Source organism: Anaerosinus sp. (genome assembly GCF_965318445.1).
Window position 1 is genome coordinate 57,672 of sequence record NZ_CBDNNH010000021.1, and the last position, 54,867, is coordinate 112,538.

57 protein-coding genes, 5 tRNA genes and 1 rRNA gene (1 of these 63 cut by a window edge) are annotated in these 54,867 nt (G+C 34.2%); 9 read left to right on the plus strand and 54 right to left on the minus strand.

The features are described from left to right. From ACWZFG_RS10740 to ACWZFG_RS10770, 7 genes are all read right to left on the minus strand, one after another. Positions 1-1,401: the 5' portion of a peptidase domain-containing ABC transporter gene (locus tag ACWZFG_RS10740; RefSeq protein WP_455577621.1), read on the minus strand. The gene continues 744 nt to the left of window position 1, outside the view; the window shows 1,401 of its 2,145 coding nt (coding positions 1-1,401); its start codon is at positions 1,399-1,401; the stop codon falls past the left edge of the window. Between the two features lie 238 nt (positions 1,402-1,639). Next, complete coding sequence (locus tag ACWZFG_RS10745) at positions 1,640-1,960, minus strand: DUF1540 domain-containing protein (RefSeq protein WP_147670678.1); 321 nt, start codon at positions 1,958-1,960, stop codon at positions 1,640-1,642. A gap of 14 nt (positions 1,961-1,974) precedes the next feature. Continuing rightward, a complete protein-coding gene (locus tag ACWZFG_RS10750) occupies positions 1,975-2,517 on the minus strand; it encodes an NADH peroxidase (protein ID WP_177505275.1) in 543 nt (180 codons plus the stop codon). Between the two features lie 88 nt (positions 2,518-2,605). Then, positions 2,606-3,967, minus strand: a complete 1,362-nt coding sequence (locus ACWZFG_RS10755) for a hypothetical protein (RefSeq protein ID WP_455577622.1) — start codon at positions 3,965-3,967, stop codon at positions 2,606-2,608. 14 nt (positions 3,968-3,981) lie between these two features. Continuing rightward, positions 3,982-5,397 carry a pyruvate kinase gene (gene pyk / locus ACWZFG_RS10760; RefSeq protein WP_455577623.1) on the minus strand — a complete coding sequence of 472 codons (1,416 nt, stop codon included), beginning with the start codon at positions 5,395-5,397 and terminating at the stop codon, positions 3,982-3,984. Between the two features lie 282 nt (positions 5,398-5,679). After that, entirely contained in the window at positions 5,680-5,877 is a 198-nt protein-coding gene (locus ACWZFG_RS10765) for a hypothetical protein (RefSeq protein WP_147670686.1), read from the minus strand. 217 nt (positions 5,878-6,094) lie between these two features. Beyond that, the gene (locus ACWZFG_RS10770) at positions 6,095-9,505 is read right to left on the minus strand and encodes a DNA polymerase III subunit alpha (protein ID WP_177505278.1); all 3,411 of its coding nucleotides are present in this window, start codon (positions 9,503-9,505) and stop codon (positions 6,095-6,097) included. 191 nt (positions 9,506-9,696) lie between these two features. Between ACWZFG_RS10770 and ACWZFG_RS10775 the strand changes: the two genes are divergently transcribed. From ACWZFG_RS10775 to ACWZFG_RS10795, 5 genes are all read left to right on the plus strand, one after another. Beyond that, the gene (locus ACWZFG_RS10775; RefSeq protein WP_177505279.1) at positions 9,697-10,569 is read left to right on the plus strand and encodes an ABC transporter substrate-binding protein; all 873 of its coding nucleotides are present in this window, start codon (positions 9,697-9,699) and stop codon (positions 10,567-10,569) included. Positions 10,570-10,596: 27 nt separating this feature from the next. Then, positions 10,597-12,546: a peptidase U32 family protein gene (locus ACWZFG_RS10780; protein WP_455577624.1), complete on the plus strand. Its 1,950-nt coding sequence runs from the start codon at positions 10,597-10,599 to the stop codon at positions 12,544-12,546. A 15-nt stretch (positions 12,547-12,561) separates the two neighbouring features. After that, positions 12,562-13,854, plus strand: a complete 1,293-nt coding sequence (locus ACWZFG_RS10785) for an aspartate aminotransferase family protein (protein ID WP_455577625.1) — start codon at positions 12,562-12,564, stop codon at positions 13,852-13,854. Between the two features lie 117 nt (positions 13,855-13,971). Beyond that, on the plus strand, positions 13,972-15,867 hold the full coding sequence (nadE, locus tag ACWZFG_RS10790; RefSeq protein ID WP_177505281.1) for an NAD(+) synthase: 1,896 nt from the start codon (positions 13,972-13,974) through the stop codon (positions 15,865-15,867). A 97-nt stretch (positions 15,868-15,964) separates the two neighbouring features. Next, on the plus strand, positions 15,965-16,306 hold the full coding sequence (locus ACWZFG_RS10795) for a hypothetical protein (RefSeq protein WP_177505282.1): 342 nt from the start codon (positions 15,965-15,967) through the stop codon (positions 16,304-16,306). Here the strand turns inward: ACWZFG_RS10795 and ACWZFG_RS10800 are convergent. From ACWZFG_RS10800 to ACWZFG_RS10845, 10 genes are all read right to left on the minus strand, one after another. Then, positions 16,286-16,660: a hypothetical protein gene (locus ACWZFG_RS10800; protein ID WP_177505283.1), complete on the minus strand. Its 375-nt coding sequence runs from the start codon at positions 16,658-16,660 to the stop codon at positions 16,286-16,288. The two genes, ACWZFG_RS10795 and ACWZFG_RS10800, sit on opposite strands and share 21 nt — an antisense overlap. Before the next feature lie 12 nt (positions 16,661-16,672). Next, the gene (locus ACWZFG_RS10805) at positions 16,673-18,196 is read right to left on the minus strand and encodes a hypothetical protein (RefSeq protein WP_177505284.1); all 1,524 of its coding nucleotides are present in this window, start codon (positions 18,194-18,196) and stop codon (positions 16,673-16,675) included. Between the two features lie 134 nt (positions 18,197-18,330). Continuing rightward, positions 18,331-18,419, minus strand: a tRNA-Leu gene (locus ACWZFG_RS10810). A gap of 14 nt (positions 18,420-18,433) precedes the next feature. Continuing rightward, positions 18,434-18,508, minus strand: a tRNA-Cys gene (locus tag ACWZFG_RS10815). A gap of 6 nt (positions 18,509-18,514) precedes the next feature. Continuing rightward, positions 18,515-18,589: transfer RNA gene (locus tag ACWZFG_RS10820), tRNA-Gly, on the minus strand. Positions 18,590-18,614: 25 nt separating this feature from the next. After that, positions 18,615-18,690, minus strand: a tRNA-Phe gene (locus ACWZFG_RS10825). Positions 18,691-18,693: 3 nt separating this feature from the next. Then, a tRNA-Asp gene (locus tag ACWZFG_RS10830) sits at positions 18,694-18,770 on the minus strand. A 126-nt stretch (positions 18,771-18,896) separates the two neighbouring features. Then, positions 18,897-19,697, minus strand: a complete 801-nt coding sequence (thiD, locus tag ACWZFG_RS10835; protein ID WP_177505773.1) for a bifunctional hydroxymethylpyrimidine kinase/phosphomethylpyrimidine kinase — start codon at positions 19,695-19,697, stop codon at positions 18,897-18,899. A 16-nt stretch (positions 19,698-19,713) separates the two neighbouring features. Further along, complete coding sequence (locus ACWZFG_RS10840; RefSeq protein ID WP_418627273.1) at positions 19,714-20,373, minus strand: hypothetical protein; 660 nt, start codon at positions 20,371-20,373, stop codon at positions 19,714-19,716. Positions 20,374-20,559: 186 nt separating this feature from the next. Then, complete coding sequence (locus tag ACWZFG_RS10845; RefSeq protein WP_177505772.1) at positions 20,560-20,709, minus strand: DUF1540 domain-containing protein; 150 nt, start codon at positions 20,707-20,709, stop codon at positions 20,560-20,562. Between the two features lie 164 nt (positions 20,710-20,873). Here ACWZFG_RS10845 and ACWZFG_RS10850 point away from each other — a divergent pair, with 164 nt between their 5' ends. After that, positions 20,874-21,053: a Rho termination factor N-terminal domain-containing protein gene (locus ACWZFG_RS10850; protein WP_177505771.1), complete on the plus strand. Its 180-nt coding sequence runs from the start codon at positions 20,874-20,876 to the stop codon at positions 21,051-21,053. 43 nt (positions 21,054-21,096) lie between these two features. Here ACWZFG_RS10850 and nusB read toward each other — a convergent pair whose 3' ends face one another. The 35 genes from nusB to ACWZFG_RS11025 form a co-directional block, all read right to left on the minus strand. Next, a complete protein-coding gene (gene nusB, locus ACWZFG_RS10855; RefSeq protein WP_177505770.1) occupies positions 21,097-21,504 on the minus strand; it encodes a transcription antitermination factor NusB in 408 nt (135 codons plus the stop codon). 242 nt (positions 21,505-21,746) lie between these two features. Continuing rightward, on the minus strand, positions 21,747-21,992 hold the full coding sequence (locus ACWZFG_RS10860; protein ID WP_177505769.1) for a DUF2273 domain-containing protein: 246 nt from the start codon (positions 21,990-21,992) through the stop codon (positions 21,747-21,749). A gap of 19 nt (positions 21,993-22,011) precedes the next feature. Next, positions 22,012-22,584 (minus strand): alkaline shock response membrane anchor protein AmaP, encoded by a 573-nt coding sequence (gene amaP / locus ACWZFG_RS10865; RefSeq protein ID WP_177505768.1) that lies wholly within the window; start codon positions 22,582-22,584, stop codon positions 22,012-22,014. Positions 22,585-22,602: 18 nt separating this feature from the next. Next, complete coding sequence (locus ACWZFG_RS10870; RefSeq protein WP_147670721.1) at positions 22,603-22,995, minus strand: Asp23/Gls24 family envelope stress response protein; 393 nt, start codon at positions 22,993-22,995, stop codon at positions 22,603-22,605. Positions 22,996-23,089: 94 nt separating this feature from the next. Further along, positions 23,090-23,509: a SpoIIIAH-like family protein gene (locus ACWZFG_RS10875; protein ID WP_455577626.1), complete on the minus strand. Its 420-nt coding sequence runs from the start codon at positions 23,507-23,509 to the stop codon at positions 23,090-23,092. A gap of 107 nt (positions 23,510-23,616) precedes the next feature. After that, positions 23,617-24,225: a hypothetical protein gene (locus ACWZFG_RS10880; RefSeq protein ID WP_177505766.1), complete on the minus strand. Its 609-nt coding sequence runs from the start codon at positions 24,223-24,225 to the stop codon at positions 23,617-23,619. A gap of 11 nt (positions 24,226-24,236) precedes the next feature. Continuing rightward, the gene (gene spoIIIAF / locus ACWZFG_RS10885) at positions 24,237-24,794 is read right to left on the minus strand and encodes a stage III sporulation protein AF (RefSeq protein ID WP_177505765.1); all 558 of its coding nucleotides are present in this window, start codon (positions 24,792-24,794) and stop codon (positions 24,237-24,239) included. A gap of 100 nt (positions 24,795-24,894) precedes the next feature. Next, complete coding sequence (gene spoIIIAE / locus ACWZFG_RS10890) at positions 24,895-26,058, minus strand: stage III sporulation protein AE (RefSeq protein WP_177505764.1); 1,164 nt, start codon at positions 26,056-26,058, stop codon at positions 24,895-24,897. Positions 26,059-26,067: 9 nt separating this feature from the next. Beyond that, complete coding sequence (gene spoIIIAD / locus ACWZFG_RS10895) at positions 26,068-26,454, minus strand: stage III sporulation protein AD (RefSeq protein WP_147670733.1); 387 nt, start codon at positions 26,452-26,454, stop codon at positions 26,068-26,070. A gap of 147 nt (positions 26,455-26,601) precedes the next feature. Next, positions 26,602-26,799, minus strand: a complete 198-nt coding sequence (gene spoIIIAC, locus ACWZFG_RS10900; protein WP_147670735.1) for a stage III sporulation protein AC — start codon at positions 26,797-26,799, stop codon at positions 26,602-26,604. A gap of 19 nt (positions 26,800-26,818) precedes the next feature. Next, positions 26,819-27,340 (minus strand): stage III sporulation protein AB, encoded by a 522-nt coding sequence (locus tag ACWZFG_RS10905; protein ID WP_177505763.1) that lies wholly within the window; start codon positions 27,338-27,340, stop codon positions 26,819-26,821. 14 nt (positions 27,341-27,354) lie between these two features. Beyond that, a complete protein-coding gene (spoIIIAA, locus tag ACWZFG_RS10910) occupies positions 27,355-28,290 on the minus strand; it encodes a stage III sporulation protein AA (RefSeq protein ID WP_177505762.1) in 936 nt (311 codons plus the stop codon). Positions 28,291-28,433: 143 nt separating this feature from the next. Then, the gene (locus ACWZFG_RS10915) at positions 28,434-28,880 is read right to left on the minus strand and encodes a CD1247 N-terminal domain-containing protein (RefSeq protein WP_455577627.1); all 447 of its coding nucleotides are present in this window, start codon (positions 28,878-28,880) and stop codon (positions 28,434-28,436) included. Between the two features lie 133 nt (positions 28,881-29,013). Next, entirely contained in the window at positions 29,014-29,571 is a 558-nt protein-coding gene (gene efp / locus ACWZFG_RS10920; protein WP_147670744.1) for an elongation factor P, read from the minus strand. Between the two features lie 35 nt (positions 29,572-29,606). Further along, complete coding sequence (locus tag ACWZFG_RS10925) at positions 29,607-30,671, minus strand: M24 family metallopeptidase (RefSeq protein ID WP_455577628.1); 1,065 nt, start codon at positions 30,669-30,671, stop codon at positions 29,607-29,609. Further along, positions 30,668-31,117, minus strand: a complete 450-nt coding sequence (gene aroQ, locus ACWZFG_RS10930; protein WP_455577629.1) for a type II 3-dehydroquinate dehydratase — start codon at positions 31,115-31,117, stop codon at positions 30,668-30,670. The genes ACWZFG_RS10925 and aroQ overlap by 4 nt, the downstream gene beginning before the upstream one ends. 253 nt (positions 31,118-31,370) lie before the next feature. After that, complete coding sequence (ftsZ, locus tag ACWZFG_RS10935; RefSeq protein WP_147670750.1) at positions 31,371-32,432, minus strand: cell division protein FtsZ; 1,062 nt, start codon at positions 32,430-32,432, stop codon at positions 31,371-31,373. A 271-nt stretch (positions 32,433-32,703) separates the two neighbouring features. Continuing rightward, a complete protein-coding gene (locus ACWZFG_RS10940) occupies positions 32,704-33,033 on the minus strand; it encodes a small basic family protein (protein WP_147670752.1) in 330 nt (109 codons plus the stop codon). Position 33,034: 1 nt separating this feature from the next. Next, the gene (locus ACWZFG_RS10945; RefSeq protein WP_147670754.1) at positions 33,035-33,724 is read right to left on the minus strand and encodes a DUF881 domain-containing protein; all 690 of its coding nucleotides are present in this window, start codon (positions 33,722-33,724) and stop codon (positions 33,035-33,037) included. A gap of 15 nt (positions 33,725-33,739) precedes the next feature. Then, positions 33,740-34,477 (minus strand): cell division protein FtsQ/DivIB, encoded by a 738-nt coding sequence (locus tag ACWZFG_RS10950; protein ID WP_309320718.1) that lies wholly within the window; start codon positions 34,475-34,477, stop codon positions 33,740-33,742. A 309-nt stretch (positions 34,478-34,786) separates the two neighbouring features. Next, positions 34,787-35,716 carry a D-alanine--D-alanine ligase family protein gene (locus ACWZFG_RS10955; protein ID WP_177505759.1) on the minus strand — a complete coding sequence of 310 codons (930 nt, stop codon included), beginning with the start codon at positions 35,714-35,716 and terminating at the stop codon, positions 34,787-34,789. Positions 35,717-35,732: 16 nt separating this feature from the next. Further along, entirely contained in the window at positions 35,733-36,986 is a 1,254-nt protein-coding gene (gene murA, locus ACWZFG_RS10960) for a UDP-N-acetylglucosamine 1-carboxyvinyltransferase (protein ID WP_147670760.1), read from the minus strand. Positions 36,987-37,154: 168 nt separating this feature from the next. After that, positions 37,155-38,534, minus strand: coding sequence for a UDP-N-acetylmuramate--L-alanine ligase (gene murC / locus ACWZFG_RS10965; protein ID WP_177505758.1), 1,380 nt, complete (start codon positions 38,532-38,534; stop codon positions 37,155-37,157). A gap of 78 nt (positions 38,535-38,612) precedes the next feature. Then, positions 38,613-39,725 carry an undecaprenyldiphospho-muramoylpentapeptide beta-N-acetylglucosaminyltransferase gene (murG, locus tag ACWZFG_RS10970; RefSeq protein WP_455577630.1) on the minus strand — a complete coding sequence of 371 codons (1,113 nt, stop codon included), beginning with the start codon at positions 39,723-39,725 and terminating at the stop codon, positions 38,613-38,615. Positions 39,726-39,761: 36 nt separating this feature from the next. Beyond that, positions 39,762-40,865 carry a stage V sporulation protein E gene (gene spoVE / locus ACWZFG_RS10975; RefSeq protein WP_418626654.1) on the minus strand — a complete coding sequence of 368 codons (1,104 nt, stop codon included), beginning with the start codon at positions 40,863-40,865 and terminating at the stop codon, positions 39,762-39,764. A gap of 12 nt (positions 40,866-40,877) precedes the next feature. Further along, a complete protein-coding gene (murD, locus tag ACWZFG_RS10980) occupies positions 40,878-42,239 on the minus strand; it encodes a UDP-N-acetylmuramoyl-L-alanine--D-glutamate ligase (protein ID WP_177505756.1) in 1,362 nt (453 codons plus the stop codon). A 91-nt stretch (positions 42,240-42,330) separates the two neighbouring features. After that, the gene (mraY, locus tag ACWZFG_RS10985; protein ID WP_455577631.1) at positions 42,331-43,332 is read right to left on the minus strand and encodes a phospho-N-acetylmuramoyl-pentapeptide-transferase; all 1,002 of its coding nucleotides are present in this window, start codon (positions 43,330-43,332) and stop codon (positions 42,331-42,333) included. Positions 43,333-43,346: 14 nt separating this feature from the next. Then, entirely contained in the window at positions 43,347-44,708 is a 1,362-nt protein-coding gene (locus ACWZFG_RS10990; RefSeq protein WP_418626652.1) for a UDP-N-acetylmuramoyl-tripeptide--D-alanyl-D-alanine ligase, read from the minus strand. Next, positions 44,708-46,195 carry a UDP-N-acetylmuramoyl-L-alanyl-D-glutamate--2,6-diaminopimelate ligase gene (locus ACWZFG_RS10995; protein ID WP_418626651.1) on the minus strand — a complete coding sequence of 496 codons (1,488 nt, stop codon included), beginning with the start codon at positions 46,193-46,195 and terminating at the stop codon, positions 44,708-44,710. Before ACWZFG_RS10995 ends, ACWZFG_RS10990 begins: the two co-directional genes overlap by 1 nt. Before the next feature lie 74 nt (positions 46,196-46,269). Beyond that, positions 46,270-47,979 carry a penicillin-binding transpeptidase domain-containing protein gene (locus tag ACWZFG_RS11000; protein ID WP_177505752.1) on the minus strand — a complete coding sequence of 570 codons (1,710 nt, stop codon included), beginning with the start codon at positions 47,977-47,979 and terminating at the stop codon, positions 46,270-46,272. A gap of 46 nt (positions 47,980-48,025) precedes the next feature. Further along, positions 48,026-48,385 carry a septum formation initiator family protein gene (locus ACWZFG_RS11005; RefSeq protein WP_177505751.1) on the minus strand — a complete coding sequence of 120 codons (360 nt, stop codon included), beginning with the start codon at positions 48,383-48,385 and terminating at the stop codon, positions 48,026-48,028. A gap of 33 nt (positions 48,386-48,418) precedes the next feature. Continuing rightward, complete coding sequence (rsmH, locus tag ACWZFG_RS11010) at positions 48,419-49,351, minus strand: 16S rRNA (cytosine(1402)-N(4))-methyltransferase RsmH (protein ID WP_177505750.1); 933 nt, start codon at positions 49,349-49,351, stop codon at positions 48,419-48,421. A 13-nt stretch (positions 49,352-49,364) separates the two neighbouring features. Further along, the gene (gene mraZ, locus ACWZFG_RS11015) at positions 49,365-49,796 is read right to left on the minus strand and encodes a division/cell wall cluster transcriptional repressor MraZ (protein ID WP_177505749.1); all 432 of its coding nucleotides are present in this window, start codon (positions 49,794-49,796) and stop codon (positions 49,365-49,367) included. 168 nt (positions 49,797-49,964) lie between these two features. Beyond that, positions 49,965-50,777 (minus strand): polysaccharide deacetylase family protein, encoded by an 813-nt coding sequence (locus ACWZFG_RS11020; RefSeq protein WP_177505748.1) that lies wholly within the window; start codon positions 50,775-50,777, stop codon positions 49,965-49,967. Between the two features lie 49 nt (positions 50,778-50,826). After that, the gene (locus tag ACWZFG_RS11025) at positions 50,827-51,609 is read right to left on the minus strand and encodes a prolipoprotein diacylglyceryl transferase (RefSeq protein WP_455577632.1); all 783 of its coding nucleotides are present in this window, start codon (positions 51,607-51,609) and stop codon (positions 50,827-50,829) included. Between the two features lie 392 nt (positions 51,610-52,001). Here ACWZFG_RS11025 and ACWZFG_RS11030 point away from each other — a divergent pair, with 392 nt between their 5' ends. Beyond that, positions 52,002-52,202: a DUF1858 domain-containing protein gene (locus ACWZFG_RS11030; protein ID WP_418627343.1), complete on the plus strand. Its 201-nt coding sequence runs from the start codon at positions 52,002-52,004 to the stop codon at positions 52,200-52,202. Between the two features lie 67 nt (positions 52,203-52,269). Here ACWZFG_RS11030 and ACWZFG_RS11035 read toward each other — a convergent pair whose 3' ends face one another. Then, positions 52,270-52,617 carry an ASCH domain-containing protein gene (locus ACWZFG_RS11035; protein ID WP_147670790.1) on the minus strand — a complete coding sequence of 116 codons (348 nt, stop codon included), beginning with the start codon at positions 52,615-52,617 and terminating at the stop codon, positions 52,270-52,272. A 215-nt stretch (positions 52,618-52,832) separates the two neighbouring features. Here ACWZFG_RS11035 and ACWZFG_RS11040 point away from each other — a divergent pair, with 215 nt between their 5' ends. Together ACWZFG_RS11040 and ACWZFG_RS11045 are read left to right on the plus strand one after the other, a co-directional pair. Continuing rightward, on the plus strand, positions 52,833-53,543 hold the full coding sequence (locus tag ACWZFG_RS11040; RefSeq protein WP_455577633.1) for a M48 family metallopeptidase: 711 nt from the start codon (positions 52,833-52,835) through the stop codon (positions 53,541-53,543). A 117-nt stretch (positions 53,544-53,660) separates the two neighbouring features. Beyond that, positions 53,661-54,377 (plus strand): SIMPL domain-containing protein, encoded by a 717-nt coding sequence (locus tag ACWZFG_RS11045; RefSeq protein WP_455577634.1) that lies wholly within the window; start codon positions 53,661-53,663, stop codon positions 54,375-54,377. A gap of 385 nt (positions 54,378-54,762) precedes the next feature. Here ACWZFG_RS11045 and rrf read toward each other — a convergent pair. Further along, positions 54,763-54,867: ribosomal RNA gene (gene rrf / locus ACWZFG_RS11050) — 5S ribosomal RNA — on the minus strand; the annotation flags it as partial.

The window sequence follows — 54,867 nt, forward strand, 5'->3', positions numbered from 1 at the left end:
ATGACTATGAAGTCCATTAATTTCAGGCGCAGTATTTAAAATATCTCCTAGACGCTCTACCGCTAGCATTGTTTGTTGACAACTCTGCCACATTCCTGTTAAACGATGCATCGGATCACTTGCCTGTCTGGCTAACATCTGAAATGCAATCAACTGCCCAATCGTCATCTCTCCATTCATAACTTTATGTCCTCCAACCAAAAGAATCCCAAAGGTCATGATACTTTGAATGGTTCCGCTTGATGCACTTAAACAAATATTGAATTTCGCACTATCAAAAGTACTTTTAATATATTTAGCCAATATTTTTTCCCACTGATAGTTAAACTGTGGTTCTACGGCCAATGCCTTCATCGTCTGCACACCTGTAATTGACTCTACTAAAAAAGCATTACTTCTTGCACCACTTTCCCACATAGCATTTAAGCGTTCTTTATAAATAGGTGTTGCGATTATATTTTGAATAATATATAGGGGTAGCGGAATTAAAGCAATAACTGTTAAAGCAACGCTATAATAAAACATCACTCCAATAAACACAACCGAAAAGAAAGCGTCTAAAAACACAGTCATTGACGAATTAGTCAAAAAGTTGCGAATGCTGTTTAACGCGGATACTCTTGTAAGTGTATCTCCTACTCGCCGCACTTCAAAATATCTTAACGGCAATGACGTTAAATGCCGAAATAAGCGCGCGCCTAAAATCATATCTACTTTATTTGAAGTATGCGTTTCAATATATTTTCTAGCGATTGTCATCATGCATTGAAATATTGCTGAAAATACAAGAGCTAAAGCTAAAACATCTAAAGTTGCAATTCCCTTGTGCAGAATTACTTTATCAATAATCACTTGTGTAAATAAAGGAGTAACCAACCCAAATAACTGTAAGAAAAAAGACGCAATTAACACTTCAATAAAATATTTTTTATATTTAACGATTACAGGAATAAACCAAAGCAAATTAAATTTTTTACTTGCTTCTTTTAGACTAAAAGGTTTTTTAATTAAAATACATTCGCCTGTCCATGCCTCTATGAAATCTTCTATTTTGCAAGTTTCAGTCTTCTCTTCCTCCGGTTTATAAATCAACATCACTCGAGTATTACTTTTACCAATTATCAAATATGAAGAGTTTTTCATCTTCGCTATTAAGGGAATATCTGATTCTGAAATTTCGTCTATTGTCGGTTTGATTATTTTTATTTTTAATTTTAACTTCTTAAATTTATTTTTCAGTAAATAAACATCTATTTTTCTTTTATCATTTTCTTTTATTTCATCAAATATTTCCTTTTCATATTTAACACCTTCAATTTGCAATACTGTCAAAAAGCATTGAATCAAAGTATTTTTTTGTTTTTCTTCTTCATGGTTAGATTTTAATAAAACTCCATTCATTTATAATACCTCAATAAAATTATACTTTTTATCTTTATCTTTTATTACATTTTCTCTTACATTTTTATTTATTAAATTCGTCTCTTTGTAAGAAATTCCTTCCTGAAAATGCTTTTTTTTGTATTTTTATAAAAAAAAATTATATTTTATTGTGTTTTATCACAATATATGAAAAAAAGAATAAAAAGTAATAAAAAACGATACGCTTAAAATTTAAACGTATCGTTTTTATTACTTTTTATTTTGCTTCAAAACTTAAGCAATTGGTTTCACTATGTGTTATTGCATTTTTTCCACCAACCGTTATTCCATCTCGATGACAACAACAGTTCTCATTGTACTCACAACTTTCAACTCGACAGTTTAAGCAAGTACATTCCGAAGAATCATTGCCACAACTGTTTGTCAAAGATGAGTAGGTATCTTGATTTAAATATGATGTACAACAAGTATCTGCATCAGTTTGAGCTTTACTTCCGTCTATTTCAACAAAATTAGCATAACAAGATCCACATTTATTATGTGAACACTTATCTACTGAACATGCTATTTTTCCCATATTAATATCGCTCCTTATTTAAAATATCTATCTAACAAGCCCTTAAATGCACATCCATGACGCGCTTCATCTTTACACATTTCATGAACGGTATCATGAATTGCGTCAAGATTACGCTGTTTCGCTAGCGTAGCCAATTGCTTTTTCCCTTCAGCTGCACCATACTCCGCTTCAACTCGCATAGCTAAGTTTCGTTTTGTGCTAGCTGAAACAACTTCACCTAAAAGTTCTGCAAATTTCGCTGCATGTTCTGCCTCTTCCCAAGCAATACGTTTATAAGCTTCTCCAGCCTCAGGATAGCCTTCCCTATCAGCCTGTCTAGACATTGCCAAATACATCCCAACTTCTGTACACTCCGCTAAAAAATTAGAGCGGAGCTCTTCTACAATTTCCGGATCTGCATCTCTAGCAATACCAATCCGGTGTTCATCTGCCCAACTCATTTCTCCAGTCTTTTCAATAAACTTATCTCTTCCTGCTTTGCAAAGCGGACATTCTGCTGGTGCTGAATCACCTTCATGAACATATCCGCATATCGTACAAACATATTTTTTCATTATTTCCTCCTTATAAAATTAAAAATTTAATCCCGATACTTAGTATTCATCGTTAATAAAAAAACATACATAAAAAACGACTTGACCTTTATAAAACAAGATCAAGTCGTTCTTTATCTTCCGATGCCATTAAGGATATGTTCGAAATTCCATGATTTATCCCTAATTGATTTTTTTTAATATTCTTTTTTTCTCCCCAATGCGCCAATAACAAGTCACAAAAAGCTTCTATTCTCGGAATACTCTTTTTCAATTTTGAAAACACAATCCAATATTGCCGTATATTTAAAATAATATTTTCCACCGTACTTCCACTTTGCCGAGCTTCCACTTCAAAAAAGAATATCAGCTCATTTAAAAGAAGCTTCAAATTTTTTTTTCGCGTAATATCACTGGAATGAGTAAACCTTTGTTCATGCATATAGATTTTTCTACCAGATTCCAAAAGCGGTATAAATAATGAAAATGATTTATCTAAACCATAATTTTCTACTGCCATTTTCAATAAACACAGATATGATTTTACTGCTGGCTTCATATCACAACTATCATACTCGGATAATTTCAGCAAAAAACATAACACCCTATCACCACATTTTGACGATAAATTCATAATCGCCATCCCAGCGATATTAGGTATTTCTTGAATCATTCTAGAAATTATTAGACTTGTAATCAAACCTTTTCCATATAATTCCTCGTAAAATTCTTGATATAGATTGAATAAACACTCATTATTCGTTTTTAATATATAGTAAAACCAATCAATTAATAATTCTTCTATCTGTTCGCTAATATTATAGTGTTCAAAAGTTATTTCAATATCTAAAAAATACTTTTTGCATTCTATAAATAATGCATCATCTCGTTTTCTTATTGCAATAATCCCAATTCTTTTTAACGCCAAAATTGATATTGTCCTTGTCCGCTGCTCATGTAAATCAAATTTTGATATACTATAGAATATACATTCCATGACTTTAGACATTAAATACGTTAAATTTCTTTTTTGCATGATAACGAGCAAAATTAATAATTGTCGTAAGCATTGATTCGCATTTTTTTCATTAATATGCATTAACAATGTTTTATATGCTGCAAGAAGATATTCCGCAACATCATATTGCTTAAGCTTTACCGCCTTAATAATTAATGCCATAAGCTTTTTAGGTTCACTATTTCGCATTAATTTTTCACCAAAAGATAATTTCATTAACTCTGATACCTTATAAGCAAACACTTGATTTTCAGTAGCAATAGCAAGGTTGATGAGAAAATATTCTTTTCTCATCAACCCATCGAGAACTTTCTCATTTATGCGTTTTTTAGAACTTAATCTGCTTACTTCAAAACATAATATATTATAATATAAATTAAAAAAACGCACTGAAAAACATCGCTGAAAAAGCGCTATAGATAATAATCTCTTCACCAACATTCTCCAGAGCATCTATAATCCCCCTATTATTTAATCACATGCACTTTTAGCATATTTGTTGAACCAATTGTATCATTTAAGCCTGACGCCACCACCAAAACATCACCACTTATAAAATCCCCATATTTCATTGCTTTATCAATTACATTATTAATCAGGGTATCACTGTCATTGTAAGACTCTCTAAGAATTGGATGAACACCCCAATAAAGCTGCATTTTACGAAGCGTTTTTTCTGATGGAGTAACTAAAATAATTGGCATACTTGGACGATATTTAGAAATCAATCTGCCTGTAGATCCACTATTACTAGCAGTTACAATAGCTTTCGCACCTAAGCTTTGCGCTAATCGGACGCTTGCATGCCCCATCGCATTTGTAAGATTACTGTGCTCAACCAATCCCTTTTGTAAAAAAAGCTGATTATATTTTAAAGACTTTTCTGTCTTCTCGGCTATTTTAGCCATCATCTTAACTGCCTCAACTGGATATTTTCCAGATGCAGTTTCCCCACTTAGCATAATCGCATCTGTACCATCCATAATGGCATTGGCAACATCACTTGTTTCAGCCCTTGTTGGACGTGGATTTTCCACCATAGACTCTAACATTTGCGTAGCAGTAATCGCAATCTTGCCAGCCACATTACATTTTTTTATAATCGTCTTTTGTACTAAAGGTACATCCTCTGCGGGTATTTCTACCCCTAAATCGCCTCTTGCAACCATAATACCATCAGATACTTTTAATATCTCATCCATATTCTTTACGCCTTCAGCATTTTCAATTTTAGCGATAATCCCCATTTCATAATTATTCTCAATTAATAAATTACGAATCGCAAGGACATCTTCCGCACGCTGCACAAAGGACGCTGCAATAAAATCCATTTCATTCTTAATACCAAATAAAATATCAGCCTTATCTTTTTCAGATAAAAACGGTAAATTTACAGATACCCCTGGAACAGCTACTCTTTTTCCTGAGCTAATTGCACCACTATTCATAACTGTAGTAATAATGTCATTACCTTTTATTGCCTCTACACGAAGACTAATTAATCCATCAGATAAAAGAATCATATTTCCAGTTTGAACTTCTTGAGGTAACAACTTATGATTCACAGAAGCTCTCTCATTCGTACCTTCAACTTCATCCGCTGTAATGATAAATGTACTATTTTTTGTTAAAAAAGTTTTACCACCTTTGAACTTGCCAAGTCTCATTTCTGGTCCTTTTGTATCCAACAATAATGCAACTGGTTTGCCTACTTTTTGGGAAGCTGCTCTTAATTTAGTAATACGGCATAGCTGTTCCTCATGATCTCCATGTGAGAAATTACAACGACCAACATTCATTCCAGCATTTAATAACTGTTCTAAAATGCCATCACCATCAGTTCCTGGCCCCATAGTACAAACAATTTTCGTTTTTTTCATCATTAAAACAACCCCCTTTAATATTTATTCAATTTCAACTTTATCCGCTGGCTAACGAGGTCATCTAACGAAATAAGCGATTCACACAAAATCGAAGATTTTGGTTCTCCGCTTATAATCCCCCTATCTTTTCAGCTGGGAATAAAGTTCCCGTAAGCCCCTGGATTACTCATCTGCCTAAAGCTTTATCTGAATCAGCCTTGCTTATAAAGTTGAAATTAATGAACAAACCTCTTCATACTGTTATTTTCATTAAATCCATATGAACAACATCAATTTTAAACTTTACTTAATAGCTTGCTGGCAAAGAATCATTTGAGCTTCATCGACTTCTGATTCCAGTACCTGAATTTCATACATCCCATCACCATCTGACGAAGCGCTTGTAGATTTAGCATTAACTAAAATGCCTTCTCCACCCAATAAAGCCTTTAGCGCATCAGCTTGTTTCTTATTTCGCGCAATATATATGGATGTCCACATAACAGTATCCCCCTACAAGAAAATTAGTATAATTAATAAAATAATGAAAATAGCAGAATGCGATACTTATTGCATTCTCCATATCAATGCCTATTCCTGCTAATCCTTTCATAGAAAAAGCAATAATTTTTTTACCATACAAAGATATTGGTTTTCTCTCATAAAAATACAAAGACCTATTGCAAATATCTATATTGCAGCACTTATTATAAATGAACTATTTAATTTGTACAGCCCCTTTGCCTAGAATCATTTCAATTTTGTTAATCGCTTCTTCAATAGGTGCAAACCAAAATTTTTCTTCCGTCTTTATTACCTTTCGACTATCGACCAAATGTAGATAGACCATATTTTTACCGCCATAAGATTCAAAAATTTCTTTTAATTTTGAAAAGATATCTTCCGTCTCTTGCGATTTTCGAATTCGGATTCTTATTACTGGTTCATATTCATCAAAATTCATAATAGAATCTGCCAAAATTTTTGCAGATTCTTCATTTACATTTAAACGTCCACTAACAATAACCGGCGTATCTGGAATTAAAACATTTATTGATTGATAAAAGACTTTTGGAAATACAACCACTTCTATTTTATTTGTGAAGTCTTCAACTTCAATGAAGCACATCGTCTCTCCCTTTTTCGTACTAATACGTTTTGAATTTACAATTAAGCCTGCAATCTTAACTATTTTCCCATCCATTTTCTCCGTTTCAGTCAAAGATTCTATAGTCATGAATTGTTGCATTCTCTCCCTATATTTATCAAGCGGATGCCCTGTAATATAGAAACCTGTAATTTCTTTTTCCAACGCTAAAATTTGCTCTTTTGGCATTTCTTCAATATTTGGTAAAGCAACATCTTCGACTTCACTCATTTCTTCTTCACCAAATAATCCAATTTGCCCGCTCGCTGCATCCCGTTGTCTGCTTCCAGCTGCTTCTACCGCTTTATCAAGAACCGCAAGTAGTTGCGACCGCTTCGCTCCTTGCGAATCAAACGCACCACATTTGATTAAACTTTCAATTACTCGTTTATTTACAACTCGCATATCTACACGCGTACAAAAGTCAACCAGCGACGTAAATTTATCCTCTTTTTCTCGTGCTTTAATTATACTTTCGATTGCATTTTCCCCAACGTTTTTTACAGCAGCCATTCCAAATCGAATCGCTTCTCTATCAACGCTAAAAGAAGCTTTGCTAGCGTTAATATCCGGCGGTAAAACCTGAATTCCTTGATGACGACAATATTCAATATAATATCCAACTTTATCACTCGTCCCCATGACACTCGACAACATTGCTGCCATAAATTCATTAGGATAATGTGCTTTCAGATACGCTGTCTGATAAGCAACCATCGCATATGCAGCACTATGGGACTTATTAAATCCATAATCCGCAAAATGTGCCATTAAATCAAAAATCTCAATTGCTAAAGCTTCGTCAATTCCGTTGCTGCGCGCACCATTTAAAAAATTCTCGCGTTGAGCCGCCAAAATTGAATGTTTCTTCTTTCCCATTGCACGTCTCAACAAATCTGCCTGCCCTAATGTAAAACCTGCTAATACTTGCACAATCTGCATAACTTGTTCCTGATATAAAATCACACCGAAAGTTTCTTTTAATATCGGTTCTAGTAATGGATGTAAATATTTCACTTCTTTTCGTCCATGCCGCCCGTTGATAAAATCCGTAACCATCCCACTTCCTAATGGACCAGGACGATATAATGCAACTAACGGAATGATATCGGCAAAACCATTTGGCTTCAATTCTTTAACTAAGGTAGTCATTCCCGATGATTCCATTTGAAATACACCAACAGTATCGCCATTTGATAACATTTGTGCAGTTTTTTCATCTTCTAAATCAATTGCATCTATATCAACTTTAACGCCTCGATTTTCCTTAATTAATACGAGAGCATCACTAATCACAGTTAAAGTTCTAAGACCCAGAAAGTCCATTTTAAGCAAGCCTAACTCTTCAACTCTGTCCTTATCGTATTGCGTAACAGCAAACCCATCAGCAGAAACTTGAATAGGAACATAATCCGTCAATGGATCTCTTGCAATTACAACGCCCGCGGCATGCGTAGATGCATGTCTTGGCAATCCCTCTACATCACGAGCAAAATCCACCAATTTCGTTACTGCTGGTTCCTCCTGATAAGCATTTTGCAATTCAGGATTGCTTTTTAAAGCTTTGTCAATCGTCATATTCAATTCTGCAGGAATCATTTTCGCAATCCGATCTACTTCACTATAAGTCATGTTAAGCGCCCTGCCTACATCGCGAATTGCTCCTTTTGCAGCCATTGTACCAAAAGTAATAATCTGCGCAACACGCTCAGAACCATAACGTTCAACAACATATTCTATAACTTTTTCTCTTTTTACATAACAAAAATCAATATCAATATCCGGCATAGTAACACGATCTGGATTTAAAAATCTTTCAAAAAGTAAATCATATTTAAGTGGATCGATATTTGTAATACCTAATAAATAAGCAACAATACTGCCTGCTGCCGAACCTCGACCTGGACCAACTGCTATATCATGATTTTTCGCATAATTAATAAAATCCCATACAATAAGAAAATAGCTATCGTATCCCATTTTATGAATCACAGATAATTCATAATCTAATCTTTCAGTTTCAAGTTTCGTCACAGTTGCATAACGATCGTTTAATCGCTCTTTACATAGTTTTCTTAAATATGATTCATCAGTCATTCCATCGGGCACAGGAAATACCGGCAAATGTAATTGCCCAAAAACAAAATCAACTTGACAACGCTCAGCAATTTTCACCGTGTTTTCAATTGCCCCGCGATATGCACCAAATAGTTTTTCCATTTCTTCTGGGGATTTAAGATAAAAATTATCATTAGGAAACCGCATGCGGTTTTCCTCATCTACTGTTTTTCCCATTTGGATGCATAACAAAACATCATGAAATTCACTATCATTGCGATTTGTATAATGTGAGTCATTCGTTGCCACTAATCCCAAATCATATTTTTCTGCTAACTTTACTAACTCTACATTGGCTTTTTTTTCTTCCGGCATTCCATGATTTTGAATTTCAATAAAGAAATTATCTTTACCAAAAATATCAATGTATTCCCGAACTAAAACATCCGCACGCTCCGGATTATCACGAATAATTGCTGCTGGAATTTCACCAGCAATACAAGCACTTAAACAAATAATTCCTTCATGATATTTTTTTAGTAACTCTTTATCAACACGAGGTTTATAGTAAAAACCTTCACTGTACGCCAACGATACTAACTCAATTAAATTTTTATAACCTTGTTGGTTCTCCGCCAATAAAATCAAATGATAATAGCTTTCGCCATCAACCGCCATTTTATCAAATCGCGACTTAGGTGCAACATAAACTTCACACCCGATAATCGGTTTTACGCCTTTGGCCTTAGCAGCTTTATAAAAATCAATAACTCCGTACATTGAACCATGATCTGTAATTGCAATTGCCGGCATATTTAATTCTTTTGCCCGATCAATCAATTGGTGAATACGACTTGCACCGTCTAGCAGACTATACTCCGTATGTACGTGCAAATGAACAAATTGATTATTTTCCTGATTCATAACTTAAAAGCCTTTCAAAAAATTGATAATAAGCATAAAAATTCGACAATTAACCCTGTTTCCCTCTTCTAAATTATATAAACAGCTTACAAAATTTTATCTTTAATTAAATTTTTCAGTAAAATTGCAGGTTTTTTCTCACTTTATGTTGAAGGTTAGAAGGTTAGATTTATCTGAAGAGGTGTTTATATTTGTTTCATATAGGTATTTTACAATTAACCCAAAATCTCGATGATGCCGTCAAGGGATTTAAGCAAGGCTTGCATAATGCAAAAATCGAAGCAGCATTTCATTATATGAATGCCGATGGAAATGTCGAAGAATTATCCAAATTAGCCCGTGCTTTAGCAGATTTAAAAGTAGATTTAATTTTTGCTTGTTCTACTCCTGCAGCGAAAGCAGCAAAAGAACTCTCTGAAAATATTCCTGTTATTTTTACACCCGTTTTTGATCCAATGAGCGTAAAGTTAGTTTCCAACATGGAAAAACCTGGGGGTAAAGTTACAGGTATGTCTGGGATGGTAAATGCAGCAGCCAAGGTAGACTTTATTCAATTACTCTTACCCAATATACAACATATAGCTATGCTATATCACGAAAAAGACGAAAACTCCTGTATCGAAGCATCAAACTTTAGAAAAGCTGTCGAAAATAAAATAAAGCTTAGCAATATCATCATTCAATGTCAAGAAGATTTATCCTTACTCGAAGAAAATTTGCCGCATGATATTGATGCGCTATTTTTACCCATTGGAAAGATTGTTGAAGAAAACTTTGCCAGCATTGTTTATTATACGGACAGTAGAAACATTCCGATTATTGCCTCTCATGCACCAAATGTATCTGCTGGTGCTTTGGGTGCATTAGTTGCAAATCATGCTTCATTAGGTGAAGACTGCGCAAAGCAGGCCTACAAGATTCTTATTGAAAGAAAATCACCGGCAGAAATTCCTGTTGGCATAACAACAGCACCAGAAATTTTACTCAATGCTTTTGTTGCAGATAATTTAGAGATTTCACTACCCTCTACATTAACAGAAAAAGCAAAAGAAATTTTCCAATAACTTTTACACATTCAAGGAGAGAAATCTATGTTACTATCAAAGAAATCCGTTGAATTACTAGCACCTGCTGGTACTTGGGAAGTATTAGAATCTGCAATCGCAGCTGGTGCAGATGCTGTATATTTAGGCGGTAAACGATTCAATATGCGCATGCACCGCACAGATACTAATTTTGATGATGAAATGTTAAAAAAAGCGATTGAATACGCACATGCACATAATGTTCGTTTATATATTACAGTGAATAATTTAATCAGCGATCGTGAAATCGAGCCAATGCGTGACTATTTGAAATTTTTACAAACAATTCAACCTGACGCATTGCTTGTACAAGATTTAGCAGTTATGGAACTTGTCAGAGAATTAAAAATCACCATTCCACTCCATACTTCAGTTATGATGAATACGCACAACGAACATGCAATAAACAAATTAAAAGAATATGGAATCACTCGTATCGTAGTTGGTCGAGAAATGACCCTTTCACAATTAAGCCTATTTAAGGAACGCACCGGAATTGAAGTAGAATATTTTATGCATGGCGACATGTGCATTTCACAAAGTGGTCAATGCTTTCACTCCGGAATTTTGTTTGGACAAAGTTCAAATCGCGGACGTTGCTTAAAACCATGCCGTTGGGGCTATAAATTAATTGATGAAAAAACCGGTAAAATTCTTGATGAAAATGGACCGGGCGCATATAAACTAGCTTTAAAAGATATGTGTATGTACCGTCACCTTCCAGAATTAATTCAAGCTGGAGTGCATTCCTTTAAAATCGAAGGTCGAATGAGAACAGCAGCTTTTGTCGAAAGAATTGTGAAAACATATCGTAAAGCAATCGATCGCTATTTAGCAGATCCCGCTGGATATGCTATCGACGAAAACGATTGGAATGATTTATACGAAAATCGATCTCGTGATTTTTCCACCTGTTTTGCCCTTGGTAAACCGGACGCTTCAGCCATTGGATTTAGTGGCAAACGTGAACCGCGCTTCTTTAGCCAAGCAGTAAAAGAAGCCGATATTCATTCACCTGTTACAATAAAGCCGACGGATTTTGAAATAAACTTACCGCAAAACTATGCTCCAGAATTATCCGTCCGTGTGGCAGATTTAGCATCTGTACAGAAAGCCGCGGAAAATGGAGCAAATCGAATTTATATCGGTGGAGAAGCCTTTCTTCCCCATAAACCATGGAGCCTTAAAGATATAAAAGCAGCAATGGATATCGGAGGAAAGCACAAGGCAAAAATTATTGTTACTACACCAAGAGCTACAATGGAACGCGAATGCGGTGAATTAGAACAGCTCTTCACACAATTAAATGAAATTCGTCCAGATGGAATTATGGTAAGCAACATGGGCACGCTCAACATGGCAACACAGCTTACGACTTTACCTGTACAAACAGATTTTTCGTTTAATACCTTTAATCATTTAAGTGCAAAATTATTGAAAGATAACGGTTCCACGATGGGGACGATCTCATTGGAAGCAACGTATGCACAAATTAAAGAGCTACTCTTCTCTAGCAAATTACCGTTAGAATTGATTGTTCACGGACCTACAGAAGCAATGATTCTCGACCATAATTTACCCCATATGATTCTCGGCTATGACATAAATACACAACCAGAGCTATTTAATAGACATTATGGTCTGCTGGATAGTGCTAACGAAGTACATCCTATCCGCATTGATCAACACGAGCGCAATCATGTTTTATTTGCCAAAGATTTATGCTTAATTAAATTCTTAGCAAAATTATTAGGTGCAGCTTCTTATCGTATTGAAGGACAACATTATGATGCTAAATTGGTAGGTCAACTAACTAAAATCTATCGTCAAGAATTAGATAAAATGTTAAATAGTCCTATGCAATATGAATTCGATCCTAATTTATTAACTCAACTTTCTACAATCAGTCCGCGCGAACTCGGTATCGGTGCTTTCCGCTATCGCGTATCACGTTAATAAGGAGGCTATCTTTTGACAAAATATATTGGGCCTGAGGCTATTATTGAAAAAAAACAAGCTTATATTATGCCTTGCTTAAATCATTTTTACGAAAAACCAATGCAAATTGTACGTGGATCTATGCAATATCTCTATGACAGTACCGGAAAACAATATCTCGACTGCTTTGCCGGCGTTTCCGTGATTAACTGCGGCCATTGCAATAGCGAAATTACCGATAAAATTTGCGAACAAGTAAAAACACTACAGCACGTTTGTAATATCTATCTTACTGAAAATTTTGCAAATCTCGCCGAAGAACTAGCAAAAATTACCCCAGGCGATTTACAAAAAGCTTTTTTCTGCTCGACTGGTACAGAAGCAAATGAAGGTGCCGCTTTGCTTGCTTCTATTTATACAAAAAATAGTGAATTTATCAGCTTGCGCAATGGATTACACGGACGAACAAAATTAACGATGAGCATGACGGGAATTAGCATGTGGCGTACCGATCCAAATCCGGTTGGTGGAATTCATTTTGCACCTAACCCATATTGCTACCGCTGTCCATTAGGAAAAAAATATCCTGACTGCGATTTTGCTTGTGCAAACGCAATTGAAGACGTAATTAAAACGAATACCTCTGGCAATGTTGCCGCATTTATCGCAGAACCAATTCAAGGCAATGCTGGAATCATCACGCCGCCTCAAGGATATTTTAAACGCGTAAAAGAAATTTTAGACCAATATAACATCTTAATGATTATCGACGAAGTACAAACAGGTTTTGCTCGTACAGGTAAAATGTTTGCCATTGAAAATTTCGATGTGGTTCCAGATATTATGACCATTGCTAAAGCACTTGGAAACGGAACACCGATTAGTGCTTTTATCGCTTCGGCTAAAATCGCTAATACTTATACACGTCCTGGTGCTTCTACTTTAGGTGGTAATCCTGTATCTTCTACAGCAGCATTAGCAACTTTAGAGTATATTCAACGACATGATTTATTAACAAAAGCTAAACTACGCGGCAAACAGTTAAAGAACGGATTAAAGAAATTACAAGAGAAGTACGCGATGATTGGTGATATTCGTGGCATTGGCTTAATGGTAGGTGCAGAATTCATCCATGCGGATAAATCACCAAATAGCCAAGCCGTTGACAGGATTTTAGAAGCAATGAAAGATCGAGGCTTCATTATTGGCAAAAATGGCGTCGAACGCAATGTCCTTGCTTTCCAACCACCTTTAATTATTACTGAAGAAAACATTAACAATATGTTAAATGAATTAGACGATGTATTAAACACGCTAAAAAAATAAAAACCAAGGTTAGACCCCATATTTAAAATAGTATGGGGCTATCTTTATTTACTGATAAAAGGTACATAAGAACTTTTATCACTAGGATATAATAATGAATGAATAGAGGTGTTTTCTTTGATAAAAATCGCATTAGGACAATTTGAAATTAAACCTGGACATCCTGATTTAAATACAGACCGAATGCTTGAAATGATTCAAACAGCCAAACAATCTAAAGCGGATATAATTGTCTTCCCCGAAATGGCAATTCCAGGCTATCTCATTGGTGATACTTGGGAGCAAAATGCTTTTTTACGCGATTGTGAATATTACGGTAAAAAAATAATTGCAGCGTCTGATACAATTGCAGTTATGTTCGGTAATATCGCCGTAGATTGGGCAAAAAAAAATACGGATGGCAGAGTAAGAAAATACAATGCCTTCTTCACTGCTTACAAAAGAAACTTGATCCACGCTCCAGCTTCCCCTTACCCATTTATTATAAAAACTCTCCAACCGAATTATCGTGCGTTCGATGAAGAACGTCATTTTTTTAGTTTGCCAAAATTGGCTGATGAGCTAAAAACGGATATCGCTAACTTAACCAGCCCGATTGATTTATCCCTCAATCATCAGACACTTAAAGTTGGCTGCCTGCTTTGTGAAGATGCTTGGAGCGACGACTATACCTTCACACCACTTGCATTGATTAATAAAAACCACGACGTAGATTTATTTATCAATATCTCAAATTCCCCTTATACGCTCGGAAAAAACAATAAACGCAATCGAGTTTTTTCCTCACATGCTAAATCAAACAACGCTCCCTTTATTTATGTAAACAATATCGGCATTCAAAATAACGGAAAAACAATTTATACTTTTGATGGTTCTAGCACCGTTTATGATGCGAACGGAAAAATCATCGCCATGAACGAGCCCTACACAAATCAACTGAACATCATAGAAATCCCCTTAAAAGGTGAAACTTCACTCCCAGCGATAAAAGTAACTGAAGATACTGATATTGCAAATATCTATACCGCTCTACGTTATGGCATTAAAAATTTTTTGCAGGACATCCACATGGAAAAGGTCGTTATCGGCATCTCTGGCGGTATAGACTCAGCCGTTGCAGCAGCACTTTACGCTTCCATACTTCCGCCTGAAAATGTTTTACTCGTGAATATGCCAAGCATCTATAATTCCACTACAACAAAAGATTTAGCACGAGACTTAGCCAAAAATCTAAAATGCCTTTATACGATTATGCCAATTCAAGATTCCGTTGACGCAACCGTTAAACAAATAAAAACAACACCAATTCAAAACTTAAATAACAATACTACCTTTTATTTAGAAATTTCCTCTTTTGTAACTGAGAATATTCAAGCCCGTGATCGTTCTGCACGTGTGCTTGCAGGTATTGCGGCAAGCTTTGGTGGCGGTTTTACCTGCAATGCAAATAAAAGTGAGACTACCGTTGGGTACTCAACACTTTATGGTGACCAATCTGGCTTTCTTGCTGCATTAGCAGACTTATGGAAATTTCAAATTTACGACCTTGCATATTATTTAAATCAAGTTATTTATAAGAGCGAAGTTATTCCACAGGAAACAATCGACATTGTTCCAAGCGCAGAGTTATCCAACAATCAATGCGTAGATGAAGGAAAGGGCGATCCAATTAAATATCCATATCATGATTATTTATTTCGAGCTTTCTGTGAACATTGGAATCGAGCAACGCCTGAAGATATTCTTACATGGTATAAAGAAGATCTCTTAGAAGAAAAACTCAGCTGTGAAAAAGGATTAATCAAAAAATATTTTTCTACCAATAAAGAATTTATTGATGATTTAGAACGCTGGTGGAATTTGTACTCTGGTATGGCAGTTGCTAAACGTATTCAAGCACCGCCAATTTTAGCAATCAGCCGTCGTGCTTATGGATTCGATCATCGAGAAGCACAAAATGGACCCTATTATACCGCACAATATAGAACCTTAAAAAACGAATTATTAAAATAATAAGAAAAATACCGTTCTTTTTTTAAAGATGCGGTATTTTTTAATTTATATAAAGAATAAAGTATAATACTAAATCTTTAGGAGGATAAAAATCTATATGGAAGATGATTTTTTCTCTTTAAATAGCAATGAACTAATAAGTCTAAGCATATTGCTTACAGTAGTGTTTTCTAATCAATTAAATGCGAATCAATTAAATATCCTCGGTAATTTTCTTTGTAGTCTAGGCCAAAATATTTTAGTTATCCAAGCAGTCATCGGCGCTAACCCTAATCCAAATGCAATCTATACGATTTGTTCTTCAGATCAAACAAGTACAACAAATGAAAATAACTCTAATTCAGTAGATACCGCTACGCAGCTTTCTGAATTAGAGTCAAAAATTAATACATTAACAGAAAAAATGACTACACTTGAGTCAACCTTTAAAAAAACTTAAAGTCGACCAAACAATAACACCAATTCCAATCCCTACTAAAGCTACCGGAAGTGCTATAAACAGCAAAAACGATAATATTCCTGCGATAATAAGAAAAATCAATAACCGCGAAGTCCAACTAGACGCTCTAAAATTAATATTTTTTACAAAAATATGATGCTGCCCATCCATAGCATCATTAAATGAATAAGATTGGTTGTGTTCTTCATTTGATTCACTTTCAATAGTAACTCCATCATATTTTATTTTTTCTTCATGCGTTAAAATACGTACACTATTTTGAATTTCATTACCGCAATATGGACATTTATCAACTGCTTCATCGATTTCTTGATTACAATTTATACATTTCATATGCGCTCCTCCTTAAAAAACATAAAGCGAAAGGACAAATCCTTCCTCCGTTAAGTAACGCGAATCGAATTCTTGTAATTCTAATGTTTCAATTATATCATGCATTTGTTGATTTAATTCGCTATCTAGCAAATTTAGTTCACGTTTAAAAAAATCACTATTAATATGATGAATTCCATTCATTTCTATAAAAATAAGAAATATTGCACTTGCAATTAACTCCGCTTTATCCTGAACTTTCTTTCTCAGACTGGAGTAATCACACCACATCTTTAAAAGCAACTTCATATCATATATAGATAATTGATATTTTTTCGCCATAATCTGCAATAAAACTGTAACATTAAAATCTGGATCATCAATAATTGTATTCTGCTCAAAATGCACATTTAATCTTTCCGGCTGCACGACGTTTAGCTTTGCTAAATTAACTAAAATATCAATTGTATGTCTTACTAAAATAGCATGACGCTTAAAAAAATCTGCTATACCTGCGAGCGGATCTTGAGCTTTATATAATTCACATTGATGTAAGATTTCTTCCTTAATTCGTTTACGCAAAATCTTACTAACCGAAATACTACTAATATAATTTAACATTACGATACCATTCACATAGATATGACCATAAAATAGCATCTTTTTATAATCTCCAATTCCGTAATCTGGCATTGGTAATTTTATAATTTCATCTGTAAATAGATCTACACATTCTACCATCGAATTATTCAAAATACGCTTAATATAAAAAACAGTAAATTTTGCTTGTAACAAATCAGAAATGACATGCTTTTCATCATGTGTCAGTTCAGCTTGTTTCATTTTATAAAAATGCGCTAATGGCTTACTATCCGTTTCTATCAAGTGATAGTCAAATAAAAAATAATCCCAAAACCCTAACCAAAACTCTTCACCGTCATCCTCAGGGATAGCATTGAATGGACCTGAATATAAACTTAATGCTCGATTGAAATCTGCAATGAACTTCTCCCCTTTAAAATAACGTCCAATATCAGATAGCAAGCGTTCTAATAATAAATTTAGCTTATCAGCGATATCTTCTATCAATAAATCTGACTCCTGAAAATTTTCATCAAAAATTGTTATTCCCATAGTCATCTCATTTGGTAAAGATAAAGATTCAACAGATGAAAATTTCTGTTCCGCGTTATGCAATCCATCTAAACTTAAAAGTACATTCTTTTTAATTAAATATGCATAAAAATCTTTTAAGACAATAAAAATATCTTTTAAAGCTTGCTCCTCATCATTATCCTTTTTTACATCATCAATAATCCATAATAATAAATTTTGATAATCATCTTCTACTATTTTATCTAAGTCTACAAACTCTTCATATGTAACATAACGAAGAAAAGCCTGCAAAACTATCCATACTTCTTCTAATTCATCATAGCCTAAGCCCTGCCATGCTCTTTGGCGAAGATATCCATCAACGAGAGAACGGGTGATAATCGGATAGTAATCAGACAATTCCCGATAAAAATCTTGAATCTTCTCATATACGTTCTTCATTAAAATTAATAATCTCCTCTTTCTTTCCTGCATTATTCATTATATCATTTAAATAAAGAATCGACCACTATCTAAACATGCCAAAAAGCGGGAGATCATCTCCCGCTTAAAATCAAAATAAAAAAACACCATAATGGTGCCGAGGACCGGAATCGAACCGGTACGGATATTTCTATCCGCGGGATTTTAAGTCCCGTGCGTCTGCCAGTTCCGCCACCCCGGCATAATATATAATTTTGGAGGCGACACCCAGATTTGAACTGGGGAATAAAGGTTTTGCAGACCTCTGCCTTACCACTTGGCTATGTCGCCTTACTATGGAGCGGAAAACGAGATTCGAACTCGCGACCCTCGCCTTGGCAAGGCGATGCTCTACCACTGAGCTATTTCCGCATATAAAACTTACTTCCGAAAATCATGGTGCCTTAGGACGGAATCGAACCGCCGACACGAGGATTTTCAGTCCTCTGCTCTACCGACTGAGCTACCAAGGCAAATGGCGACCCGAAGGGGACTTGAACCCCTGACCTCCGCCGTGACAGGGCGGCATTCTAACCAACTAAACTACCGGGCCGTTATCAGTGACATCATTTATCATATCATTTAACAACATTAATGTCAACTTATTTTTTAATCCATCGCATATACCTCAGCGACAATTAATATTATATGTATTTTAAATCATATTGTCAATACTTTTTTAAATTAATCCAGCCTTTTTATATAAATCATAGAAATGATGCGTCGGGCCTACGCCCTTTCCTAATGAAAATCCATGTTTTATTGCAATCGTAACATATTCCTTTGCCACACGAACAGCCTCCTTTATCTCTAGCCCTTTTGCTAATCCAGCTGCAATTGCAGATGAAAAGGTACATCCCGTACCATGTGTGTGAATCGTTCGAATTCTTTTATTCGGAAAAACCATCATCTCTTTCCCATCATATAATAAATCACATGCATCACCTTCTAAGTGCCCACCTTTCACTACAACATATGCTGCTCCCATCTCATTTAATACAAACGCAGCTTTTTTCATTGATTTCATATCTATTACATCAAACCCTACTAGCGCACTTGCCTCATGTAAATTTGGCGTAACAATTAATGCTTTTGGAATAAGACATCTTTTTAATGTATCTACCGCCTCTGGTTTTAATAAATAGCTGCCACTCTTTGAAATCATTACTGTGTCTAATACAATATTCTTCGCATGATTTCTCTCTAAACTCTCTGCAACAGTTTCAATAATCATACTGCTAGATAACATCCCTATTTTAACTGCATTAACTGCAATATCTGTATATACTGCATCAATTTGAGCACTAATAATCGCCGAATCCATCTCTCGAATCTCAGTTACACCACAAGTATTTTGCGCTGTAATTGCAGTAATTGCACTCATTCCAAATACGCCTAAAGCCGAAAATGTTTTTAAATCTGCTTGAATTCCAGCACCACCACTTGAATCAGATCCCGCTATTGTTAACGCTGTTTTCATCATTATCTCCTGCCTTTTATATTCGTGACCGAATTTCTTTTAATCTTTCAATTAAATGTGCATCCAATTTTTCTTCTAAATCAACTAATTCTCGCGAATCAAAAGTATATGTCATTTCTGGAATTTGATTAATTCTTGCATCTCCAAAAAATTCATCTCGAAAAATATTGTAATAAATAATAAAATTACTTTCTTTTTCGAAATCGCAATAGTCAAAAATAATATAAGAGCCATTAATACATCGAACAGGTTCTGATGGATTAATAAATAAAGTAAACCCTTCTATTATTTTAGGTAATTTTTCTATATATTTCCATGTTAATATTTTTTTATCAATCACAATACTATCTAAATTATTTACATCAAAAATTGCAATACCCTTTAATGAATTTTCAAAGCGAGTTTTCAACAATTCTTCAAAATCTTCTAATTTAGAAGTAATAAAATCAATATTACAAAACTCAGTTAAACCAATTTTAGTTTTAACCTTATATTCTTTTGTCTCTTCATGATAATAAACACTCATTTTTCTACGCCTTTTAGCGTCTTCATAAGTAAAAATATAATACGCATCCCCTATGGTGTCCATATCATATTTTAATTGAAACCCAAATAACTCCTTTGGAAGCTGTTTTATATATTTCCATTCTTTTACTTGTTCAATAATTTGCTCCACAAAAATTCCTCAAATCTTTTAAAATAATCCTTGATGGTAGAGGGTTACTCTACCTGAACTCGGTCGCCCTTATCCATGGATAAGTCATGAAATTCAATCATTAAAAAACAAAGTTTTGTTTTCATCTATTTTATACTATATCACAAAAAAAAGAGACTGCATATGCAGTCTCTTTTTTTGCTTTAATTATCTTGCGCGAAATGTTTTACAGTTTGTTTCTGCTGAGCAACCACAGCTTTTTTTATCCGTACATACTTCAATAGAGCTTGCTTGGCAGGAATCACCTGATCCATAATATTGACAATTGCTAACCATACATTTAACATCTTTAGCCATATCTAATCACCTCCTAACAAGATTAGTATGATTAAAAATTTTCATTTTATTCGACGGCAAAAATCACAACCCAAAAATGGAAGGATTTTCTGCTTTTTAGACGAATAGAATATTATATCTTGATAAACAGATAATAATAAACTTTATTATAGGAGTGATATATAATGAATTTAAAAGAAATTAAAGGAATTGCAAAAAAATTTGGTATAGCACCTCGATCAATGAAAAAAGCTGAACTCATTCAAGCAATTCAAAAAGCTGAAAATAATATTCCTTGTTTTGGCACTGCAAATGGAGATTGTGATCAGGATAAATGCCTTTGGCGTAGTGATTGCCTAAAATAGTTTATTTTTAAATAACAAAAACCGCATTAAGCGGTTTTCTTCTTTATTGTGCCTCTTTTATAAACGCACCCAATATTCCATTTACAAATTTAGGTGATGAATCTGTACCAAATCTCTTTGCAAGCTCAACAGCTTCATTAATAACAATATTAGCCGCTAATTTTTCTTCGCTAAAGCCAAGTTCATATAAAGCAATACGAACAATATTCCGATCCACACTTGGCATACGATTCACTTTCCATTCTGTAGAATGTTTAGAAATCAATTCATCAATTTTACTCAAATGATTTTTTGTTCCACAGACAAGGATTTTTGCATATTCTCTCGCGCTATCGCTCATATTTTTTTTCTCATTCAGTGCAGATTCTAATGCTTCTACGCTTTCCATTTCATTAAAATCTAATTGAAATAGCGCCTGTAATGCTACTTCTCTTGCATTTCTACGACTCATAAAAATTCCATCCTTTAATCATATATTACGAAATTAAAACTATTTTAACAAAAAACTTCTCTATAAATCATTAAATAAAATTCATTTATCTAATAATTAATCTTCTCTAAGATTCTCATCTTTTACAAGCGAGAGTTAATACTAACTAAATTCCTAGATAAGTACAACTAAAATTCAGAAAAACTACATTGAATTTAGCCTTACTTTATTTTCATTAAGAATTAAATTTAGTATATGCCTCATTAGTATCTCTTAAATCCCGAAGGAATAATCTTATTAACAATCTCCATTAAATCATCTTTATCATCTGCGCGTTTTCCAATAAAAAAACCTATTAATGCACATAAAATAATAAACAAAGTTTTTAAAAACCCTACATATAAAATAAGCGCTCCCATAAAGAACCCAACAATTGACCCTATCGTCTTTCCTGAGTTTTTCTCTTTTAGTTTTTCTATCAGCGAATTTATATAGCCTTTAAACTCCATGACTACCACCTCTATTAAATTAAACAACTCTAGGTTTCGAAGCCACTGTATTAGATATATCCTCAATACAAACCTCTACATCCATAACATCAATTCCCACAATTTGCTGCATTCGTTCCTTGACAAGTTGCGTAATTTTATTTGTTAGCTCCGGAATACTTTGATCCGGCCCCACAACAATTTTTAACTTAAGATTTAATCGACTTGATTCATTCATATTTTTAGAAGGCTTGTCCGCATACACTAAAACTTGAATATCTCGCACGCCATTTATCGCTTGAATACTTTTTGTTAATAAGTTTTTTATCGCTGCAACAGTAACATTCACTTGACCTAACTCAGTAACAACAACAATAGCATTAAAATTTTTACTTGAATGTGCTGACTTACAGCTCACCAATAACAATCTTAAAGCAATTATTGCTATCAAAAGCGCCACTACTCCAGTTTCCCATTGTGAATATAAATAAATTAAATTGTTCTGTAAAAAATCATCAGAAAACAGGTGTAGAGATACAATCGCTACACCCGTACTTAGAGTAAATATCGTTAAACTAAAAATTAGAAGAAAAAATCGATCTAGTATCTTCATTAAAATCCCATCTCTTCCTTAACGAACTCTTGTGTCTTCAACCTTATTATCTTCTGGAAATCCGACCCCTTGTACATGAACATTTACTTCGACTACATTAAGCCCAGTCATATTTTCAATTGCTTTCTTTACATTTTCTTGAACGGTCAGCGCAACATCTGGAATACGTACACCATATTCAACAATAATATATAAATCAACGGCAGCCTCACGTTCTCCAACTTCTACCTTGACACCTTTAGCAAAATTTTTTTTACCTAAAATCTCAGCAATTCCGCCTGCAAGCCCACCGCTCATCGCAGATATTCCATCCACTTCCGTTGCTGCTAGCCCAGCGATAATACTAACTACTTCATCCGCAATACGAATTGTACCACCTGTATTTACATTCGTTTCAACTACTTTATCCATAACAAAACCTCCCGCCATCCATATCTAAATCTATACTACCTAACTAAATTATAACAAAAAAATATTACAGTTACAATTAGAGCTTAGCTTTTTCTTATTCTTTTACACTGATTGTTATATTTTCTTTTTTTATATTGCCGATTCTACTCACTATATCAGCGACTTGCATTACTTCGTTTTGTGATAAAGTGCTCCCCCTAACTAAAATGCTAGCTGAACTATCCCGGCAAAAAACTAATGCATCAGAAAAACCTTTTGCCCTAATTAAACTCTCCATTTCATTTTCCCGCTCTTTTTCCTGTAGAATTTTCAAGATATTTGCCTGCGCATTTTTCCGAATTTCTTCAGTCTGACCATTTTTAATTGATTCCCTAAGAACATCTGACTGTTCACTACGCATTTTATCCCGCTCTAGTCGGTATTCCATAAAAAAATCCACATTATTTAAAGGTTCTTCCTCTATTTTGCTAACCACTTGAACGGCATTTGATGAATCGGCTTTTGCATTTCTCATATACTCAATATTTCTAATTATATAGAGAATTCCCAATAAAATAAAGAAGCATACAATTATTATATAATTTTTATGTTTTTTCAACTCAATAATCATCCACTAAACCCTCACTTTTGCTTTGGTAATACAGTAATTTTATAGCTTGCAATCCCAAGTCCCGTAGCAACGGCTTTTGTTAAATCAGCTTTTATATTAGAATTTACCGCTCCATCAGCTACTACCATTACGCCTTTTATTTCCGGCTTAACTTCTCTTATTACAATCGCTTTATCCATTCCATTTTCTTTACTCATTAAAATTTGGTTACTCTCTTTAGATTCTGTTGTCATTCTAATTCCGCCCGAAGTATCCTTTTCTTCAGTTGTTTTTGTTTCTTTCGTTATATTTTGTGCAGTTTCTTTAGATGATCCCCCTTCTAAAGTAACACTAACAGCAACATTTCCAGCCCCTTTAACCTTTGACAACAACTGTACAATTTTATTTTCTATTATTTGCTCTTCATTTAATGGTGCGGATTGATTAATTACAGGAGTCTTTAGATTTGTATTTTCTTTTTCCTCCAGATTTGTTTGTCCATTTAAAACATTACCTAAAATTAATAACAAAATACCAATAACCCCAACCCAAACAACGCGCATATTGAATATATTTCCTTTTAATATAGGCATAAAATACTGCTCATTTATATTTCTCCATTTACTTAAAATCCCGCTCATCTAAATCCTCCTTACATAACCTGTATTTTAATAATTTCTAAAGGAATCTGATAAAGTTCAGATACCGTATGCAAAACTTTTTTTTCAGTTTTTTCATCTAGTTTTTCTATTTCATTATTTTCTTGCATTCGAATATGAATTGGTTTTATATTCGACCCTTTTCCTTGCTGCTGAATCATAATTTCAACACTTTCGACTTTTCCCTGCTTAACATTTTTATCTGCATGTACAATTACATCTACATTTTGAATGCCTTCTAAAGATTTTATTGTAGACTTTATCTGGCGAGCTAATTCTTTTTCATAAATTTTAATATACATGTGCTCATCTTGCCTTATTTCATATTTAGCTGAGAAATTATCCTGTTTAAACACAGGAATATCCTGTCCTGACTCAATATCTTCAAATAAATTAACAATAGGATTTAAAATAGCCATCATGATTAACAAACCAACAATTACACGCAAAAATTTTTGCATTTGACTGCTCGGTAAAAGCATCTCTAAAAAAGTAGCAAATACAACAAGAAAAATTAAATTTTTTGCCCATTCAGAAATTGCTTGTATCATTACTACCACCTACCTTTATCCGATAATGCTGAAATTAGAGTAAGATATCTTTGAAGCAATTTGTATTGTTGCAAAATAAAGTTTTGTAAAATCACTCTACTTATCTAAGCATTACAGCCATGCTCCCTATTCCAACAATCATTGTAATCGCTAAAAAAAACATAAGAACTACTGTTAGCAAAGCTCCCGCTGCCAATAACAAATGGTTGCCTATCGACATTAAGCATTTTGCCATTCGCTCGTCCCCCATTGGCTGAATTAAAGCTCCTGTAACTTTTATAATCAACACCAAAGAAAACATTTTTATCATTGGCAATAAACAAATCATTATAATTACAACTACTCCAAAAATTCCTATAGAGTTTTTGATGAGCAATGCCGCCCCCATAGCTAATTCAACTGTATCAGCAAAAACTTTACCAACCACAGGGATAAACGATGCTGTTGCAAATTTTGCAGTACGTAAAGTCAATCCATCTGCGACACCCCCTGTCACGCCTTGAATAGTTATAATTCCAATAAACACAACCATCATAAACCCTAAACAAACCATACTACTTTGTTTTAGCAGCGATGTAAGATTACTTAATTTATATTTATCAGCAATATAATTTGTACATTCTAAACCTGCACTAATCATAAGAAGCGGAAAAACTACCGTTTTTACTAAATTACTAATCATACCTACTACAATAACCATCAATGGAGAAAATAGTGAAGCAGAAGTTAACGCTCCTACTCCCGCAAGTAACGTGATCATCAAAGGTAATATAGCTTCCATAAAAGTAACCATACTGTCTATTGTTTTCGCAGCAATTTGCAATGCATGATAAAATGCCGTTAACGCAATAACGGATAAAAATACAAAACACACGCTATACGCCAACATTGCAATAGATGAATTTTCAAAAGAATTTTGCAAATTTCTAAGCAATGTACAAAGTACAGCTAGAAAAAGTAATTTTCCCATAATTTCTGCATTCGTTACTATTTCATGAAAAATTTTTCGCATGATATCATTGCCAATACCTGTAAAATCAAGATCAAGCCCTTTTTCTGCAATTTTCTTAATTGTCGCTATATCCAATGAGGGAACCGTCACTGTTAAATCTTTATTTATATCATCTATAAAATGATTTACTGCATCCGTAGATAAGGTTGAAAAGACCTCAGACTCTATTTCATCGCTATTTACTACTTCTTCAGCATATACGTTCGTTGTAAAAAGAAAAAAATAAAGAATTATGGTAAAAAATTTTTTCATTTTATCACCCTATGGTATTAGTTTTACAATAGTATCTAAAACTAAAGCAATAATTGGAACTGCCATGACCATTACAAATACTTTTCCTGCAAACTCAATTTTACTTGCAACCGCTCCTTCTCCTGCATCACGACAAACTTGTGCACCAAACTCAGTGATGTAAGCAATTCCAATAATCTTTAAAAGAGTATTTAAGTATAGCGAGCTAATTTGCGCCTTTTCCGCTAGGTCGCGAAACAATGTTAAAACTACATCGATTTTGCTTAATACTAATAGAAAAATTATTGCAGCTAGTGCCAAACTTAATTGAACAGCCATTTCCGGTCTATCCCTGCGAATAACGAGAATTAATAATGTAACAATAAATCCTAAACCAATAATTTGCACTATTCCCATAGCTACACCTCTTATAACGTCATTGTTCAAAGTTTTCCTCTGGAAAACCTGCCACTCAACGTTTCAACGAGGCGGGAGATATATGCTCACCGCCTGTTAATTACAATTATGCCTCCACCTATAGAGGCGGGAAAATCTTTTTCCGAGTTATAAGAGCTTAAAAACATCTTGTACTGTGTGAAATAAACGCCCCAAGAGTTCAACAACCCAAAGTAAAACTAAAGTAAATCCAGCCAATGTGCATAAGTGTGCCATATCTTCTTTCCCTGCTTGTTTTAATGCAGTATGGAATACAGATACTAAAATCCCAACGCCTGCAATCTTAAATAATAAATCTAATCCCATCCTCACCCCTCCAAGGCTCCTAAATCAACATTAGAATAATTAATAAGCCGCTGCATAACCCTAGATATCGATACATTTTACAATTTGCATCACAATTTCTAGCAGCTTCACCGGCTAAGAAATCAAGTCTTTTTTCAATCATTGTTAAATACTTTTCTTGTTCAATTCTATCCATAATTCCCAACTGACTAGCAAAAAGAATCAGAACTTCTTTATCCTCTTGATTCAATGCCAATTTTTTTTCATAAACAGAAAGTGTTTGTATAATTGCGCCCTTAGGTGTAAGCGTGTAATCCTCTTGCAATCTTTTAGAAAAATCCGAAAAAAAATCTGCCGTTATGCCTTCTATCCCTTTACTACAATCCGCAATCCCCTCAGATAAAGGAACTGCTCCGTAAGTCATATATCCTTTTAGCGATACAATACAACTTAAAATTTGCCGTATGTGCCTTGCTCTATTTTGACATTGTTTTGCTAAATATAACCCAAAATATGTACACGAAAATAAAATAAAAATACTGCCAGCAATTTTAAACCACATGAAATCACCAACCTTTATATTGAAAATATCGCCGCTTCAGTTTTTGCATCAATAATTTCCTTTACCGTTCCAATGGATGGTCTATTCGTCAAAATTATATAACGTTCAAAATAACGTTGCCGAATTAAATCTGAAATATAAGGCCTATTTGCTATATCAGATATAGAACTTCCATGCACTGTAGATATTACACTTACCCCTGCATGTAGTGCTTCTTCTAATGCAACGACATCCTCTTTTCTTCCCAATTCATCTGTAACAATTACAGCAGGTGCCATAGTTCTAATTAACATTAAGATGCCCTCTGCCTTTGGACATCCATCTAAAATATCAGTTCGCATCCCTATATCCATACACGGTACTCCATCTCTTACAGCTGCTAATTCGCTCCTTTCATCAACTACCCCAACTTGTACACCTTTAAAAAAAGAACATCCATTACTAAAATTTCTTATTAAGTCTCGCAATAAAGTAGTTTTCCCCGCCCGTGGCGGTGCGACGATTAAAGTATTTAAAACATGGCTTTCTTTTATTAAATATGGGATTATTGGCTGTGCACAATGAATCACACTTTTGGCAATTCTAAAATTTAATGAACTAATATTTTTTAAAGCTTTAATATGTCCATGATCCATAATTGCTTTTCCTACAAATCCAACTCTATGACCACCTTCAATTGTAATAAATCCCAATTTCAATTCCTCTTCTAAAGCATAAATGGAATTTTTACTTATCATTTGCATAATTTTTTGTAAGTCTGAACATTTACAAATATAACTGTTACCATTTGACTTTAACACCAACTCCATTGCCGGTACAATCAACAAAACCGGTTGATTAACCCTCAATCTAATCTCAATTACATCTTCTAATATGCATTTATCTACTAACATTAATAGTTCTATTAAATTATTAGGCAAATAACGATGTATAATCTCTGTAAAAAACATAAAGTCTCCTCTAGTCTTATATCATCTTTCTACTATAAATATGCAAATACTAAAAAAAATAGTACAACTATTAAAAGAGGGCATGAAAAATATTTCATGCCCTCTTTTAAAACAATATTTTATTTTATAAAACAACTACTTTATTATAATCCAGGATGATGAGAACCGTAATGATTATCATAATCATCTTCTTCATGAACTTCTGAATAGTCGCAATCAATCATTGTGTCATAAACAACACCGCCACAATGCGGGCAGGTAACTTCAATATCTTCTTTTGCATCAAGTATATCAGCCTCAAAAGACACGTCTTCATGACATACCGGACATTGCATTTCTATAAGATCATCTTCACAAATACAATTTGAATCATACACTTCATCTTCTAAATCGTTCAAATCTTCATCTAACGTTTCTACATAGCTTTCTAAATCTTGTTGTTGTAAATAAATATCCTCAACATCTTCTGCCATATCATTAAGAACATCGATAATATTTAATAATACTTTTCCTTCTGGTGTATGTTCATCTACATTTAAACCTTTTGTTAATCCATGTAAATAAGCAACACGTTCTTTAATTCCAGACATATCAAAACCTCCTTTTAGCACATATAACGGATTCTAATTGTATTATGCTTAAAAAACCAGGTTCTATGCTAAAAACAAAAAAGCTGTCATAAAAATTATTTTATGACAGCTTTTTAATTCTGAAAAGCATCGCTTATGCTCTTTCGATATAATTTCCTGTACGAGTATCAATACGTAATACATCACCTTGATTGATAAATAAAGGAACACGAACAGAATAGCCAGTCTCAAGTTTTGCCATTTTTGTTGCACCTGTTGCTGTATCACCACGTACACCAGGATCGCATTCTACTACTTCTAACTCAACAGAATTTGGTAAATCGACGCCAATAATACTACCTTTAAAAGTTTGTAAACTAATGTCCATATTTTCTTTTAAAAATTTTAAAGCATCGCCAAGTTGCTCTTTTGTAAGTTCTGTTTGATCGTAAGTTTCATTATCCATAAATGTATACATACCATCATTTTCATACAAAAATTGCATTGCACGATTTTCAAGATGCGCTTTAGGCAATTTTTCATTTGGGTTAAACGTACGTTCAACGACTGCACCAGTTTTAACATTTTTAATTTTAGTTCTTACAAACGCAGCACCTTTACCAGGTTTTACATGTTGGAAATCAACAATTTGCCATACAGCATTATCAATTTCAAGAGTTAAACCTGTTCTAAAATCACTACTAGATATCATTACTTAAGCCCTCCACATCCCATATTATGGGTTTATTATAATTCTATTAAGTGTTTACTACTTTTGGTTAAAACTTCACAACCATTTGCAGTAACCACAACAGTATCTTCAATTCGCACTCCACCCCAATTAGGTAAGTACACTCCCGGTTCAACGGTAACTACCATATTTTCACGTAACTTACCACACGTGCTTAATGGTGATAAACGTGGAAATTCATGAATTGCAAGCCCAACGCCATGTCCTAATCCATGTCCAAAGTATTTACCATAACCAGCATTAATGATAATTTGTCTTACTTTATTATCTATTTCTTTACCTGTTTTATGGATACTAATCGCCGCTTCACCAGCTAAATGTGCATCTAAAACAAGTTGATAAATATCTTTTTGCTTTGCCGTTGCCTTACCTACACAAACAGTTCTTGTTATATCAGAATGATATCCATTGAAAACAGCGCCAAAATCCATTGTTACAAAATCACCATCATCAATTTTCTTTTCTGATGCAACACCATGAGGTAAACTACTTCGTATTCCAGAAGCAACAATTGTGTCAAAAGCTGGCTTTTGCGACCCTAATTTGCGCATATAATTTTCTAATTCAACAGCAACTTCCAGTTCTGATATGCCCGGTTTAATAAAAGATAAAATATATTCAAAAGCTTTATCACTAATTTCTACAGCCTTTTTTAAGTCATCTATTTCTAATTTATCCTTTACTGATCGCAAGGCATCAAGCTCAACCGGTTTTAATTGAATATCATGTGTTACTTTAGCTAATTGGGCAAATTCATTATAAGTAAAAAAATCACCTTCGAAACCAATCTTAGCAAAACCATTTCTTTGTATAACTTCAGCTAGTATTTCTATAATACTCTGCTTATGTTCAATAATTTTAAAACAAGTTGCTTGTTTAGTTGCTTGTTCAACATAACGAAAGTCAGTAATTAAATCTGACGTTTTGGCACTAATTAGCAATATTCCAGAAGTTCCTGTAAATCCACTAAAATATCTTCTATTCTCTGGTTTATTAATAACGATTGCATCTAAATTTTCTTTAAACAGAAAATCTCTTAAATTACTTAAACGAGCATTCATTCGCCCGCCTCCCTATACATAATTCGGCAAGCAGCTTCTAATGCAACAAAATAGCTATCACTGCCAAATCCACAAATTTGTCCAACAACAACAGGAGCTATAACGGAATGATGTCGAAACTCTTCTCGCTTATGAATATTAGATAAGTGAACCTCAATCGCTGGGACACGAATTGCAGCTAAAGCATCACGCAAAGCGATACTATAATGGGTAAATGCCGCAGCATTAATAATAATGCAATTATAATCTCCATCTGCGGCTTGAATTTTATCTACTAAAACACCTTCATAATTGCTTTGTACAGATTCAAACAAGATTCCCAACTCGTTACATTTTTTTCTTAACCCTTCATTAATATCATCTAAAGTTGTAGAACCATAAATATGTGGTTCACGTTTGCCTAATAAATTTAGATTAGGTCCATGCAAAACTAAAATTTTCTTCAATTGCATCACTGCCTTATACGAAATATAGCTTTATTATTTTATCATAAAATAGATATATTGACTAGAAAATATTTGGTTAATCAAATATTTTCACTTATTAGTATTTTCTTTTTTCAACAAAATTATTTTCTCTATATCCCAAGAATCATACTTTATAAAAGCAAACAATAAGAGATGCTATAGCTGTCTGAGTTAATACGACAACCTTAGCATCTCTTAACACCTTAAATTTAAGAAGCAAAATAAGATAGATTTATCTTCTTTGTAACCAGCTTGGTAATTCTGGCATCTCTAATTTAGGCTGTTGAATTTTCTTTCCTTCAGCGGCTGGACTAGTACTTACCGTTGCTTTTTGTGGAACGATTTCATCAAATCCAGTAGCAATAACAGTAACACGAACCTCATCTTCTAGAGATTCATCAATAGATGAACCAAAGATAATATTCGCTTCTTCATGTGCAGCATCTTGAATAATTTGCGATGCTTCATTTACTTCAAATAAAGTTAAATTCGGGCCACCACAAATATTATATAATACACCTCTTGCACCTTGGATTGAGGTTTCGAGTAATGGGCTATTAATTGCCGCTTGTGCAGCAGAAACAGCAGCATTTTCGCCTTTACCAACACCGATTCCCATAAGCGCAGAACCAGCATTATTCATAACAGAATTTATATCAGCAAAATCAAGGTTAATTAAACCTGGCACAGCAATTAAATCAGAAATACCTTGAACACCTTGACGCAAAACGTCATCTGCAATTGAAAAGGCATCCATCATTGATGTTTTTTTATCAATAACTTGCAATAAACGATCATTCGGAATTGTAATAATCGTATCTACTTTTTCTTTTAAATTTGCAGTCCCCATTTCAGCTTGTTTAAGACGTCTCCGACCTTCAAACGAAAATGGTTTTGTTACTACACCAACAGTTAAAGCACCTAATTCTCTAGCACATTCAGCGACAACAGGAGCCGCTCCCGTTCCTGTTCCGCCTCCCATACCAGCTGTGACAAATACCATATCTGCACCCTTTAAAGCTTGCATAATCTCTTCGCGACTTTCTTGCGCCGCCTTTTCACCAATTTCTGGATTTGCCCCTGCTCCTAACCCTTTTGTTAGTTTTTCACCGATTTGAATTCTTTGTGGCGCCATTGCATGAAGCAATGCTTGTGCATCTGTATTTACTGCTATAAATTCAACACCTTGTAGGCCTGAAGAAATCATGCGATTTACAGCATTATTTCCACCACCACCAACACCGATTACTTTAATTTTGGCAAACTGATTTAGATCGTTATCTAACTCAATCACTGCACGTTCCTCCTCATCCAAGTAGACATTATAAATACAACATAATTTTCTATTCCTTCTCCGAAAACAAGGTCTTTTATTAAACGCTTTATACTAAATCACCTAGTATAAACCATCATAAATATACCTTAAAATAAAACTTTCGTACATTTAAAATAGAACAAAACTACACTACAATACTTAAAATTCAACACAATTTCCTGATTCCCTTTATCTGTTATAAAAATTTTTTAAAAATTTTATTATTAGGATAAAAGTCTTAGAAAACCGATCATTTCTTTAAAAAATAACGTCTAATAATTGCCAAGTTTTGAAATATGCGTAATCCAAATGCCAGCATTGCCACATAATAAAGATCTATCCCTAATCTATCTCCGATATAAACTAAAACTGCAGCCATTAATGCATTAGTAAAAAATCCTGTAATAAACACCGTATTATCAAATTTTTCTTCCGCAGCTGCTCTAAGCCCACCGAACACTGAATCCAACGATGCCAACAATGCAACTGAAAATAATTTCGCATATTCCTGAGGAATTGTAATTTGAGATAACGTCCCAATAATAATCCCAATAATAAGTCCAACAATAGGTAACGTCATTTTACTTTTCCTCCTTTACCGGTTGCGCATAAGAAAAATGATATGTGCCTTTATATGCAGGAACATGAATATTTTCCTCTGGTTTAATATTTACTTGAATTCCCCAAAATTGTAAAGTTTCCACTACACCTCCGCGCATTTTTAAGGAATTTTCTAAATTTTTCTTATCCCCAATCGCACGAATTTCATAAGGAGGTGAGTATCTTGTATTATTCACTGATAAAGTAGGCCCAGCACAACGTATCTCAGAACTAGAAATTAAACGCTGCTCATTAATCGAAATTACCTCTGCACCAGCAGCCCATAATTCATTAATAACCTTTAAAATATCATCATCATGAATTAAATATAAGTTCGGATTTTCACCTGTTTTCGTTTGTCTCTTACTATCATCAATTGTAACTACAACCCCTGGTCCATCAACTGCAAGTAATCCAGCTCCCATTTTTAAGCTCTCTATTTCACCCGATTGAACTTCTTTACTCGAACTTCTTTTTAAGCTTTCAACTTCTTCTAAAAGCAAATCTCTTTCCTTTTCTGCTTGCAAAAGTCTCTGCGATAAATCTTCTATTCTTTGAAAAGGAACCGTTGAGCGGATATCTTGCGTTGTTCTAAATTGAACAGCCAGCATCAGTCCTAAAACCACACAAACCAACGCAATTGCCGCCTGCCCCTGTCTTATTGGCAACATTTTACTCCTCCTTAACTATTGTTTGAATTTTATAAATGGCGAAGCAAAAGTTAAATCAATATATTCTATTGCTAAATTCGTTTGCTTTAATTCTTGCAGAAATTCTTCAGTAACTTTTGCTTTTTCTTCTACCCTATCCATACTCCCAATACGCACTTGAACTGCATTATTCGTATAAGCTACAATTTGTTGATTATTTGCTAAATTGATTTCCGAAATCTGATTTAACGTTGCCTCATTTAACATTGCCAAATATACCAAAGTCTGTTTTATATCAGGTTGCTCTACTGAGTCTCCAACGTATAATCCACTTAAACTAATCCCTGTAAGCATTGGGATGTGAATCGTTTTTAAATTTTTATATGCAGTTAACACAATTCCATGTTTGTCCACTTCTACAAAACCATACTCACATGCAATACAAGCAATTGGCATTCTCTCTGTAACATTAATTTGAATCGTACTCGGAAACTTTCTTGTAACATCAACATCTGCAATTCTTAAATCTTTTTTTAGTTTCAATTGAATTTCTGTTGTATTCAATCGAAAAATATTTAAGTTTTCTGGTATACCTGCAATCTTATAAATTTCATCTTGTTCAATATACTTATTTCCTTCAACAATAACACTTCCAACCGTAAACATCTCCGATGTAATAAAGGAAAAGCATGTAACACTAAAAATAAAAATAAATAATAACGTTAAAAATAATTGTTTCGTTTTTCCTTGCTTTGCCACGGAATCAGTATTCAAACGAGATGTCTCCATTTTATCACCTCGATTCTTAATAAAATAAAACTTGATTCAGATGGAGTTAAAACTCTACCTAAAATTCAGTCACATTCATCCACAAATTACCGCTCTTTAAGTTTCACTTATAACAAATAGAATTCTATAAGCCTAACACCGAAACAAGTAATTTTATTAAATCTTTGTTTCGTAAAATGAGCAAATAAATTTAATAACTTAAATTATACAATAACTTAAAACTATAGATAAAGCAACTTATAAAACCATCTTAATTTTAAGATTGGGCTCAACTCTAAAAGTTGAGCCCAAAAATTATTTTGTTGCCATCAATAATAATTTTTCACATAATTCTTCAAAAGAAATACCAATAGCTTTCGCCGCTTTTGGGACAAGACTTGTTTCAGTCATTCCAGGAACTGTATTGACTTCCAACACATATGGAACATTATCAGCCCCTAACATAACATCTATTCTGGCAATTCCTTTACATCCCAATAGCTTAAAGGTTTTTAATGACATTGCCTGAATTTTTTCTGTTAAGTTATCATCAATCTTAGCTGGAACAATATAATCTGTTGCCCCTTTTGTATACTTAGACCGATAATCATATTTTCCCGAATGAGGTACAATTTCAATAATTGGCAGCGCACTCTTCTCCTTATCACCCCATACAGCAACAGTTAATTCTCTGCCTTGAATAAACTCTTCAACAAGAATATGTTCACTATATTTAAAGGAGTCTTCTATTGCTCTCTTTAAATCATCTACATTTTCTACAATGCTCACACCAATACTAGAACCTTGTGTAGATGCCTTAATTACTACAGGCAAAGAATATTCTTGAATAATTTCTTTTGTAATATTCTCTGATAAATCAGATCTTTCATACACGGTAAAACGTGGAGTGGATACATTCCCTGCTACAAATAAGCGTTTAGAAACCACTTTATCCATTGCTAATGCATTTGCCAAAACCCCTGATCCTGTATAAGGAATTCCCAAGAGCTCTAAAGCCCCTTGTAAATATCCGTCTTCACCATACTTACCATGAATTGCATTAAATACAATATCACACTTGCACTCTTTTAACTGATCAAATAAACGAGTCGGTTCAATTTCTAATCCTACAGCATTATATTCTTTATTTTTTAATGCTTGAAGAATAGCCTTTCCTGTATTTAATGAAACTTCGCGTTCAGCCGAAGGTCCACCCATCAGTACAACAATTTTTTTCTCCTTCATTCATCCAAATCTCCCTTTAGTCTTTTGCCCTAATAATTAAAGCACCTAGACTTTGCAAATTTATTTCAAAATTTTCATATCCTCGATCAATATGCTTAATATTTTCTATTGTAGAAGTTCCTTCTGCACCTAAGGCGGCTAAAACTAAAGCCCCACCTGCTCTTAAATCCATAGCTTCAACCGTTGCGCCTTTTAAGGTATTTACACCCCGAACCACAGCACTACGTCCTTCAACTAAAATTTTTGCGCCCATACGAGCTAACTGATCTACGTGTCGAAATCTATTTTCAAAAATAGTTTCGGTAATAACACTCGTACCCTCTGCTTTGCATAGTAAAGCCATCATCGGCGCTTGCAAATCAGTTGGAAACCCAGGGAATGGTAATGTTTTTATATCTATACCACATATTTTTTCTGCTTTAATTCTAATAAAGTCATTTCCTAATGAAATTCTAGCACCTAGCTCCGCCAATTTGTCAATCAAAGCAAATAAATGTTCAACTGTGATATTTTCAATCACTACATTACCATTTGTTATTGCACCAGCCAGCAAAAAAGTCCCAGCCTGAATTCTATCGGGCATAATTGTATACTCAACTGGATTTAATCTTTTGACACCATCAATGTAAATGGTATCATTACCGGCTCCATGAATTTCAGCACCCATTTTAATTAAAAAATTTGTTAAATCAACAATTTCAGGTTCTCGAGCTGCATTGTGAATAATCGTTCTTCCTTCTGCCAAAACCGCAGCAAGAATAGCATTCTCCGTGGCTCCAACACTGGGAAAATCAAAGACAATTTTCTCACCAACCAAGTGAGATGCACTTAATGTAATCACTCCATGGTTCTCATCTACAAAAGCGCCAAGTCTTTCTAATGCTTTTATATGCAAATCAATTGGTCGATGTCCTATTGCACATCCACCTGGATAAAATATTGATGCCGTTCGGAAACGCCCCATAAGCGCTCCCATTAAAAAAATAGAAGCACGCATTTCTCGCATCAAATTTTCAGGTATATCTGTTTTATTTATCCCTTTTGCATCTATAAACAGCGTATTATTTTGATAAATAATTTCAGCTCCTAAATATTCCAAAATCCTCTTCATTAACATTATATCACTTAAATTAGGAACATCATGAATAACACTAGTACCTGCACATAATATACTAGCCGCCATAATTGGTAAGGCTGCATTTTTTGCTCCACCAATTCTAATATGACCATTTAATTGTACTTTACCTTCGTTGACGATAAACTTCTCCATCGCCGCTACCTCCTAGAAAAGTACAACCACCCTATATCCGCTGGCTAACAAAGTCTAACCCCACCTCTTTAGGCGGAAGTAAAGAACCTCCATAAGCCCTTGGATTATTCGTCTACCTTCAAGGGAGTTAGAACTGCCTTTGAATCAGACTTGTTTATGTAATTTTCATTACTTTTCTGAACTTAATAAGTCTACTAGTTCCTCACCCGTACGATAAATGTCCCCAGCGCCCATACTCATAACTAAATCGCCAGGCTTTACTACAGCCTCTAAATAGCCTGCAATATCTTCACGATTTGCAATATATACTGCTTCTTTACCTGTTTGCTTCTCAACCTCTTCCTTTATTACTTCACCATTAATCCCCGGAATAGGTTCTTCACCAGCTGAATAAATATCAGTTAAAACTAATAAATCTGCTGCTTCAAAACAAGAACCATATTCCTTACGTAAAAATTTAGTCCTTGTGTAACGATGAGGTTGAAATGCACAAATTAATCGATTGGGATTTGTTTGCCTTGCAGCATTTAATGTCGTGCTTATTTCTGTTGGATGATGGGCATAATCATCGACAATCCATACATCTTTTACTCTGCCCTTCGTTTGGAAGCGTCGTTTAGCTCCATTAAAGCAACGAAGTCCTGCTGCAATTTCTTCAATGGACAAGCCAATTTGATCCCCTAATGCAATCACAGCTAAAGCATTTTCGATATTATGCTTTCCTGGGATGTTGAGCATAATCGTTCCCATCTTTTCTTCATGATAATAAACATCAAAAGATGTACCCGCACCATTTGTACGAATATTTTTTGCAATATAATCCGCAGGATAATTTATGCCGTAAGACACAAATTTCCGTTCAAGATTCTGTGCAATATCACGAATATGCGCATTATCGAAACAAAGAATAGCTAAACCACTTTCCTTAGGAAGATTATTTAAAAATTGCTTAAATGTTTTTAATATATTCTCCATACTTCCATAAAAGTCCATGTGGTCATTTTCAATATTTGTTACAATCGCCATCTGGGGCGATAATTTCAAAAATGAACCATCACTTTCATCAGCTTCAGCTACTAAATATTCACTTTCACCAAGTTTTGCATTACTGCCAAAATAATCAACTTCTCCACCAATAATAATCGTCGGGCTTTTTCCAGTATGATCCAAAACAACTGATGCCATAGATGTCGTTGTCGTTTTTCCATGCGCACCAGCAACAGCAATTCCTTTTGCATGATTCATTAAAAAAGCTACAATATCAGAACGATGAAAAACTTTAATTCCTGCCTCTTTTGCCGCAACGACTTCTGGATTTTCTGCAGAAATTGCAGTAGAAACAACAATCGCATCTTTTTCTTTAATATTTTCTTTTCGATGCCCCTTATAAATAAATGCACCTAATCCTCTTAATTTTTCAACGATTTCAGACTCATTTAAGTCTGAACCGGAAACTTCATAACCTTTTTCTAATAAAATTTTTGCAATTGCACTCATGCCGGCACCACCAATACCGACAAAATGAATTTTTTTCATTGTCTTTAACAACAACCGTTCTCCCCTTTCTTGTGCGTCAACTTCTTTTATCTATGCGTGCTCTATTTTATGCGAACATAACGAAATCTGTTACGCTTTAGGAAGCATCTGAATGGCAATATCAGCAATGTCACTTGCTGCATTGGGTTTACCTAATGCCTTACTAGCTTTCGCCATAAAAGAAAGTTTCCCTTCTTCTTGTAACAAATTATTAATAATATCAATCAATTTTTTTCCCGTAAGCTCTTTGTCAAGAATCATTATTCCCGCACCAGCCTTTTGCATCGCTAGTGCATTATGTTCTTGATGGTTTTCAGCCGCATATGGGTATGGAATCAAGATAGCTGGAATTCCTCTGGCAGTTAATTCCGCAAGTCCAATTGCCCCAGCTCTAAAAATTGCTAAATCAGTAGCAGCTATTGCATCTGGCATATTATACAAATAAGGTTTTATGATAATATTGCCGACTTTTTCAATATCTATACTTTTTCGTCTAATCTTTGCGATAATTCCATTATACTCATCTTTTCCTGTAACGTGTAATAACTGAATCTCTTTATTTCCTGCAAAATGAGCATGAACATCAATCATTGCATTATTTATGCTCCTTGCACCACGGCTCCCTCCAGAAATTAAAATAGTCTTTTTATTTACATCTAACGCAAAATTTTCAATTCCATTTTCTCTACTTGCCGTTAAGACTTCTTTTCTTACTGGATTTCCAGTAAAAACTACTTTATCGGAATGAAAATACTTCTGTGAATCTGCATATCCAACCGCAATATGTCGAACGAATTTTGCTAAAATTTTATTTGTAATCCCGGGAATGACATTTTGTTCTTGAATCATCGTTGGAATTCCCATTAAGCTTGCTGCCAATAATATTGGTCCGCAGACATATCCACCCGTTCCAATCACAATATCAGGATTAAACTCCTTAATAATTTTTTTTGATTCCCAAATACTATGTATTGATTTACATAAAACCTTAATATTCTCCGTAGTAATCTTTCTTGCAAACCCCTTTACATGAATTGTTTTAAAAGCAATCTTTTCTTTCGGCACAATATCTGCTTCTAAGCCAAATTCCGTTCCTACATATAAAACTTCACAATCTTTCACTTTTTCCTTTATCATTCTAATCAAAGTAATAGCGGGGTAGATGTGTCCACCTGTCCCGCCACCCGAAACTATCATTCTCATTTTTTATAAACACTCCTTACAGAATGTAAATCACACTCATTTCAAATTCACGTATCGTGAGATGTTAAGCAGTATCCCAACACCAGCTAAAGTAAAAATCAAAGCAGATCCGCCAAAGCTTAAAAATGGTAATGGAATACCCGTAACTGGCATTGAAGCCGTCACAACTGCTATATTCATTAATGCCTGCACCAAAATCATTGTTGTTAAGCCTGCACTTAATATACTTCCATAAATATCAGGTGCCAGCATTGCCGTTTTTAATCCTCGCCATGCAAACAAAAAAAATAAAATTAATACTAAAACAGTCCCAATTAAGCCTAGTTCTTCTCCTAGTATAGAGAAAATAAAATCAGTATGTGGCTCTGGTAAATATAAAAATTTTTCACGACTGCGTCCCAATCCTACACCAAACAATCCGCCTGATCCTATCGCATATAAAGATTGAATAATATGATACCCCGTATCTAGAGGATCTGCCCAAGGATTACTAAAAGCAAATAACCGTTTCAGACGATACGGCTCTAGTAAAACCGCAGCAACAATGCCAATTAAGCCTACAGCACCTAAAGAAAATAAATGCTTAAGCTTTGCCCCAGTAACGAAAAGCAGGACAAAAACTGTTCCAGCAATCGATAACGCAGTACCTAAATCAGGTTCCTTAAGTATCAAGCCAAAAATAACCATTAAAACTGCCAATTGAGGCACAACCGCTTTTTTAAAATTGGTTATCATTGGCCGCATTTTCGCTAAATAGTATGCACTAAATAGCACCATACTTAATTTTGCAATCTCTGATGGTTGAATATAAATTGATCCAAATCCAAGCCATCGCCTAGCACCATTTACCACTTTGCCCATGCCAGGAATGAGTACCATGATCAATAAAATAATTGTTGCAATCAAAATTGGTTTAGAAAACTTCTGCCAAACATGATAGTCCACGTTCATTGTAAAAAACATTGCTAAAATTCCAAGGCCTGCCCAAATCAACTGTCTTTTTAGAAAATAACAACTATCATCAAAATTAACATTTGCTGAAACTGCACTCGCACTGTATACCATAATAATACCTAATCCAAGCAAACACAATACAGTGTAAAAGATTATATAATCTGGAGAACCTCTTTTAGCAATCAAATGAACGACCTCCTATTTTAAATTACATACGAGACGTTTAAATACTCTACCGCGTTCTTCAAATCCATCATACATATCAAAACTAGCACAAGCTGGAGATAACAAAACTACTTGCGGTGGTTTAGCCAAACGATATGCTGCCATAACGGCATCTTCCATGGAATATCCACTTTCATGGATATTATCAATTCCGTTTTCAATCGCAACTTTCTTAAAACGAGCGGCTGCAGCTCCAACTAGAATTAATGCATCTACTTTTTGCTTTATCAACTGCATAAATTCAGTCAAATCTGTATTCTTATCATGCCCTCCAGCAATTAAAATAATGTGTCCAGCAAAGGATTCTAACGCTTTTATCGCTGATTCCGGATTAGTCGCTTTAGAGTCATTGTAATATTGTACTCCATCAATTGTACAAATTGGTTCGATTCGATGTTCTACTCCTGGAAAACTACTAAGAACTCTTATCATATCTACCGGTTTAACACCCGCCAAAAATGCAATCGCAACTGCGGCCAATGCATTTTCGACATTATGCCCGCCTTTAATTTTCAATGCATCAATAGAACAAATTTCATACTTTATGCCATTCCAAACAACAACCAATTGCTGATTCTCAACAAATGCACCCTCAGCTAATTGGGTTAAACGACTAAAAAACATTACCTTCCCTTTTGCACGTTTTGCCATAGATTGAACTTTTTCATCATCAAAATTTAACACTAAATAATCATTTATATCTTGGTTTGAAAAAATAGATTCTTTCACGTTTTGATAATTTTCAATGGATCCATGTCGTGCTAAATGGTCCGGTGTCAAATTTAGAATTGCCGCAACTTTAGGTTTAAATTGGGAAATACCTTCTAACTGATAACTAGAAATTTCCGCAACTACAACATCTTCTTTCCCTACACTAGCAGCTTGCGCAGATAAAGCCATTCCGATATTGCCACCAACTGCGACTTTATGACCTAACAATCCCATAAGCTCCCCTAAAAGTGCAGTGGTTGTTGTCTTGCCATTCGTTCCCGTAATCGCATAGATTGGTGCTTTACTCAAACGATACGCAACTTCTATCTCACTCATCACTTCAATATTTCTCATCTTTGCTTTTTGTATAATCTCAATTCCAATCGGTACTCCAGGTGAAACAATTAAATAATCTAAATTATCTAACATACTTTCCTCTTGAGGTTTCCCAAGCAATAAAGTAACACCACAATTCTTTAGTTCCTGTAAGTCAAATTTTATTTTTTCTTCTGGCTTTGTATCACTTAGTGCAACATTAGCTCCTAACTTCTTACATAGTTTTGCCACGCCAATCCCACTAATTCCAGCTCCTAATACAATTATATTTTTATTTAAAAAATTCATTAAAGAAAACGCCTCCTGCTAAATCGCTAATCTAATCCACTATTCTTCAATAGGCTGTTTTATTCATATGAATAAAACAGCCTATTGATATCTAACCTTGTATTAATAATAAAATTGCCAAAATACTAAACAAAAGACCTACAAACCAAAAAACAGAAACAACTTTAACTTCCGACCATCCAGATAATTCGAAATGATGATGAATCGGACTCATTAAAAACACTCTTTTTCCACGTGTTTTAAAAGAAGTTACTTGAATGATGACCGATAATGCCTCTAAAACAAAAACGCCACCGATAAGGATCAGTAGAATTTCTGTTTTAGTCATTACTGCTACTGCAGCTAAAGCTCCACCCAATGCTAAGGACCCTGTATCCCCCATAAAAACTTTCGCTGGATGAATATTAAACTTTAAAAAACCTAATGCGGCACCAGCAACAGCACTACAAAATACAGCTAAGGCTTCTTGTTCAAAATAAATGCAAACCAAAGCATATGTAAAAGCTGCAATCGTTGCTGTCCCAGCAGCTAATCCATCAAGTCCATCCGTTAAATTCACAGCATTTGTCGTACCAACTAGCACTAAAAAAATCAAAATATAATATAATGCCCCTAAATGAATCTCTTGGTTAAGAAACGGAATCCATAAATCCGTTCCCCGCCCCATATAGTTTTCTGCAATATAAGCCAGCGCTGCTGCCATAATAATTTGCCCAAGCAGTTTTTGCTTTGCTTTTAATCCTAAATTTCTTTTTAAAACAACCTTAATAAAATCATCAATAAAGCCAATAATTCCATGGCCTAATGTAACAAATAACGCCATCCATAGTTCCATCGATGACCAATAGAAGAAGTACCAATTACAAAACAGTGTACAAATTGTCACTGAAGTCAAAATCATAATTCCACCCATAGTAGGCGTTCCTGATTTCGCATAATGACTTTTAGGCCCTTCTTCACGAATACTCTGCCCAAATTTTAAACGGCGTAAAATCGGTAAAAAAAATGGACCTAAACAAAGAACAATCATAGCAGCAAGAGTTACTATACTAATAAGTACCGTAGTAGATGATATATAAGTTAATAATTCCATTCTTTTCCCCCATTTTAAAGCAGATCTATCACTTTTTCCATTTGCATTCCACGCGAACCTTTAAATAAAATTGTATCTTTGGCTTTTAATAATTTTCTCAATGCAACTCCAGCTTCATTATGACTTTTACAATGGATTGCTACAATTGCACCTTTTTGAGCTTCTTCCACAATCCATTTGGACATTTCGCCAACCGCCACAACAATATTTACCCCTGCCTGCACTAGCTTTTGCCCAACTTTTTTATGTGATTGTTCTGATATGTCACCAAGTTCAAGCATATCACCCAATACTGCAACTGAGCGATCTTTCGCCACTTCTTTTAATGTATCAATTGCCGCCATCATAGACATTGGACTTGCATTATAAGCATCGTTAATTACCGTATAATTTTTCACTTGCATTACTGCTAAACGCATTCCACTAGCAGTGAAATTAAACAAGCCACATCTAACTTCATCTGCTGTTAGATTCAAATATTCTGCAACCGCAATCGCTGCTAAGGCATTATAGACATTATGTCTTCCTACCATAGGAAGAGTAAATTCTTCTACCTTTCCCCTATAGTCGCAGCTAAACTTCGTACATGCATTATTCGTTTCAATCTTAGTTGCATTAAGTTTGCAATCATCGCCACAGCCAAATAAAATAAAATCTCCTTTTACTTTATTTTTCATCTGCTTCACATAGGAATTATCCCCATTTAAAATAACAAATCCGCCTGTGTCCATTTCCTCTACCAATTCAGCCTTTGCCAAAGCGATATTTTCCATAGAGCCTAAAAGTTCCATATGCGTTTCACCTACATTCGTAACAATTCCGATTGTAGGCAGCGCAACATTTGCCAATTGACGAATTTGATTAAAGCCTCTCATTCCCATTTCAACAACGGCAACATCATGTATCCTATCCATTTGAAGTAAAGTTAACGGTAAACCAATTTCATTATTAAAGTTCGCCTGTGTCTTTAGCACATTAAATTTACTACTTAGAATCGCCGCTGTCAAATCCTTGGTCGTCGTTTTTCCATTCGAGCCAGTAATCGCAATCACAGGAATCGAAAATCGCTTGCGATGTGCTTTTGCCAAAGATTGATATGCGACAAGCGTATCTTCTACTTCTATAATGGTTGCATCTAAGTTTTCCAATTCACTTTCACTATAGTTTTTACTAATAATCACTCCACTCGCGCCATTTGCAATCGCACTTTCTAAAAAATCATGCCCATCAAATTTTTCACCTTGCAACGCAATAAATAATGCATCCTTTTGAATCTTCCTCGTATCAGTAATAACACCTTTGAACTGATTGTCTTTAACCCTTCGTATTATGCCTTGTGTAGCGGCCACTACTTCCTCAATTGTAAACCCTGGCATTATCTAAGCCTCCTAAGCACATCTCTTGCAACTTCCTTGTCATCAAAATGAATGGTTTTGTCTTTAAGGATTTGATAATTTTCATGCCCTTTACCAGCAATAATGACAATATCCCCCTCACTTGCCATAGAAATTGCTTCTTCAATTGCTGATTTTCTATCTGTAATCTTTTTATGTTTTTTATCGCCAATAGCCTCCAGAACTCCTTCTTCAACTTGCGATAAAATAAACTCTGGATCTTCTGTGCGCGGATTATCAGACGTAGCAATGACAACATCCGATAACTGCGCCGCAATTCTTCCCATAATTGGACGTTTTGTGCGATCGCGGTCACCACCACAACCAAATACAGTAATAATATGCTGCTTTGCAATTTGTCTTGCCGTTTTCAAAATATTCTCAAGTCCATCGGGTGTATGTGCATAATCAACAATAACGCTAAAAGTTTGACCTTCATCCACCAGCTCAAACCTTCCTGGGACGCTCTCAAATGATTCTAATGTCTGTTTTATAACATCTGCTTTAATTCCTTCTGCAAACGCAGCGCCTACCGCCCCCATAACATTATATACATTGAAAATCCCCGTAATCTTCAGATTCAAATCCAGATTTGCAAAATTACTATGGATACTAAACTTAGCCCCATTCGCCAGTACATTAATATTTTCAGCTTTTAAATCTGCATTTTTGTGAATTGCATAGGAAATAGTTCTGCATTCCGATTTTGCAAGCATTGCTTTTGCCGCACTATCATCAATATTAATCACCGCAGTTTTATTTTCTTTACAATTTGTTAATAAAGTTAAAGATGCAAATAATTTTGATTTTGCCTCAATATAATTTTCAAAAGTCTTATGAAAATCAAGATGATCTTGCGTAACATTTGTAAACACAGCAGTATCAAATTCACACCCTGCAACACGGTTTAAAGCAAGCGCATGTGAGGACACTTCCATCACGACATAGTCCATTCCCTTTGCTTGCATATCTGCTAAGATAGCCTGCAAATCGATAATATCAGGCGTTGTATTATGAATTGGCAATATTTCATCTTCTATCATAATTTGAATTGTCCCAATAACGCCAACCTTAAAGCCAGCATTACGCAATATTGCTCTAATTAAATAGCTTGTCGTTGTTTTTCCATTTGTCCCTGTTATTCCAATCATTCTTAATTTTCTTGCCGGATAATCATAAAAATAAGGTACGATTGTCTGTATTGTAGCTTTGACATCATCAACCTTGATTATTGTTACCCCATCAATTTCTACAATGTCTTTTTCAACTAATACAGCAACAGCACCATTTTGTACAGCTTGCAAAATATAATTATGTCCATCCACTTTTGCTCCTGGAATACATACAAATAAACTATTTTTTCCGACTTTTCTTGAGTCATGTTCTATTGTATCAATACACTTATTTCCATCGCCAATAATTTTAGCTTCTGGTAATAAATCAATTAGCGCTCTTATCTTTTTTCCCATTTTCGGTTTCCTCCTACGATTGTCTGTTAAAACTTACCGCCAAAAACAATTCTATATGAATCATTATAAAAAGTCTATTGCTTTTTATTTGAAGTTGCTATTTTTTCGATCTTTAAATAAGTTAATATATCTCCCATTGCATTACGAAAAACAGGTGCCGCAATCTGGCCACCATAATAAGGTCCCACAGGCTCATCAATAACAACCAGCAAAACAATTTGTGGTTTATTCGCCGGTGCAAATCCAACAAAAGATGCAATATATTTTCCCTGCATATATCCACCATCGCCAACCTTTTGCGCTGTACCAGTCTTTCCACCAATAGAATATCCCTCTATATATGCATTCTTCCCAGTTCCATTAGCAACTACACTCTCTAGTACTGAACGAACTTTTGCTGATGTCTTTTCTTCAATCACTCGTTTTGTTGAAATTGGTGAAAAATCCTCTATTATATTACCATTGTTATCTTTTATTCCTCGCACAATTTGCGGCTTATAATAAAGTCCTCCATTAATACACGAAGATACTGCATTTGCTAATTGTAAAGGAGTAACTGCGATACTTTGCCCCATAGCCATAGTCGCCAAGTTTATTGGCACAGCTTTGCTCCGTTTTATCATAATCCCTTTTGCTTCACCAGGTAAATTTACTTCTGTTTCTTTGCCTAATCCAAAATCCTCTAAATAGTCATAGAATTTATCAACACCTAACCTAAGTCCAACAGTAACAAAACCAGTATTACAGGAATTTTCTACAACCTCTTTAAAGGTTTGACTTCCATGTCCTCCATGTTTCCAACAATGAATGGTTCTACCTTGCACATCAATTCCGCCAGAATCAAAAAAATAATCATTTAACTCAACTACATTACTATCTAACGCTGCTGACGTTGTTAATATTTTAAATGTCGAGCCTGGTTCATAGGCATTTGATATTGCAATATTCCGCCAAAGTGATGACGGATAAGCCGTAAAATTATTTGGATTATAATCAGGCCTGCTTGCCATAGCTAAAATTTCTCCCGTATCCGGCTTCATTGCTATCATTGTTACAGCTTTTGCCTGCGTTTCGTGCATTGCCTTGTCAAGTTCTCTTTCCACTATTTGTTGAATCACCATATCAATTGTTAAGTAAACATCATTTCCATCTACTGGCGGAATATATTTATGAATTGCATGTGGTATCTCGCACCCTTTAGCATCGTATTCAATAACAATATTACCTCTAATACCTTTAAGATATTCATCATAGGTAAGCTCTACACCATCTAGTCCTTGGCTATCTAATCCGGAAAATCCAATAATATGACTTGCTAAATTGTCATGCAAATAATAGCGTTCCCCTTCTTCGGTCAAACCAATCCCTGCTAAATTAATTTTTCTCACTAAAGTAGCTTGCTCATCTGTAACTTTTCTCGCAATCCATGTAAACGCCTGACGCTTTTTTAATTTATTTAATGTTTTGCTTGTATCTAAATTCAAAATAGCAGCCAATTCGGCTGCTGTTTTATCAACATTTTCTATTTCTGCAGGTATTGCATAAACAGATTCTATACTATTACTTATCGCTAATTCATTTCCGTTCCGATCAAATATTTTTCCTCTTCTTGCCTCCACAGGAATATTGCGAATACGCTGATTGATTGCATTTTCTGTTAACCATTCACTCTGATAGAATTGAATAAAAACAAGACGGCAACCAAGTCCAATCATAACTATCGCAATAAACAAAAAAAACACCGCTAATCTTCGCCGAACAGTAATTCCTGTTGTTGACGCCAATAGTCTCTCCTCCAATACCAAGAATCGACTATATCAAGAAAATTTGTTAATTAGCATTTTTAGATGCAAAGTAAACTTCTTCTGGCACAACCATTTGCAATTTATCTGCAGCTAACGATTTTATCCGTTGTGGTGATTTTAATCTAGCAATTTCTAATTTTAACTGTTCATTATTTTTTTCTAATTTACTAATCTTCGATTTCGTTTGCACTAACGCATAGCCATTACTAACAATAGCTTCACTTCTAACTGTAGTAATCATCGCCATTACTGCAAATAGCGCAACTAAAATTAAACATTTACTACGTAAAGCAACGTTTAATTTTGGTACTTCTATTCGTGCAGCAGATTCTGAAATACTTTGCTCTTGATATAGTTCATACTCTTCTTTTCTCTTCACTAACATTTGTATTTCCTCCTCAATAAAATTAGAACAAAACTAACGTTTCTCCGCTATTCTTAACTTTGCACTACGCGCCCTAGAATTTTCATTTAACTCTTCCATAGTAGCTACTAAAGGCTTACCAATAATTTTTATTTCAGCCTTATGATTACAAACACAAACTGGCAATCTAGGCGGGCAAACACAGCCTTTTGCCAAAGCTTGCAACGTTTGCTTTGTAATCCTATCTTCTAACGAATGAAAAGTAATAATACATATACGTCCACCTGGCTTTAATAAAGATACTGCATCCTTAAATGCATTTTCTAAAATCCCCAGTTCATTATTTACCTCGATGCGAATCGCCTGAAAAGTCCGCTTCGCTGGATGTCCACCATCTTTGCGTGCCGCTACTGGAATTGCTCGTTTTATAATATCTACTAGCTCACCTGTCGTTTCGAGTAATTTTTCACTTCTTGCTTCAACGATAAACTTAGCAATTCTTTTCGCCCAACGCTCTTCTCCATATTGAAAAATAATCCTCGCTAATTCTTCCTCTGTATAAAAATTAAGCACATCATATGCAGAGAAATTACTATTTGTATCCATTCTCATATCTAGCGGCGCATCTTGCATATAAGAAAATCCGCGCTGCGCTACATCCAATTGATGTGATGAAACACCCAAATCAAATAAAAAACCATCCACTGCCTGAATACCTAGTCCAAGCAAAACATCTTTTAAGCTTTTGAAATTGCTTTGGACAATATCTACTCTACATTTCACATCTGACAACCGCTCTTTGCCAACAGCAATTGCTGTTGAATCTTGATCAATGCCAATTAAACGGCCATCAGCATTTAATTGATCTACAATGCGCTTAGCATGTCCACTTCCACCAAGTGTACAATCTACATAAATTCCACTTGGATTCTTCACTAAACCATTTATCGTCTCTTCCATTAACACACTAATATGATGAAATTCCAAAGTAACCTTCCTCTCATATACCCAAATCAGCTAAATGTTCAGCAATTTCTGTCACAGCAGGAGATAGCTGATCATTATATGAATTCCACGAATTCTTATCCCAAACTTCTACTCTATTTAAAACTCCAATAACAACAACATCTTTATCTAATTTTGCATATTCGCGCAAATTAGCCGGAATAAGGATTCTACCTTGTTTATCGCACTCAATTTGTGTTGCACCAGAAAAGAAAAATCTCATAAAAGCTCTAGCTTCGGGCTTCGATAATGGCAATTGCTTAAGTTTCCCTTCCAATACACTCCATTCAGAAGCTTCATAAATAAACAAACAATTATCAAGACCCTTAGTTAGAATAAAGCTAGTACCTAACTCTTCGCGAAATTTTGCAGGTAAAATCATTCGACCTTTTGTGTCGACTATATGTAAATATTCCCCCATCAACACATTGAATCACCACCAGCAATAAATTCACTCCACAACGTACCACTTTCCACCACTTTTTATGTCCAATTCGTTATTCAGTGAAAAACTCCTGCCATTTTTAATATTTTTCATAAAATTTTTTTTAAAATAGGTCCATTCGCCTATATAAATGATAATATCTATACAAAATCAACTTCTAATCAATCCCATGCGTTGAAAAAAACTAGTCAAATTCACTCTTAAACAAAAACTGCGAAAGGTCTTATCACTTTTAAAAATCGGTATTCTTTCTAGCGCATAAGGATTGCTTGCTTTATTGACATTTCCATATTGAATAGTGAATGCTGCCCTATAACCACACTCTTTTACAATTTTCTCCACATGAGAATTATATGCTCCCGTTGGATAAGCAATAAAATAATCATCCTTTCCCAAATGATAATCTAACGCAGCAGCAGATCCTAAAAGTTCATTTCTTAATATTTCATCATTAACATCGGTCATTGGAATATGCTGCATCGTATGTGAACCTATATAAAATCCATTTTCTTTTAACTCTTTTACTTGATCCCATGTAAGAAAACGTTCATCACTACTAATAAAATCAGTCACAATAAAAATTGTTCCTGTAAATCCATACTTTTTCATCACTGGATATGCATTTAGATAATTATCCACATATCCATCATCAAAAGTGATAAGTAAAGGTTTATCTGGCAATTCTTTATCAAACTCCATAAAATCCATTAAATCTTTTGGACTAATTGTAGTATACCCTTCTGACTTTAAATAACTCATTTGCTGTTCAAATTCTTCTGGTGATACAGATAAGGCAATTTTCATATTATCAACTTTGTGATAATTTAAAATTGTTATATTTGGTCCATCATTTAATAGAGGTCTAAAATTTTCTGAAATCGCTTTTGGACTTGACATAATAAAAGGTAATGCAAGCAATAAAAAAACTAAGATAATTATTTTATACCGTTCAGATTTTTTCATAAAAATCCTCCTCAACCTAACATCAATCAGTAAAGTATTAAATTCGTCCTTAATGAGACATTGTATTCTTTTTATCTATGCGATACTTCAAAATAAAACCTATGCAAATTACCAAAATAAAAAGGCTAAAAATCTGCTCTATATGCAAACCAGGATGTGCGCTAATATATAAAAATCCTAATACAAACCTTCCCATAGCAGCTCCACTTATTCCTAACATAAAGCAAACTCCCGTATAAAATTGTTTCTTTTTACTTTGCCAAGAATTAAAAATACATACACCACTAAAAACAACAACTTGCCAAACTGCTTGATATAATGCTACAGGACGAAAATATTCATATTGCTCGAACCCTGATGGCCGAAACGCATATTCAATATAGCCCGCAATCTTTCCCGTATCCGGCATCCCTATAACGGATTGATATGCAAAATGACCGAATTGATCCATTGCAATTCCAAAGATAACTCCCGGAATTAAAATATCTAACCAATACAGCATAGATATTTTCTTAGACTTGCAATAGTAGTAAAGAACAACTAGAAAACCCAAAAAAGCTCCATATATCGAAAATCCACCTTTAGTGAACTGAAAAATATCTATCCACTGCCCCTCATATAGTCCCCAATTTCGCAAGACATAGACAAGTCTAGCACTTATGATTCCCAATATTATAGATAAAATTAGCACATCTATAACTGGTGAAAAATCTTCATTACGTAATTTAACTTGCCAATAAGTAATGCATAATCCCATAATTATAGAAATACTTATTATCAGTCCATAACAATAAATATTTAAATCACCAATAGATAAAGCCACTATTTCCATAATTTCATCTCCTTTTTTTTTACTGCGTTTTCTATTCTAACTCCAACACTATAAATTTTCCAGTCTATTTTTATATAACTCTTATTAAAATAAAAAAAATATGATATAATAATTTAGTTAGTAAAAATTTATCCGGTGATGAACAGACTTTAATAAAAAGACTTGATTCAATAGAACATATTTTCTCTGAGTCCTAGTCGCACTTATCCTTGGACCTAGTTCCTCGTCTGTGCCCTGTGGGTATAACTCCTATTTGTAGAAAATGGGGACCTTGACGTGGTTTTGTTATCGGATAAAATTGAACTCTGTAAAAATTGGATGATTCATTGGTTTTCAGTCATATTTTTTAGTATTGCTGAATCAACTTTATTTTATCTTAAGGAGGAAAATAAATGCTTATTACAAAAGATATGGGGATTCTTGAAATTGTTCAAAAATATCCACAAACTGTAGATGTTTTCCGCGGCGCTGGCATGGGATGCCTTGGCTGTGCTGCAGCCCGTTTCGAAAATGTAGAACAAGGTGCTTCTGCTCATGGTATTGATGTTGATGCTTTAATCGATGCATTAAACAAAGCGGTAACCGCTGAATAGTTTTTTTACCATAACGAACAAAACGGGTGTTGCGCTTTCCTTGCAACACCCGCTTTTATTTTGCCAATTATTCTGTTACCTCAGAAAAATAGATGACTGTAACTGTATCTTCTGGTGTGATTCTCTTTTTGTAAATCACCTCAAAATCTGCGATAAGCTCCTCTTTAGTCTTTATGTCCGGATTTTGATGCCCTAAATCATTTGATGTCAAATCTGCTATTGTTTTAACTTGTGCTCTATCAATAAAAGCAGTGTACAATTTTCTTTTTGGTTCAAATTTTACACCTGTCGTAATCCAAACAATAGAATTTTCAGGAAAATGGTCGCGTACATCTCCTAAGCGAACAGTACAATTTTTTTGTCTTGCTAAAAGTAATTTTTCGTGTTTCTTGGCTTGGAAATTAAGTGCAAACATTTTATCGCGCTCCTTTAAGTAAAATAAAACCTAATTATGTAAGTTTCCTTTTCTGGAATAAATAAAATTTTATATTCATTCTCATATAAAATTTTACCATGAAAATTACAATTTATAAAGACAATGTAAAGACTAAATTATATAACCTATAAACAACTCTATTTACTAAATTTTACACTATACAAAATTACGCTATGACAAAGGTAGGCTTCCCTATGCAAGTAATTTCTATTAATAAACATAACTATAAAGTAAACATTGAGAAATCGGAACGAAAAACTATTGCAATTCAATTAGTTGCCCCTTATGCGTTAAAAATAAAACTACCTTTACAAATATCAAATAATGAAATAAAGACAATTCTTTTGAAAAAAGCAAAGTGGATTTACAATAAAAATCAGATAATCTTGAAAAATGAATCAATTCATATTAACCAAAATATAGAATTTGATTCTCTAATCCTATTTAAAGGAGAGCTAATAAAAATCTCCCCCTACCATAGCAATTCTATCTCAACAATTTTTTTAGATCAGAATCAACTCTATATTAATTCAAAAAACAAACAAGAAATTGCTAGAGAAATAAAAGCATGGTATATTAAAGAGGCATTATCTTATCTTAACGAGAGAAATATCTTTTGGTGTAAAAAAATGAATTTGAAAATAAATCGTTTAACAATTAAAGAACAAAAAACCTGCTGGGGCAGTTGCTCATCGAAGAAAAATATTAACTATAATTGGCGCATTATTATGGCTCCTTTATCTGTAATTGATTACCTTATCATACACGAATTATCCCATTTGATTCATTTAAATCACTCAGCAGATTTTTGGGATCATGTTGCCTTCTATTGTCCTAACTATAAAGATGAACGAAATTGGTTAAAAAAGAACAGCTATATTTTATCGAGTCTTTTTTCTAAATAAATATAGCTTTTACATAAACAATTCTATATATTAACAATTTAATAACGAAAGCTTATTATACTTTATTGTTTTCGCTTATTAAGTTATTAAGAAAATAAAAATTTGAGGAGGATTATTATGAAGTTTCATAAAATTTTATTAATTGTATCAATTTTATGTATGTTCCATGTAATTACGTATGCAAATGAAAATAATTCACTAACAATTAACACAATCACTGTTGAAGGAAATAGCGAAATGTCTATTGCACCTAACCAAGCAACTATTCAAATTGGAATTACTACCTCGGCAAACGATGCCGGTGAAGCAGAAACAAAAAACAATCAAATAGCAAATCAAATACAAAAAGCTTTAGAATACATAGGCACAAATAAAAAAGAAATCAAAACTACACAATATAATTTTTATCCTATCTACAACAATCAAGAAAATAATCATCACGAAATTATCGCATATACAGTAAGTAATACTCTTTCTATAACATCCTCCGATCTTAGTAAAGTCGGAACAATCATAGATGTTGGAGTAAAAAATGGTGCTACAAATATTAACTCAATTAATTTTACAGTAAAAGATAATGATAATATAAAAAGTACAGCCCTCGTCGCAGCTATCGAAAATGCTAAAGCTAAAGCTGATATCATTGCTAAAACTATTAATAAAAAGATTGTTAATGTAGTCGCAGTAAAAGAAAATAGCATATATTTTCAACCTTCTACTATTTCAAGATACGCCTTAATGAAAAATGAATCTTCCGACAGTACTGCCCCTTCCATAAATCCAGATAATATTAAAGTCAATGCGAACGTAGAGATTATTTTTGAAATTCAATAGAAGCTTCCTTTAATGAACAGATAAAAGCATTCACACTAATGTGAATGCTTTTATTTATTTTCAAGTATTAAATTTTATTTTTCTATAATCTTGCGCATTAAAACTCTTTTTATTTACTTGTCTTCTTCTTTAAATATCCATAAAAGTTTTCTGCTCAACTTTAGCAATTTCTTTAATATTCATCGTGCTTTGCCCTATTGCTTCAATAAAGGAACATAGCTCAAGAATAAAGTAATAATTACCATAAAAATTTCTAATAATTATAGAATAAATGCGTTTTATATTTTTAGTGCTCCCCCATTTCCAATAGTATACATTAAAACTTAAATTTTCGAAACAAATCCAAACAAACGAAAAAGCACTCACTAAAGTGAGTGCTAAACAAAACTGGCATCTACCTAACCTCCCAGGACGTTTCCATCCAAGTACTTTCGGCGTGTATAGGCTTAACTACTGTGTTCGGTATGGGAACAGGTGGTACCCTATAGCT

Excerpts from the sequence above, each read along its gene's own strand:
- ACWZFG_RS10880 (WP_177505766.1), bottom strand. The coding sequence starts at position 24,225 with ATGAGCGGGATTTTAAGTAAATGGAGAAATATAAATGAGCAGTATTTT.
- spoIIIAD (WP_147670733.1), bottom strand. The coding sequence starts at position 26,454 with ATGGGAATAGTGCAAATTATTGGTTTAGGATTTATTGTTACATTATTA.
- spoIIIAF (WP_177505765.1), bottom strand. The coding sequence starts at position 24,794 with ATGATACAAGCAATTTCTGAATGGGCAAAAAATTTAATTTTTCTTGTT.
- spoIIIAA (WP_177505762.1), bottom strand. The coding sequence starts at position 28,290 with ATGTTTTTTACAGAGATTATACATCGTTATTTGCCTAATAATTTAATA.
- ACWZFG_RS10765 (WP_147670686.1), bottom strand. The coding sequence starts at position 5,877 with ATGTGGACATCCATATATATTGCGCGAAATAAGAAACAAGCTGATGCG.
- ACWZFG_RS10945 (WP_147670754.1), bottom strand. The coding sequence starts at position 33,724 with ATGTTGCCAATAAGACAGGGGCAGGCGGCAATTGCGTTGGTTTGTGTG.
- mraY (WP_455577631.1), bottom strand. The coding sequence starts at position 43,332 with ATGGAATTATTAACTTATATATCATCTACTACGGTACTTATTAGTATA.
- ACWZFG_RS11040 (WP_455577633.1), top strand. The coding sequence starts at position 52,833 with ATGCAAGTAATTTCTATTAATAAACATAACTATAAAGTAAACATTGAG.
- ACWZFG_RS10955 (WP_177505759.1), bottom strand. The coding sequence starts at position 35,716 with ATGAAGGAGAAAAAAATTGTTGTACTGATGGGTGGACCTTCGGCTGAA.
- ACWZFG_RS10795 (WP_177505282.1), top strand. The coding sequence starts at position 15,965 with ATGGAAGATGATTTTTTCTCTTTAAATAGCAATGAACTAATAAGTCTA.
- ACWZFG_RS10750 (WP_177505275.1), bottom strand. The coding sequence starts at position 2,517 with ATGAAAAAATATGTTTGTACGATATGCGGATATGTTCATGAAGGTGAT.
- ACWZFG_RS10995 (WP_418626651.1), bottom strand. The coding sequence starts at position 46,195 with ATGGGAAAAAAGATAAGAGCGCTAATTGATTTATTACCAGAAGCTAAA.
- ACWZFG_RS10940 (WP_147670752.1), bottom strand. The coding sequence starts at position 33,033 with ATGACGTTACCTATTGTTGGACTTATTATTGGGATTATTATTGGGACG.
- murD (WP_177505756.1), bottom strand. The coding sequence starts at position 42,239 with ATGAATTTTTTAAATAAAAATATAATTGTATTAGGAGCTGGAATTAGT.
- spoIIIAE (WP_177505764.1), bottom strand. The coding sequence starts at position 26,058 with ATGAAAAAATTTTTTACCATAATTCTTTATTTTTTTCTTTTTACAACG.
- ACWZFG_RS10755 (WP_455577622.1), bottom strand. The coding sequence starts at position 3,967 with ATGCTCTGGAGAATGTTGGTGAAGAGATTATTATCTATAGCGCTTTTT.
- murG (WP_455577630.1), bottom strand. The coding sequence starts at position 39,725 with ATGAGAATGATAGTTTCGGGTGGCGGGACAGGTGGACACATCTACCCC.
- ACWZFG_RS10805 (WP_177505284.1), bottom strand. The coding sequence starts at position 18,196 with ATGAAGAACGTATATGAGAAGATTCAAGATTTTTATCGGGAATTGTCT.
- ACWZFG_RS10850 (WP_177505771.1), top strand. The coding sequence starts at position 20,874 with ATGAATTTAAAAGAAATTAAAGGAATTGCAAAAAAATTTGGTATAGCA.
- ACWZFG_RS11045 (WP_455577634.1), top strand. The coding sequence starts at position 53,661 with ATGAAGTTTCATAAAATTTTATTAATTGTATCAATTTTATGTATGTTC.
- efp (WP_147670744.1), bottom strand. The coding sequence starts at position 29,571 with ATGATATCTAGTAGTGATTTTAGAACAGGTTTAACTCTTGAAATTGAT.
- ACWZFG_RS10745 (WP_147670678.1), bottom strand. The coding sequence starts at position 1,960 with ATGGGAAAAATAGCATGTTCAGTAGATAAGTGTTCACATAATAAATGT.
- ACWZFG_RS11030 (WP_418627343.1), top strand. The coding sequence starts at position 52,002 with ATGCTTATTACAAAAGATATGGGGATTCTTGAAATTGTTCAAAAATAT.
- nusB (WP_177505770.1), bottom strand. The coding sequence starts at position 21,504 with ATGAGTCGTAGAAATGCAAGAGAAGTAGCATTACAGGCGCTATTTCAA.
- ACWZFG_RS10870 (WP_147670721.1), bottom strand. The coding sequence starts at position 22,995 with ATGGATAAAGTAGTTGAAACGAATGTAAATACAGGTGGTACAATTCGT.
- ACWZFG_RS10875 (WP_455577626.1), bottom strand. The coding sequence starts at position 23,509 with ATGAGAAATGCAAAAGCCGATTCATCAAATGCCGTTCAAGTGGTTAGC.
- ACWZFG_RS10915 (WP_455577627.1), bottom strand. The coding sequence starts at position 28,880 with ATGTCTGGAATTAAAGAACGTGTTGCTTATTTACATGGATTAACAAAA.
- ACWZFG_RS10990 (WP_418626652.1), bottom strand. The coding sequence starts at position 44,708 with ATGCCAGGGTTTACAATTGAGGAAGTAGTGGCCGCTACACAAGGCATA.
- murA (WP_147670760.1), bottom strand. The coding sequence starts at position 36,986 with ATGGAGAAGTTTATCGTCAACGAAGGTAAAGTACAATTAAATGGTCAT.
- ACWZFG_RS11025 (WP_455577632.1), bottom strand. The coding sequence starts at position 51,609 with ATGGAAATAGTGGCTTTATCTATTGGTGATTTAAATATTTATTGTTAT.
- ACWZFG_RS10780 (WP_455577624.1), top strand. The coding sequence starts at position 10,597 with ATGTTACTATCAAAGAAATCCGTTGAATTACTAGCACCTGCTGGTACT.
- thiD (WP_177505773.1), bottom strand. The coding sequence starts at position 19,697 with ATGAAAACAGCGTTAACAATAGCGGGATCTGATTCAAGTGGTGGTGCT.
- amaP (WP_177505768.1), bottom strand. The coding sequence starts at position 22,584 with ATGAAGATACTAGATCGATTTTTTCTTCTAATTTTTAGTTTAACGATA.
- ACWZFG_RS10905 (WP_177505763.1), bottom strand. The coding sequence starts at position 27,340 with ATGTGGTTTAAAATTGCTGGCAGTATTTTTATTTTATTTTCGTGTACA.
- ACWZFG_RS10860 (WP_177505769.1), bottom strand. The coding sequence starts at position 21,992 with ATGGAGTTTAAAGGCTATATAAATTCGCTGATAGAAAAACTAAAAGAG.
- ACWZFG_RS11035 (WP_147670790.1), bottom strand. The coding sequence starts at position 52,617 with ATGTTTGCACTTAATTTCCAAGCCAAGAAACACGAAAAATTACTTTTA.
- pyk (WP_455577623.1), bottom strand. The coding sequence starts at position 5,397 with ATGATGAAAAAAACGAAAATTGTTTGTACTATGGGGCCAGGAACTGAT.
- ACWZFG_RS10925 (WP_455577628.1), bottom strand. The coding sequence starts at position 30,671 with ATGAATGCTCGTTTAAGTAATTTAAGAGATTTTCTGTTTAAAGAAAAT.
- ACWZFG_RS10770 (WP_177505278.1), bottom strand. The coding sequence starts at position 9,505 with ATGAATCAGGAAAATAATCAATTTGTTCATTTGCACGTACATACGGAG.
- ACWZFG_RS10800 (WP_177505283.1), bottom strand. The coding sequence starts at position 16,660 with ATGAAATGTATAAATTGTAATCAAGAAATCGATGAAGCAGTTGATAAA.
- spoIIIAC (WP_147670735.1), bottom strand. The coding sequence starts at position 26,799 with ATGGGATTAGATTTATTATTTAAGATTGCAGGCGTTGGGATTTTAGTA.
- ACWZFG_RS10845 (WP_177505772.1), bottom strand. The coding sequence starts at position 20,709 with ATGGCTAAAGATGTTAAATGTATGGTTAGCAATTGTCAATATTATGGA.
- ACWZFG_RS11020 (WP_177505748.1), bottom strand. The coding sequence starts at position 50,777 with ATGAAAAAATCTGAACGGTATAAAATAATTATCTTAGTTTTTTTATTG.
- ACWZFG_RS11005 (WP_177505751.1), bottom strand. The coding sequence starts at position 48,385 with ATGTTAGTGAAGAGAAAAGAAGAGTATGAACTATATCAAGAGCAAAGT.